Annotated in this window: 49 protein-coding genes (2 of these 49 only partly in view); 17 read left to right on the top strand and 32 right to left on the bottom strand. The window is 66.5% G+C overall.

Features of this window, described 5'->3' with window-relative positions:
- The 6 genes in view from FB548_RS01610 to FB548_RS01590 are tightly spaced (at most 35 nt apart) and all read right to left on the bottom strand, a layout consistent with a single transcriptional unit that may run on beyond the window.
- Positions 1-294, bottom strand: partial view of a cytochrome c oxidase subunit 3 gene (locus FB548_RS01610; protein WP_142123024.1) — the beginning only. Its footprint begins 585 nt before the window's first position; only the first 294 of its 879 coding nucleotides appear in the window; the start codon lies at positions 292-294; its stop codon lies off the left edge, out of view.
- A 27-nt stretch (positions 295-321) separates the two neighbouring features.
- On the bottom strand, positions 322-900 hold the full coding sequence (locus FB548_RS01605; RefSeq protein WP_142123023.1) for a cytochrome c oxidase assembly protein: 579 nt from the start codon (positions 898-900) through the stop codon (positions 322-324).
- Positions 897-1031 (bottom strand): hypothetical protein, encoded by a 135-nt coding sequence (locus tag FB548_RS18935; protein WP_255431468.1) that lies wholly within the window; start codon positions 1029-1031, stop codon positions 897-899. Before FB548_RS18935 ends, FB548_RS01605 begins: the two co-directional genes overlap by 4 nt.
- Before the next feature lie 19 nt (positions 1032-1050).
- Complete coding sequence (gene ctaD / locus FB548_RS01600; protein ID WP_142123022.1) at positions 1051-2664, bottom strand: cytochrome c oxidase subunit I; 1614 nt, start codon at positions 2662-2664, stop codon at positions 1051-1053.
- 35 nt (positions 2665-2699) lie between these two features.
- Positions 2700-3644 carry a cytochrome c oxidase subunit II gene (gene coxB / locus FB548_RS01595; protein ID WP_142123021.1) on the bottom strand — a complete coding sequence of 315 codons (945 nt, stop codon included), beginning with the start codon at positions 3642-3644 and terminating at the stop codon, positions 2700-2702.
- Between the two features lie 18 nt (positions 3645-3662).
- Positions 3663-4139, bottom strand: a complete 477-nt coding sequence (locus FB548_RS01590) for a DUF2244 domain-containing protein (RefSeq protein WP_142124052.1) — start codon at positions 4137-4139, stop codon at positions 3663-3665.
- Between the two features lie 262 nt (positions 4140-4401).
- Here FB548_RS01590 and putA point away from each other — a divergent pair, with 262 nt between their 5' ends.
- The 3 genes from putA (at position 4402) to FB548_RS01575 (ending at position 10000) form a co-directional block, all read left to right on the top strand.
- Positions 4402-7617 carry a bifunctional proline dehydrogenase/L-glutamate gamma-semialdehyde dehydrogenase PutA gene (gene putA / locus FB548_RS01585; protein WP_142123020.1) on the top strand — a complete coding sequence of 1072 codons (3216 nt, stop codon included), beginning with the start codon at positions 4402-4404 and terminating at the stop codon, positions 7615-7617.
- A 255-nt stretch (positions 7618-7872) separates the two neighbouring features.
- Entirely contained in the window at positions 7873-9033 is a 1161-nt protein-coding gene (locus FB548_RS01580; protein ID WP_142123019.1) for a GGDEF domain-containing protein, read from the top strand.
- 13 nt (positions 9034-9046) lie between these two features.
- Positions 9047-10000 carry an SMP-30/gluconolactonase/LRE family protein gene (locus FB548_RS01575; protein WP_142123018.1) on the top strand — a complete coding sequence of 318 codons (954 nt, stop codon included), beginning with the start codon at positions 9047-9049 and terminating at the stop codon, positions 9998-10000.
- A gap of 135 nt (positions 10001-10135) precedes the next feature.
- Here FB548_RS01575 and FB548_RS01570 read toward each other — a convergent pair whose 3' ends face one another.
- On the bottom strand, positions 10136-11518 hold the full coding sequence (locus FB548_RS01570) for an outer membrane protein transport protein (RefSeq protein WP_142123017.1): 1383 nt from the start codon (positions 11516-11518) through the stop codon (positions 10136-10138).
- Between the two features lie 225 nt (positions 11519-11743).
- Between FB548_RS01570 and FB548_RS01565 the strand changes: the two genes are divergently transcribed.
- Together FB548_RS01565 and FB548_RS01560 are read left to right on the top strand one after the other, a co-directional pair.
- Positions 11744-12436, top strand: a complete 693-nt coding sequence (locus tag FB548_RS01565) for a rhomboid family intramembrane serine protease (protein WP_142123016.1) — start codon at positions 11744-11746, stop codon at positions 12434-12436.
- A gap of 124 nt (positions 12437-12560) precedes the next feature.
- Positions 12561-12881, top strand: a complete 321-nt coding sequence (locus FB548_RS01560; protein ID WP_142123015.1) for a DUF1820 family protein — start codon at positions 12561-12563, stop codon at positions 12879-12881.
- 87 nt (positions 12882-12968) lie between these two features.
- Here FB548_RS01560 and FB548_RS01555 read toward each other — a convergent pair whose 3' ends face one another.
- From FB548_RS01555 to gpmI, 3 genes are all read right to left on the bottom strand, one after another.
- Entirely contained in the window at positions 12969-14318 is a 1350-nt protein-coding gene (locus tag FB548_RS01555; protein WP_142123014.1) for a S41 family peptidase, read from the bottom strand.
- A gap of 116 nt (positions 14319-14434) precedes the next feature.
- Positions 14435-15691 carry a peptidoglycan DD-metalloendopeptidase family protein gene (locus FB548_RS01550; RefSeq protein WP_142123013.1) on the bottom strand — a complete coding sequence of 419 codons (1257 nt, stop codon included), beginning with the start codon at positions 15689-15691 and terminating at the stop codon, positions 14435-14437.
- Positions 15691-17238, bottom strand: coding sequence for a 2,3-bisphosphoglycerate-independent phosphoglycerate mutase (gene gpmI, locus FB548_RS01545; protein WP_142124051.1), 1548 nt, complete (start codon positions 17236-17238; stop codon positions 15691-15693). The genes FB548_RS01550 and gpmI overlap by 1 nt, the downstream gene beginning before the upstream one ends.
- A 168-nt stretch (positions 17239-17406) precedes the next feature.
- Here gpmI and FB548_RS01540 point away from each other — a divergent pair, with 168 nt between their 5' ends.
- The 3 genes from FB548_RS01540 to FB548_RS01530 all read left to right on the top strand — a co-directional run bounded on the left by FB548_RS01540 (position 17407) and on the right by FB548_RS01530 (position 20546).
- Positions 17407-18072, top strand: a complete 666-nt coding sequence (locus FB548_RS01540; protein ID WP_142123012.1) for a hypothetical protein — start codon at positions 17407-17409, stop codon at positions 18070-18072.
- An 82-nt stretch (positions 18073-18154) separates the two neighbouring features.
- Entirely contained in the window at positions 18155-19852 is a 1698-nt protein-coding gene (locus tag FB548_RS01535) for a M28 family metallopeptidase (protein ID WP_142123011.1), read from the top strand.
- 301 nt (positions 19853-20153) lie between these two features.
- Positions 20154-20546: an MAPEG family protein gene (locus FB548_RS01530; protein ID WP_142123010.1), complete on the top strand. Its 393-nt coding sequence runs from the start codon at positions 20154-20156 to the stop codon at positions 20544-20546.
- Here the strand turns inward: FB548_RS01530 and FB548_RS01525 are convergent.
- From FB548_RS01525 to FB548_RS01515, 3 genes are all read right to left on the bottom strand, one after another.
- The gene (locus FB548_RS01525; protein WP_221625894.1) at positions 20515-21096 is read right to left on the bottom strand and encodes a helix-turn-helix transcriptional regulator; all 582 of its coding nucleotides are present in this window, start codon (positions 21094-21096) and stop codon (positions 20515-20517) included. The two genes, FB548_RS01530 and FB548_RS01525, sit on opposite strands and share 32 nt — an antisense overlap.
- Positions 21080-21859: a cytochrome b/b6 domain-containing protein gene (locus FB548_RS01520; RefSeq protein WP_185741932.1), complete on the bottom strand. Its 780-nt coding sequence runs from the start codon at positions 21857-21859 to the stop codon at positions 21080-21082. Before FB548_RS01520 ends, FB548_RS01525 begins: the two co-directional genes overlap by 17 nt.
- 99 nt (positions 21860-21958) lie before the next feature.
- Entirely contained in the window at positions 21959-22687 is a 729-nt protein-coding gene (locus tag FB548_RS01515; RefSeq protein WP_142123008.1) for a pseudouridine synthase, read from the bottom strand.
- An 82-nt stretch (positions 22688-22769) separates the two neighbouring features.
- Here FB548_RS01515 and FB548_RS01510 point away from each other — a divergent pair, with 82 nt between their 5' ends.
- Positions 22770-25553, top strand: a complete 2784-nt coding sequence (locus FB548_RS01510; protein WP_142123007.1) for a pitrilysin family protein — start codon at positions 22770-22772, stop codon at positions 25551-25553.
- A gap of 105 nt (positions 25554-25658) precedes the next feature.
- Here the strand turns inward: FB548_RS01510 and FB548_RS01505 are convergent, their stop codons facing one another.
- Entirely contained in the window at positions 25659-26492 is an 834-nt protein-coding gene (locus tag FB548_RS01505) for an endonuclease/exonuclease/phosphatase family protein (protein WP_142123006.1), read from the bottom strand.
- 136 nt (positions 26493-26628) lie between these two features.
- On the opposite strand from FB548_RS01505, the gene FB548_RS01500 reads away from it, so the two are divergent.
- The gene (locus FB548_RS01500) at positions 26629-27042 is read left to right on the top strand and encodes a hypothetical protein (protein WP_142123005.1); all 414 of its coding nucleotides are present in this window, start codon (positions 26629-26631) and stop codon (positions 27040-27042) included.
- A 34-nt stretch (positions 27043-27076) separates the two neighbouring features.
- Here the strand turns inward: FB548_RS01500 and FB548_RS01495 are convergent, their stop codons facing one another.
- Positions 27077-27643, bottom strand: coding sequence for a type 1 glutamine amidotransferase domain-containing protein (locus FB548_RS01495; protein WP_142123004.1), 567 nt, complete (start codon positions 27641-27643; stop codon positions 27077-27079).
- Positions 27644-27777: 134 nt separating this feature from the next.
- Between FB548_RS01495 and FB548_RS01490 the strand changes: the two genes are divergently transcribed.
- Positions 27778-28176: a hypothetical protein gene (locus FB548_RS01490; RefSeq protein ID WP_142123003.1), complete on the top strand. Its 399-nt coding sequence runs from the start codon at positions 27778-27780 to the stop codon at positions 28174-28176.
- Positions 28177-28179: 3 nt separating this feature from the next.
- On the opposite strand, the gene FB548_RS01485 is transcribed toward FB548_RS01490, so the two are convergent.
- From FB548_RS01485 to oleC, 6 genes are all read right to left on the bottom strand, one after another.
- Positions 28180-28497 carry a hypothetical protein gene (locus FB548_RS01485; protein ID WP_142123002.1) on the bottom strand — a complete coding sequence of 106 codons (318 nt, stop codon included), beginning with the start codon at positions 28495-28497 and terminating at the stop codon, positions 28180-28182.
- A 1-nt stretch (position 28498) separates the two neighbouring features.
- Positions 28499-30151, bottom strand: coding sequence for a ubiquinone biosynthesis regulatory protein kinase UbiB (gene ubiB / locus FB548_RS01480; protein WP_142123001.1), 1653 nt, complete (start codon positions 30149-30151; stop codon positions 28499-28501).
- The gene (locus tag FB548_RS01475) at positions 30148-30789 is read right to left on the bottom strand and encodes an SCP2 sterol-binding domain-containing protein (RefSeq protein ID WP_142123000.1); all 642 of its coding nucleotides are present in this window, start codon (positions 30787-30789) and stop codon (positions 30148-30150) included. Before FB548_RS01475 ends, ubiB begins: the two co-directional genes overlap by 4 nt.
- 116 nt (positions 30790-30905) lie before the next feature.
- Complete coding sequence (locus FB548_RS01470; protein WP_082563134.1) at positions 30906-31064, bottom strand: DUF1328 domain-containing protein; 159 nt, start codon at positions 31062-31064, stop codon at positions 30906-30908.
- A gap of 286 nt (positions 31065-31350) precedes the next feature.
- Positions 31351-32352 (bottom strand): 2-alkyl-3-oxoalkanoate reductase, encoded by a 1002-nt coding sequence (gene oleD / locus FB548_RS01465; RefSeq protein ID WP_142122999.1) that lies wholly within the window; start codon positions 32350-32352, stop codon positions 31351-31353.
- The gene (oleC, locus tag FB548_RS01460; protein ID WP_142122998.1) at positions 32349-33992 is read right to left on the bottom strand and encodes an olefin beta-lactone synthetase; all 1644 of its coding nucleotides are present in this window, start codon (positions 33990-33992) and stop codon (positions 32349-32351) included. Before oleC ends, oleD begins: the two co-directional genes overlap by 4 nt.
- Positions 33993-34085: 93 nt before the next feature.
- Here oleC and FB548_RS01455 point away from each other — a divergent pair, with 93 nt between their 5' ends.
- Positions 34086-34466, top strand: a complete 381-nt coding sequence (locus FB548_RS01455) for a YkgJ family cysteine cluster protein (RefSeq protein ID WP_142122997.1) — start codon at positions 34086-34088, stop codon at positions 34464-34466.
- 176 nt (positions 34467-34642) lie between these two features.
- Here FB548_RS01455 and FB548_RS01450 read toward each other — a convergent pair whose 3' ends face one another.
- The 4 genes from FB548_RS01450 to FB548_RS01435 all read right to left on the bottom strand — a co-directional run bounded on the left by FB548_RS01450 (position 34643) and on the right by FB548_RS01435 (position 40027).
- Positions 34643-35533: an alpha/beta fold hydrolase gene (locus tag FB548_RS01450; RefSeq protein WP_142122996.1), complete on the bottom strand. Its 891-nt coding sequence runs from the start codon at positions 35531-35533 to the stop codon at positions 34643-34645.
- A 67-nt stretch (positions 35534-35600) separates the two neighbouring features.
- Positions 35601-36617 (bottom strand): 3-oxoacyl-ACP synthase III, encoded by a 1017-nt coding sequence (locus FB548_RS01445; protein WP_142122995.1) that lies wholly within the window; start codon positions 36615-36617, stop codon positions 35601-35603.
- A 124-nt stretch (positions 36618-36741) separates the two neighbouring features.
- Entirely contained in the window at positions 36742-37059 is a 318-nt protein-coding gene (locus tag FB548_RS01440) for a DUF4156 domain-containing protein (RefSeq protein WP_142122994.1), read from the bottom strand.
- Positions 37060-37165: 106 nt separating this feature from the next.
- Complete coding sequence (locus FB548_RS01435) at positions 37166-40027, bottom strand: pitrilysin family protein (protein ID WP_142122993.1); 2862 nt, start codon at positions 40025-40027, stop codon at positions 37166-37168.
- A 144-nt stretch (positions 40028-40171) separates the two neighbouring features.
- Here FB548_RS01435 and FB548_RS01430 point away from each other — a divergent pair, with 144 nt between their 5' ends.
- The 3 genes from FB548_RS01430 (at position 40172) to trmL (ending at position 42245) form a co-directional block, all read left to right on the top strand.
- Positions 40172-40876: an SDR family oxidoreductase gene (locus FB548_RS01430; protein WP_142122992.1), complete on the top strand. Its 705-nt coding sequence runs from the start codon at positions 40172-40174 to the stop codon at positions 40874-40876.
- Positions 40877-41275: 399 nt separating this feature from the next.
- Positions 41276-41653 carry a hypothetical protein gene (locus FB548_RS01425; RefSeq protein WP_142122991.1) on the top strand — a complete coding sequence of 126 codons (378 nt, stop codon included), beginning with the start codon at positions 41276-41278 and terminating at the stop codon, positions 41651-41653.
- A 112-nt stretch (positions 41654-41765) separates the two neighbouring features.
- Entirely contained in the window at positions 41766-42245 is a 480-nt protein-coding gene (gene trmL, locus FB548_RS01420) for a tRNA (uridine(34)/cytosine(34)/5-carboxymethylaminomethyluridine(34)-2'-O)-methyltransferase TrmL (protein WP_142122990.1), read from the top strand.
- Between the two features lie 191 nt (positions 42246-42436).
- On the opposite strand, the gene FB548_RS01415 is transcribed toward trmL, so the two are convergent.
- The 7 genes from FB548_RS01415 to FB548_RS01385 form a co-directional block, all read right to left on the bottom strand.
- The gene (locus tag FB548_RS01415) at positions 42437-43702 is read right to left on the bottom strand and encodes an FAD-dependent oxidoreductase (RefSeq protein ID WP_185741930.1); all 1266 of its coding nucleotides are present in this window, start codon (positions 43700-43702) and stop codon (positions 42437-42439) included.
- Positions 43699-44397, bottom strand: a complete 699-nt coding sequence (locus FB548_RS01410; protein ID WP_255470271.1) for a M15 family metallopeptidase — start codon at positions 44395-44397, stop codon at positions 43699-43701. Before FB548_RS01410 ends, FB548_RS01415 begins: the two co-directional genes overlap by 4 nt.
- Before the next feature lie 10 nt (positions 44398-44407).
- Positions 44408-45952, bottom strand: coding sequence for a serine hydrolase (locus tag FB548_RS01405; protein ID WP_142122987.1), 1545 nt, complete (start codon positions 45950-45952; stop codon positions 44408-44410).
- Between the two features lie 113 nt (positions 45953-46065).
- Complete coding sequence (locus FB548_RS01400) at positions 46066-48951, bottom strand: TonB-dependent receptor (RefSeq protein WP_142122986.1); 2886 nt, start codon at positions 48949-48951, stop codon at positions 46066-46068.
- Between the two features lie 379 nt (positions 48952-49330).
- The gene (locus FB548_RS01395; protein WP_255470374.1) at positions 49331-50092 is read right to left on the bottom strand and encodes an N-acetylmuramoyl-L-alanine amidase; all 762 of its coding nucleotides are present in this window, start codon (positions 50090-50092) and stop codon (positions 49331-49333) included.
- Positions 50093-50237: 145 nt separating this feature from the next.
- A complete protein-coding gene (locus FB548_RS01390) occupies positions 50238-53243 on the bottom strand; it encodes a TonB-dependent receptor (RefSeq protein ID WP_142122984.1) in 3006 nt (1001 codons plus the stop codon).
- Between the two features lie 46 nt (positions 53244-53289).
- Complete coding sequence (locus FB548_RS01385; RefSeq protein WP_142124049.1) at positions 53290-54711, bottom strand: transglutaminase domain-containing protein; 1422 nt, start codon at positions 54709-54711, stop codon at positions 53290-53292.
- Positions 54712-55047: 336 nt separating this feature from the next.
- On the opposite strand from FB548_RS01385, the gene FB548_RS01380 reads away from it, so the two are divergent.
- Positions 55048-56442: an SH3 domain-containing protein gene (locus FB548_RS01380; RefSeq protein ID WP_255470270.1), complete on the top strand. Its 1395-nt coding sequence runs from the start codon at positions 55048-55050 to the stop codon at positions 56440-56442.
- Positions 56439-56507: the 5' portion of a dipeptide epimerase gene (locus tag FB548_RS01375; protein ID WP_142122982.1), read on the top strand. It continues 1029 nt past the right edge of the window; 69 of the gene's 1098 nt are visible here — the first part of the coding sequence; the start codon lies at positions 56439-56441; the stop codon falls past the right edge of the window. The genes FB548_RS01380 and FB548_RS01375 overlap by 4 nt, the downstream gene beginning before the upstream one ends.

The raw sequence follows: 56507 nt of genomic DNA, 5'->3' as shown, positions 1-56507 counted from the left end.
GAACATCACTTCCGAGAAGATGAACCACACCATGCCCATGCGGAACGACACGTCCACCTGGCGGTTGTAGTGGCCGCTCACCGACTCGCGGATCACGTCGCCGAACCACATAAACAGCGTCGCACTCAGCATCACCAGGCCGGCATAGAAAACCCACATGCCCCAGGCTGCGTCATTGAGCCAGCTGGCCACGCCCACCATGGTGACGAACATGGCGATGGAACCCACGAACGGCCACTTGGAGCTGTGCGGCACGAAGTAGATGTTGGCGTCTGGCGAATGGGTTTGTCCCATGGCGTGGCTTCCGGTTGCTAAGCGTGATCAGGGTGCCGCGAGCGGCGAGGGCGACGCGTTGCCCGTGCCGATCTGCGCGGTCAGTGCGTCGTTCTTGAAGAAGGTATAGGACAGGGTGATGGTCTTCACTTCCGCCGGCAGGTCCGGGTCCACGATGAAGCGGACCGGCATATCGCGGCTTTCGCCGGCCTGCAGGGTCTGGGCCGTGAAGCAGAAGCACTCGGTCTTGGTGAAATAGCCCGAGGCACGGGCCGGCGCCACCGACGGCACCGCGCTGCCGACGACGGCCCGCTCACTGTCGTTGCGGGCGAAATACTTCGCCTCGTACAGCTCGCCGGGCACCACGTCCATGGTCAGTTGTTCCGGCCGGAACGCCCATGGCAGCTTAGAGTTGACGCCGCCATCGAACTGCACGGTCACCGTGCGCGCGACCTTGGCTGCTGCGACCGCAGCCGCTTGGCCGGGCCCTTGCTCCAGGCGGATGCCGAACACCTTCTCGCAGGCGATGCGGTACAGCGGCACCAGCGAGAACGTCAGCACGAATACCGCCACCGCCACGCCCACCAGCTTGAACAGCCCGGCCGAGTTGGACTTGGCCGCGCTCATGCGCTCAGCACCGCGCGGCCGATGAAGGCCACGAAGATCGCGAACGCGATGCCGCCGATCACCCACGCCGTGCGCAGCACCGCCTTGCGGCGGCGCGCGAGTTCCTCGGGGGTCAGCACAGGGGCGTTCATGGCGCGATGCTCAGCCGTTTCAGTGCGTCACGTCGCCGTGCGCCAGGTCGCCATCCTTGATGACCGGCGGCGTGGTGAACGTATGGTGCGGGGCCGGCGACGGCACGGTCCATTCCAGGCCCTTCGCATTTTCCCAGGCGCGCGCTTCGGCCTTCTTGCCGTTGCGCAGCGAGGCCCACAGGATCGCGGCCATCATGAACGGCGTCAGGAACATGCCGAACGCACCGATCGAGCTGATGAAGTTCCAGTCCGCGAACACCGGGTTGTAGTCCGGGATGCGGCGCGGCATGCCGGCCAGGCCCAGGAAGTGCTGCGGGAAGAACAGCAGGTTGACGAACACGATCGTCCACCAGAAATGGAACTTGCCCCAGAACTCGTTGTACATGCGGCCGGTCCACTTCGGCCACCAGTAGTAGGTGGCGGCGATGATGGAGAACAGCGCGCCGGTCACCAGCACGTAGTGGAAGTGCGCCACCACGAAGTAGGTGTCGTGGTACTGGAAGTCCGCCGGCACGATGGCCAGCATCAGGCCGGAGAAGCCGCCGATGGTGAACAGGATGACGAAGCCCACCGCCCACAGCATCGGGGTCTCGAAGGACAGCGAGCCCTTCCACATCGTGCTGACCCAGTTGAATACCTTCACGCCGGTCGGGATGGCGATCAGCATGGTGGCGAACATGAAGTAGATCTCGCCACCCAGCGGCATGCCCACCGTGAACATGTGGTGCGCCCACACGATGAACGACAGGAACGCGATCGAGGCGGTCGCGTACACCATGGCCTGGTAGCCGAACAGCGGCTTGCGGCTGAAGGTCGGGATGATTTCCGACACCACGCCGAACGCCGGCAGGATCATGATGTAGACCTCGGGGTGACCGAAGAACCAGAAGATGTGCTGGTACATCACCGGGTCGCCGCCGCCGGCCGCATTGAAGAAGCTGGTGCCGAAGAACTTGTCGGTCAGCAGCATGGTCACCGCGCCCGCCAGCACCGGCATCACCGCGATCAGCAGGAACGCGGTGATCAGCCAGGTCCAGCAGAAGATCGGCATCTTCAGCAGGTCGATGCCCGGTGCGCGCATGTTGAGCACCGTGGCGATGATGTTGATCGCGCCCATGATGGAGCTGATGCCCATCATGTGGATGGCGAAGATGGTCAGCGCCACGTTCGCGCCGCCCTGCAGCGACAGCGGCGGGTACAGCGTCCAGCCACCGGCCGGCGCGCCGCCCGGCAGGAACAACGAGCTGAGCAGCAGGGTGAAGGCGAACGGCATGATCCAGAAGGACCAGTTGTTCATGCGCGGCAGCGCCATGTCCGGTGCGCCCACCTGCAGCGGGATCATCCAGTTGGCTAGGCCGACGAACGCCGGCATCACGCCACCGAAGATCATGACCAGCGCATGCACCGTGGTCATCTGGTTGAAGAACTCGGGGCTGACCAGCTGCAGGCCCGGCACCATCAACTCGGCACGGATCACCACCGACATGCCCGCGCCGATGATGAACATGATGAAGCTGAAGATCAGGTAGAGCGTGCCGATGTCCTTGTGGTTCGTGGAGAAGAACCACCGCTCGATGAAGCTCTGCTGGTGACCGTGGTGATCGTCATGATGATCGACGGCGGTGTTGGCCATGTGCGTAATCTCTTGCAGCTGATGCGGGCGGTCGATCAACCCTGCGCCGACGGCGCGGGGGTCTCGGCGGTGGGGGCGGCTTCAACGGCCGGGGCCGTCGTGGCGTCGGCCGGCGCGGCCTCTTCCACCGGCGCGGCCGGAGCGGGTGCGGCGGCCGGGGCAGGCTTCTTCGAGGCCAGCCACTGCTCGTACTCGGCCTTCGGCACCGCCTTCACGACGATCGGCATGAAGCCGTGGTCCTTGCCGCACAGCTCGGCGCACTGGCCGCGGTAGATGCCCGGTTCCTTGATGTCGGTCCAGGCCTCATTGACGATGCCCGGGATGGCGTCCTGCTTCCAGCCCAGGGCCGGCACCCACCACGCGTGGATGACGTCGTCGGCGGTGATCACGAAGCGGATCTTGGTGTTGGTGGGCAGCACCAGCTGGTTGTCGACGTCCAGCAGATAGTGCGGGTGCGCCTTGATCTCTTCCTGTGTCGTCGCCTTGTTCTGGCGCAGGCGGTCCGATTCGCGATCCAAGCGGCTGGTGAACTCCACGCCCTCGCCCAGGTATTCGTACTTCCACATCCACTGGTAGCCGGTGACCTTGACGGTCATCTCGGAATCGCGGGTGTCGTACATGGCGATCAGCTTGGCGGTCGCCGGCCAGGCCATGACCACCAGGATCAGCACCGGGATGACGGTCCAGATGATCTCGGCCGTGGTGTTGTGGCTGAACTGCGCCGGCACCGCGCCCTTGGAGTGGCGGAACTTGAACATCGCGTAGCCCATCGCACCGAACACGATGACGCCGATCACGATGCAGACCCACAGCGCGATCATGTGCGCGTCATAGGCATGCTGGGAGGACGCGGTCACGCCCTTGCCCATGTTGAGCTGCCACGGCTTCGGGTCCGCCGACTGCGCCCAGGCCAGCGCCGGCATCGCCAGCAGCGTGCACGCCGTCACCAACCGCTTCCACATCCCATTCACTTGCGTCATTGCCTAGACCCCAATGCGTCATCGGTTGCGGCCACTCGCGGCCGCCAGTAAATCCTGCAATCTGTCCGCCAGCTCCCGGCGTTCGGCCGGCCCCAGGAAGTTGCCCACCTGGACCTGCCTGCCGCTGGAGGCCAGCGAAATCCTTTCGCCATCCCGCTCGATGCACAGGCGCACCCAATAGGGATGCGCCCGGAACACCGCCCCAGACACGGAGGTGGTGACCTCCACCGCGTCGGGGCCAATGCTGATGTCTTCCCCCCGGTCGCCACTGCGCCACAACGCGCGGAGCGCCGTGGCCACGATGGCCGAATGGAGGAATGCAAAGGCTGGCGCGAAGGCATTGCCTCCCCACCAGCCCAGCATGGCGACGATCCACATCGCGCCCGACAGCGCCACGAACAACATCACGAACTGGCGGCGCGTCAGCGCCCGCGGCGGCCGCAGCCTGAGCCGCGCGCCGTGTCCATCCCACGATGACGGCACCATTTCGATCATGTCGTCCGCCACACGATCCGGGCTGCGGAAAACCGTTAAATGGTAGCTCCCGGCACACTTTGCGGCAAGTTTCATTGATTCTGGACAAGGCGCACGGGACACCCGAGCAGGCCGCACAGCGTCTCCGCGGGGCGATTCCGCGACCGCCGTCACCGCTCCGCCGACGCGCTCCACCGACACCCTCTGATCTGGCGCGGCAGGCATACCCGGCCTGCCCGCACGGCCCTAAACTAGTGGACTGCCTTTGGACTGCCCTGCCGTCATGTCGACTCCTTCACCCGCTCCGTCGCCCGCCGCTCCGCCGGCCGGCGGCATCGTCGCCCCCGAACTCCCGGCACCGCCATCGCCGCTGCGCGCTGCCATCACGGCCGCTTGGCTGCGCGACGAGACCGGACATGTCCGCGAACTGCTGGAGCACGCTCGCCTGCCGGCCAACGAGCAGATCCAGGCCCAGAAGCTGGCCATGGACCTAGTCAAGCGGGTCCGCGCCCGCGCCCAGGACCAGGGCGCCATTGAAGCCTTCATGCGCCAGTACGATCTCGGCAGCGAGGAGGGCGTGCTGCTGATGTGCGTGGCCGAGGCCCTGCTGCGCATCCCGGACCAGGAGACCGCAGACAAGTTGATTCGCGACAAGCTGGGCGATGCGGACTGGGAGCGGCACCTGGGCCAGAGCGACTCGGTGCTGGTCAATGCCTCCACCTGGGGCCTGATGCTCACCGGCAAGCTGGTCAACCTGAACGACCTGGCCCGCGCCGACGTGCCGGGCGCCTTCAAGCGCCTGGTCGGTCGCGTGGGCGAGCCCGTCGTCCGCCTGGCCGTGCGCCAGGCCATGCGCATCATGGGCCACCAGTTCGTCATGGGCCGCACCATCGACGAAGCGCTGGCCCGCAGCCGCAAGGGCGAGAACGCCGACTACCGCTATTCCTTCGACATGTTGGGCGAAGGCGCGCTGACCACGAAGGACGCCGCCCGCTACCTGGAGGCCTACCGGCAGGCGATCCATGCCATTGGCCGCACCGGTCCATTCGCCGACGTGCTGGCGGCACCGAGCATCTCGATCAAGCTGTCCGCGCTGCACCCGCGCTATGAGCACGCCAAGCGCGCCCGCGTGATGCGCGAGCTGGCACCGGCCATCCTGGAGCTGGCCCAGCTGGCCAAGTCCTACGGCATCGGCTTCACCATCGACGCCGAAGAAGCCGACCGGCTGGAACTGTCGCTCGACCTGATCGAGGCGACCTTCTCCGACGCCTCGCTCGACGGCTGGGAAGGCTACGGCCTGGCCGTGCAGGCCTACCAGAAGCGCACGCCGTACGTGATCGACTTCCTCGCCGACCTGGCCCGCCGCGTCGGCCGCCGCATGCCGGTGCGCCTGGTGAAGGGTGCGTACTGGGACGCGGAGATCAAGCGCGCGCAGATCGACGGCCACCCGGGCTACCCGGTGTTCACCCGCAAGCCGAACACCGACGTCTCGTACCTTGCCAATGCGCGACGCATGCTCGACCACGGCGATGCGCTGTATCCGATGTTCGCCACCCACAATGCGCAGACCATCGCCGCGATCCGCTTCATCGCCAACGGCCGTCCATACGAGCACCAGAAGCTGCACGGCATGGGCGACGACCTGTACGCCGAAGTGGTGCCCAAGCACCGGCTGGACACGCCATGCCGCGTGTACGCGCCGGTCGGCTCGCACGAGGACCTGCTGCCGTACCTGGTGCGCCGCCTGCTCGAGAACGGCGCCAACAGCAGCTTCGTCAACCGCATCACCGACGAGAACGTGGCCATCGAGGACCTGGTGCGCGACCCGGTGCAGACGGTGTCGGAATTCGAATCCATTCCGCACCCGCGCATCCCGTTGCCGGTCGACCTTTTCCGGAGCCAGCCGGCTCCCATCCAGAATTCAGACAGGGACAATTCCATGGGCGCCAATCTCGCCAACGACAACGACCTGCGCGCGCTGGCCGAGCGCATCAACGCGGCCGTCAAGCCGTGGCGCGCAGCGCCGCTGGTGCCGGGCGCCGTCGTGTCCAGTGCGGCGTTGCCGGTGACCAACCCGGCCGACCGCCGCCAGACCGTCGGCGAATGGCAGCCGGCAGACAGTGGCACCGTCGAGAAGGCGCTGGCGAATGCCGTTGCCGCGCAGCCCGCCTGGGACCGCACGCCGGCCGCCAGCCGCGCCGCCATCCTCGAGCACGCCGCGAACCTGCTGGAGCAGCGCCTGCCCGACTACATCGCGCTGTGCGTGAAGGAAGCCGGCAAGACCATCCCCGACAGCGTCGCCGAAGTACGCGAGGCCGTGGACTTCCTGCGCTACTACGCCGCCCAGGCGCGCGCGCAGTTCGCCGCGCCGGAGCACCTGCCCGGCCCCACCGGTGAATCCAACCAGCTGCAGTTGCAGGGCCGCGGTGTATTCGTCTGCATCAGCCCGTGGAATTTCCCGCTGGCGATCTTCCTGGGCCAGGTCAGCGCCGCGCTCGCAGCGGGCAACAGCGTGATCGCCAAGCCGGCCGAACAGACCAACCTGATCGGCCACGCCGCGGTGAAGCTGCTGCACGAAGCCGGCATTCCGGAAGCCGTGCTGCAGTTCCTGCCCGGCGACGGCGCCACCGTCGGCGCCGCGCTGACGAAGGATCCGCGCGTGGCCGGCGTGGCCTTCACGGGCTCCACTGAGACCGCGCGCGCGATCAATCGCGCGCTGGCCAGTCGCGACGCCGGCCCGATCGCCACGCTGATCGCCGAGACCGGCGGCCAGAACGCCTTCATCGCTGACTCCTCGGCGCTGCCCGAGCAACTGGTGAAGGACGCGATGGGCTCGGCGTTCACCTCCGCGGGCCAGCGTTGCTCGGCCGCCCGCGTGCTGTTCGTGCAGGACGACATCGCCGACAAGGTGATGACGATGCTCGCCGGCGCGATGGACGAGCTGAAGATCGGCGATCCCGGCCTGCTGTCGACCGACGTGGGCCCGGTGATCGACGCCGATGCGCTGAAGATCCTCGACGACCACGCCGCGCGCATGGCGAACGAAGCACGCCTCATCAAGCAGGCCAACGCAGGCGATGAAACCGCGCATGGCACCTTCTTCGCGCCGCGCGCGTGGGAACTGAAGTCGCTGGACCAGCTGGACAAGGAGATCTTCGGGCCGGCCCTGCACGTCGTGCGCTGGAAGGCCGACGACCTGGACAAGGTCATCGATGCGATCAATGCAACCGGCTATGGCCTGACCCTGGGCGTGCATTCGCGCATCGACGAGACCATCGACCGCATCGGCTCGCGCGTGAAGGTGGGCAATGTGTACGTCAACCGTAACCAGATCGGTGCGGTGGTCGGCGTGCAGCCGTTCGGCGGCCAGGGGCTGTCCGGCACCGGACCCAAGGCCGGCGGCCCGCATTACCTTCCGCGCTTCGCCACCGAAAAGACGGTCACCGTCAACACGACGGCCGCCGGTGGCAACGCCTCGCTGCTGACGCTCGGCGACTGAATCCAGGTGCTGCCGCGCATCGGCAGCCCCCGGCGTCGCACGTACAGCCCCGCTTCGGCGGGGCTTTTCGTTGGGCGTGACCCACGGCACTGACGACGCTCGCCGCACGCGGCGATCCTGCGGGTTACGTGGTCGCCTTAGCTGAATTGCCATCGCAGTTGCGCGGCCTCCATATCACTCCCATGCCGGATTGCGTCTTATTCTGCGTTCTGGCATCGACAGGGAGCTCCAGCGCCAGCAAGGCGACCACCACGCATGACGACCGATTTCTACAACCTGCTGCTCAGCGACTGCGCGCTCGCCGCCGTGTTGCTGGCACTGTTCTTCTACGTGGGCAAGGTATCGCGGGGCGTCCGTGGCATCGCAACGTGGGGCGTCGCGCATTTCCTGTACTCGCTGGGCGCGGCGATGCTGGACGGCACGGCGCAGGTGCTGGTGCGGGCAGGCAATGAATCGCTTGCCGCTGGCATTGCCGGCGCAGGGGGCCTGTTGGCATGCGCCGGCCTGGTGGGCCTGGCGTGGTCGATCATCCAGTTCGTGCAGCAGCGCGCGCTGGCGCTGTGGGAACGCGCGCTGTTGCCGTTGTGCCTCGCTTTTTCGTTGGTCGGCGTGGTCCTGGGCGGCGGCGTGGATGCGCAGGGCGCGGCGATGAGCGCGACCGAAGTGATCGTACTGGTGGTGATGCTGCGCCATCTGTGGGCGCTGCGCAGTGCGCCGGACCACGTTCCGGCACGCCTGATGATCGTGGGCTGCATGGTGCTGCTGTGGCTGTACGGCGGCGACCTGCTGGCGGCGCTCACCGGCCGTTACGGCCCGAACCCGATGTGGGTGAACCTGGACCTGTCGATCTGGTTCCTGCTCAATTTCTGCATGCTGATGCTGGCCAGCTTTCGCGCCGCGGAGCCGCTGCGGCGGAGCGCGCTATTTGATCCGCTCACCGGCGCGCTCAATCGCCGCGGCCTGGACAACGAACTGCAGGCCCGCGGCGGGAGGCATGCCGCCGAGCACGGGCTGGCCGTGATCGCGCTGGACCTGGACCACTTCAAGGCCGTCAACGACGATCATGGCCATGAAGCCGGCGACCTGGTGCTGCAAAGGTTCTCCGACGTGGTGCGCAGCTGCATCCGCGGCGACGACCTGTTCGCACGCCTGGGTGGAGAGGAGTTCATGCTGGTCCTGCGCGACACACAAGCCGAGACCGCGCAGGCCCTGGCGGAACGCATCCGGCAGCAGGTGATGGGGCTGGAGTTCGCTCCGTCCGGTGCGGCAATCCGCGTCACCGTCAGCCTAGGCGTTTCCTTCGCCGCCGACCGCAACGCGCCGTACGACACCCTGATGCGGCTCGCGGACGAAGCGCTCTACGCAGCCAAGCACAAAGGCCGCAACCGGATCGAGGTACGCTGGCTGCCCGCCTGACCCGAGGACCGCCATGCCGCGTTACCGCCGACTTGCCCTTGCCCTGCTTGCCTGCCTCGCCGCTCCGCTGGCCCACGCATCGGCCCACGCTTCCGTCTGCCCGGCCGATCCCGGGCATGCGCCGACTGGCGACCTCACGGCCACACGCGTGTCTGCTGCGCGCGTGGACGACAGCGAGGAACGCCTTTACGAAGGCCCGGTGTGGCGCGACGGTGCGTTGTACCTGTCGGATTTCGTGCACAACGGGACGTTCCCGTCGCGCATTCGACGCTTCACCCCGCCGGATCGCTGGGAAACCGTGGTGGAAGACAGTGGCAGCAACGGGCTGACGCTGGACCTGGACGGCCATCTGCTCGCCGCTACCCACGACCGCAAGCAGGTCGCGCGCGTGAGACTGGAGGACGGCACGCGCGCACCCCTGGTGTCGACGTTCGACGGCCTGCCGTTCAATTCCCCCAACGACCTGGTGATGGGCGCCGACGGCAGCCTCTACTTCACCGATCCCGATTACCAGCGCAAGGCCGCGCCCGGTGGCCAGCCCCTCACCCGCGTGTATCGCCACCACGAAGGCGTGACCACGGTGGTCGACGACAGTCTGCGCAATCCCAATGGCATTGCCCTGTCGCCGGGTGGCGACACGCTATACGTGGCAGGTGGAACCGGCGATGGCGACGTATTGCGCACCTATCCGTTGCGCGAAGGCGTGCCCGGCGCAGGCCGCGATCTGGCGCGCATCACAGGCGGTGACGGCCTGACGCTGGATTGCCTGGGCAACATCTACGTCACCGAACACGGCCAGCAGCGCGTACGCGTGTTTTCCCCTGCGGGTGACGTGCTGGCCACGATCCACGTGGACGCCAACATCACCAATGCCGCGTTCGGCGGCGACGACCGGCGCACCTTGTTCCTGACCGGCGCCGCCAGTCTGTGGTCGATCGAACTGCCGGTCGCCGGATTGCCGTATTGACCGAGCAGTGCAGGGGGCTTCAGCCCCGATACCGTTCGCGCAGAAGCCTCGGGGCTGAAGACCCTCCTACAAGAGCGCCGACAACAAAAAACCCCGCCTAGGCGGGGTTTTTCGTGGCTCCGACGCGCGGGGCGATCAGAACTTGTACTGCATCGACACGCCGTACAGGTCGGCGCCGCCGTCGAACTCGCCGACCAGGCGCGCACGCGTGCTGGTGGTCAGGTCGATTTCGGGCGTATCGACGATGTCGATCTTCACGTAGCTGGCGTTGAGCTCCAGGTGCTCCGACAGCGCCCAGGTCAGGCCCAGCGAGTACCACATGCGGTCCTGGTCGGGCAGGCGCGGGGTGCGATACGGACGGCTCACCGGGGAGTCGTCGCGCGCCACGCCGGCGCGGAAGGTGAACGCATCGCTGAACTTGTATTCGCCACCCACCGAGTAGAACCAGTTGTCGCCCCAGTTGTACTCCTCGGCCGAATCCGGCTGGCCGGGGTTGTCAAATTCGATGCGGATTTCCTGCAGCGAGGTCCAGTCGGTGCGGCTGGCTTCGGCCATGACGGTGAAGCGGTCGCTGGCGTAGTAGGTCGCGCTGAAGGTGTCCACAGCTGGCGTGGTCAGCTTGGCCAGCGCGCCGCCGTCGAGGAACAGCGGACGGGTCAGCGGGTTGGCGTCGAACGCGGTGCGCACGGCCGGCGGCACGGTGAAGTCGCCTTCGCCTTCCAGCTCATGGTCGATCTCGGAACGGTGCGAGTAGCCCAGCGACAGCTTGTCGGTCGGACGCCAGTTCAGGCCAACGATCCAGCCGAAGCCGTTGTCGGTCCCGTTGATGTGGGCGATGCCGTCGTTGCGCTGCGGACCGTAGGGCGAACCCGGCGTGAGGCAGGCAGCCGGGTTCTGGCCGCAGATGACGGTGCCGAAGTCGACCGCGTTGGACAGCGTGACGTCGGCGTGCTCGTAGACCAGGCCTGCGCCGATGGAGAAGCGCTCACCCAGCTCCAGCGAGGCCGCCAGCGTCAGGTCGATGATCTTCACGTCCGATTCCAGCGCGTGGTAGCGACCCACCCAGCCGGCGTCGTAGTCGGTCTTCAGGCCGAACGGCGCGCTGATCATCATGCCCAGCGTGACGTATTCGAAGTCGCCGCTCAGCGGCAGGATGAACGAGGCGGCCGGCACGGCGGCCACGTCACCGGCGTCGCCGCCGTTGCCGCCGGTCAGCGGCTGCTGGAACAGCGTGCCGGTGGCGGCCGTGCCGCTGCCGCTGAACTCATAGGACAGGTCGATCGCGGTGACGTCGGCCTGCAGGGTGCGCTCGGTGAAGGTGGACATGACGGCCGGGTTGTTGACCACGACCGAGGCGTCGCCCTTGGCGGAGGCCGCACCGGCCATCGCACGGCCCTGGGCCTTGACGCTGTTTTCCTTCAGCTGGAAGGCGGCGGCGTGCACATCGCCATAGGCGAGCACGCCTGCGATGCCGAGCGCCAGCGCGGACACGCGGGTGATGTTCTTTGCAAATTCCATGAATGGTTTCTCCGGAGACGTGGGTAAAAGCGCCTGCGTCGTCCATGGCCGCGGGTGTTGTGGTCCACCCGTTCGGCCTGCCGGAAGCCCCTCCCGACATACGACGCCGTATGCAGTATACCCGCTAACTAAACTCTAACAATCCGCCGTAAGTCATTGCCCCTATTCAGTTTCGCCGCGCCGCACCATGGGCAGTCCGGCAGCGAGCGGGTACAGTGCCGGCGCATGTTCGTTTCCCTCCCGTCACGCCGGAAACCGCCCGTCCGCTGGGCCACGCCGACCTTGTTGGTGTTGCTGTCCGCCGCCTTTTGCTGGGCATTGACTCTGGGAAACGCGGCCCAGAGCCATCTGCTGACCCAGTGGGGGGCGCTGACAGGCGGCATGGTGGCGCCCGAGGTATGGCTGGCGTCGTTGCAACGCGGCATGGTGCTGCGCCTGTTCACCGCGCTGTTCCTGCATGCGGACTGGGCCCACCTGCTGGGCAACCTGGTGTTCCTGCTGATCTTCGGCCTGCCCGCGGAACGGGCCATGGGGCCGTGGCGTTTCCTGTTGCTGTTCCTGGTGGGCGGCGCGGTGGCGAACGTCGCCGCGGTGCTCAGCATCGGGACACCCGACCGCGTCATCATCGGCGCCAGCGGCGCCATTTCCGCCGTCATCGGCGCCTACCTGGCCCTGTTCCCCACCGCCAAGCTGGGCGTGGTACTGCCGCTGGGCCTGTTCCTCGAGTTCGTGAAGGCGCCAGCCTCGCTCCTGATCGGCATCTGGGCACTGCTGCAGGTGGTCTTCGCCTACACGGGCCCCGCGTTCGGCACCGTGGCGTGGTCGGCGCACATCGCCGGCTTCCTGTTCGGCGTGGTGTTCGCGCTGTTCGTGCGCGCCGCGATCGCGCGGCGGATGCGCAAGCGGCAGGGCTACTGAAAAGACCTATCGCAGTCAAAGATCCCCGTCGTCATTCCGCCTTTCGCCGGAGTGACGGAAGCGGACCCGCCCCGCCTGTCGACGGGTGCCAGCCGCATGCAACGCACTCCGTATAATCCGCTGCATGAAAACCACGCTCTACAAGGTCATCTTCCACAACCACACCAAGGTCTACGAGCTCTACGCACGCAAGGTGACGGCGAGCGGCCTGTGGGGATTCACCGAGGTGGGCGAACTGGTGTTCGACGTGCACGAAGGCCTGGTGGTGGATCCCACCGAGGAGCGCCTGCGCGATGAATTCGGCAACACCAAGGTCCTGCACCTGCCGATGCAGAGCATCATCCGGGTGGAAGAGGTGGAGCGGAAAGGCCAGTCGGCGATCCGCGATGCGGCCACCGGCGAAAAGGTGGTGACGCCCTTCCCGATGCCGGCGAAGCCGCGCTAGGCGAACTGATCGCGCCTGCGGCAGCAACGTCAGCCGCTATCCGGCTTCCGGGCGCGCGACCGACGTCGCTCCCACACCCGCCAGGGCTCAACGCCGCTGCTGACTCGAGGGCGCCCGCGCTGTCGCGACGACCTTCTTCAGTTCGACCAACGCCGCCGTGATCGGCGCATCACCGTCGAGCACATCACCGGGCGTGTAGCCGGCCGCACCTTCTTCGTCGCCGCGCAGGTGACCGGGCAGCGTGGCCTCGGTGATGTACGGCTGGCCATCCGGCCCGATGAGGGCGCCCGCCTTGGCGTCCTGCTCTGGCCTGACAACCACGTCGGGCACGATGCCGCTGGCTTGGATCGACTTGCCGCTGGGCGTGTAATAGCGCGCAGTCGTCAGCTTGACCGAATCGCCGTTGTCGAGCGGCAGCACCGTCTGCACCGAGCCCTTGCCGAAGGTGCGGCTGCCGACCACGCGCGCGCGCTGGTTGTCGCGCAGCGCGCCGGCCAGCACTTCAGACGCGCTGGCCGAGCCGGCGTCCACCAGCACCACCACGGGCGCGCCGTTCAAGCGGTCGCCCGGTGTGGCATCGAACTTGGAATCGCTGATCGACATGCGTCCGCGGGTGCTGACAATGTTGCCCTTGTCGAGGAGGTCGTCGGCCACCTGCACCGCGGCCAGCAGCAGTCCACCCGGATTGCTGCGCAGATCCAGCACGAGTCCCCGCAGCTTTCCGTTCTCCTGCAGCTTGTCCACCTGTTTCTGGAAATCGGCCGCGGTATCGGTCTGGAAGGCGCTGATGCGGACATAGCCGTAGCCAGGTTCCAGCACGCGGCTGCGCACGCTGGTGATGCGGATGGTGTCCCGCACCAGGGTCACGTCGAACGGCTTGGGCGTGCCATCGCGCAGGATCGTCAGCACGATCCGGCTACCCGGCGCGCCACGCAACGGCTCCATGCCGTCTTCGGCGCTGATCGGCTTGCCATCGATGGCGGTGATGACGTCGCCGGACTTGATGCCCGCCTTCGCGGCGGGCGTGTCGTCGATCGGCGACACCACCAGCAGCGTCCGGTCGGGCTGCTGCTGCAGTTCCACGCCGATGCCTTCGTAGGCGCCGGTGGCCTGTTCGTCGAAGGCGTCGGAATCTTCCTTGTCGAAGTACGTGCTGTGCGGATCTAGGTCCAGCAACAGGCCCCGGATCGCCGACTGCATCAGTTCGCGGTCTTCGACCGGTTCGACATACGCTTCCTTGACCGCATTGAACACCGCCACGTAGCGGCGGATCTCGTCCAGCGGCACCTTCGACGGCGCGTTTTCCGCGGCGTCGGGATCGTCGCTGGGCGCGACCACCGGCGGCGTCTCAGGCAGTGGCGCCTGCTGCTGCGCCCACGCCGGCATGCAGGCGGACAGGGCGACGGTCAGGGTGGCCAGGGAAAGACGCAGCGGCATGCAGACGCTCCAGATGGGGCTAGGTGGGACTTCGCGCACGTACGCGAAGTTCACCGGATTATGCGCGAACCCACTTGGCCTGTTTGTTCAAGCCGGGTTAGGGCCCGGCGCCCTGTTCATCGCCGCTGCAGCCACGATGCCGGGTCGACTGGCTGGCCGTTGCGACGCAGCTCGAAGTACAGCGCGGCCTGGCCCTGTCCACCCGACGTGCCGACGCGCGCGACCGCATCACCGCGCTTGACCCGGTCGCCGCTGTCCTTCAGCAGGCTGTCGTTGTGCGCGTACAGACTCATGTAGCCGTTGCCGTGATCGAGGATCAGGATCAGGCCGTACCCCGTCATCCATTCGGAAAACACCACCGTGCCGTCCGCCACTGCCGTGACTGGCGTGCCCGAGGGCGCACCGATCAGTACTCCGGTACTGGCGCGGCCGTCGGGCAGCCGCCCGCCGTAGCGCGCCAACAGGCTGCCCGATACCGGCCAGCCCAGACCGCCCACTTTCAGCGGAGGTGCGGAAGCCACCGCCGGACGCGGTGCAGGCGTGGTCCGCGTGCCGCGGGATGCGCTGCCCGCACTTTCGCGCTGCTGTGCCGCTGCGGCGGCGGCCTCGCGGCGGGCGGCGGCACGACGTTCGGCCTCGGCACGCGCGGCGGCGGCGCGCAGGTTGTCCAGCAGGCGTTGCAGCGAACGCGCATCCTGGCCCAGCGCCTTCTCCTTCGCCGCACGATCCTGGTATCGCTCGTCCAGGTCCGCGACCAGCCCAGCGCGCGTCCTGCGGGCCTTCTCCAGTTGCGCAACCTGATCGCGCTGCCTCGCCCGCGCGGTGTCCAGTTCGGTGCGACGGGCCACGATGTCGCGCTCCACCTGGCCCAGCGCTTCCAGCTCGGCGTTCAATGTCGCGATGCGTCGCGCCTGGTCGCGCTGCACGTAACGATGGTAGGCCAGCAAGCGGTTCGCGTCGGCCACGCGCTCCTGCGAAAGCAGCACCTTCAACGGTGCATCGTCGCCCTGCTGGTAGGCCGCACGCACCAGCGCTGTCAGTTGCTGCCGCTGCGATGCCTGTTGCGCCTGCATGGCATCGCGCTTCAGTTGCAGCTCCTGCAGCGCGACGGCCTCGCGGCGCAGTGCCGCTTCGGTCTCGGAAAGCGACCGCGTCGTGCGGCCGACCTGCTCATCCGCATCGCGCAGTTGGCGGGACGCCGTGCCGCGCTCCCCTTCCAGTTTGCGTCGCTCCTGCGCGATCGACTTCAGCTCGCTGCGCACGCGCTCCAGCTTGCGCTCGGTCTCGCGTGGATTCTGCGCCAGCGCAACCGCCGCGACGGCCAGGCCGGCGAGCAGGAGCGCGGTGAACGCAGTGCGCGCGCGGCTGGGCATCAGGCGTCGATCAGGCTGCGGCCGCTCATGTCGGCCGGCTGCGGAAGACCCAGCAGGTCCAGCAGCGTTGGCGCCACGTCGCGCAACGCGCCCCCGCTGCGCAACTTCACCGCACGCTGGCCCGCGCTTTCGGGCAACACGAGGACCAGCGGCACCGGGCCGACCGTATGCGCGGTGTGCGGCTGGCCGGTGGCCGGATCGCGCATCATTTCCAGGTTGCCGTGGTCGGCGGTGATGAGCAGCGCACCGCCGGCCTTGCGCACGGCGGCATCCACTTCGCCGATGGCCACATCAACCGCCTGCGCCGCGAGGATGGCGGCCTGCAGATCACCGCTGTGGCCGACCATGTCGGGATTGGCGATGTTGCAGATGATGGCGTCGAAGCGACCGGAGCCGATCGCCTCCACCAGCTTCGCGGTCAATTCGGGGCAACTCATTTCAGGCTGCAGGTCGTAGGTGGCCACTTTCGGGCTGGGGATCAGGATGCGCTCCTCGCCTTCGAACACATCCTCGCGGCCACCGCTGAAGAAGAACGTCACGTGCGCGTACTTCTCTGTCTCGGCGATGCGCAGCTGGGTCAGGCCGGCATCCGCCAGCAGTTCGCCGAAGGTCTGGCGCAGGTCGTCCGGCGCGAACGCCACCGGCGCGGGAAGCTTGGCATCGTATTCGGTCAGGCAGACGAAGCGGGCCAACGCCGGCTTGCGCACGTCGAAGCCGTCGAACGCCGGCGACACAAACGCCGCCGTCAGCTGGCGCGCGCGATCGGCGCGGAAATTCATGAATACCACCGCGTCGCCATCGGCCATCGGCCGGGCGCCGTCGATCACGGTGGGCAGCACGAATTCATCGTTCTCGCCACGCGCATACGCCGTTTCCAGCGCCTCCACGCCGCTAGCGGCATGGTGATCGCTGCGGGCTTCCACCATCGCGTCCCACGCCAGACGCACGCGGTCCCAGCGCTTGTCGCGGTCCATCGCGTAGTAGCGGCCACTGACCGAGGCGATGTGCGCGTTGCCGAGCTTCGCGCACAGGTCCTGCAGCGCGCGCAGGCTGGGTTCGGCGGACTTCGGCGGCGTGTCGCGGCCATCCAGGAAGGCGTGCACCGCGACACGCGGCACGCCCCGGCGCTTGGCCAGGTCCAACATCGCGAAGATGTGAAGCTCATGGCTGTGCACGCCGCCCGGCGACAGCAGGCCGAACACGTGCAGGGTCTTGCCGTCGGCCTTGGCCGCTTCGCAGGCGGCGACGAGTTCGGCATTGGCGAAGAAGCTGCCGTCTTCGATGGCGGCATCGATGCGGGTCAGGTCCTGGTAGACGATGCGGCCCGCGCCAAGGTTCATGTGGCCCACTTCCGAATTGCCCATCTGCCCGTCGGGCAGGCCTACATGGCGACCTTCGGTGTGGATCAGTGTATGCGGCGCGCTGGCCAGCAGGCGGTGCCAGTTCGGCAGCGTGGCCTGCGCCAGCGCGTTGTCGGCGGGATCCTCACGGTGCCCCCAGCCATCCAGGATCAGCAGCACGACGGGCTTGGGACGCTTCACGACCATATTGTCTACGGGCACGGGGGATGCGGACACGGCGGGGGTTTCCAGTGACTTCAGGCAGGTGACGATTGTAGCGAAGCATGGTGCCATGGCATCCCCGATGACGGCCGGCCTAAACCTTTCCCTGCCCGTGCGCATCACAGTCATCAACACCACCCGAAGGATGACCCCATGACCCGTACCCGCACCATCCTGCTGCTGACCTTGGCCCTGGCTGCCACGCCCGCGCTGGCACAGCAGGAGATCTCCAAGGTGAACGGCAGCGTCACCGCCGAGGCCGGTCAGACCTATGCCGACCTCGAAACCGTCAATGGCAGCATCCGCATCGCCGACGGCGCCATCGCCGAGGACGCCAGCACGGTGAACGGCAGCATCAACGCGGGCGAGAAGGCACGCGTGGAATCGCTGGAAACCGTGAACGGCTCCATCCGGGTCGGCAAAGACGTACAGGTTCGCAGCGACATCGAGACCGTCAACGGCAGCATTTTCACCGACCGCGGCACCACCGTGGGCGGCAATGTTTCCACCGTCAATGGCGCCATCGGACTGGTCGCCACGCAGCTGACGGGCAGCATCGAGACCGTCACCGGCGACATCACCGTCGGCGTCGGTTCGCACGTCAAGGGCGGGCTCAAGGTGGAGAAGCCGCGCGGCGTCAACTTCTCGCTGAAGCCCAAGCGCGACCCGCGCATCATCATCGGGCCGAACGCGGTGGTCGAAGGTCCGCTGGTGTTCGAGCGCGAGGTGGTGCTGTACGTGCACACCAGCGCCAAGATCGGCCCCGTCACTGGCGCTACCGCCAAGCCGTACAGCACCGACACTGCACCCACGGAGTGAGTCCGGCGAAAGGCGGGACGCGGCACAGGTCCCGCCCGGCCATTCCCGCTAGAATCGGGATTCCTTTCGTTGAGGAATCCCGATGTCCCGCAAGTTGATGCTGCTGCTTGCCGCTTCCGCCGCACTGACGGCATGCAAGCGCGAAGCCGAGGCCCCCGCGCCAGAAGCCACCACGCCGCCCGCTGCGGCGCACACCTTTACCGCCGACATCACCGAGGGCGACTTCGCCGACATGGTGAACGCGCTGGCGTCGGATGAGTTCGAAGGCCGCGCGCCCGGCTCGGTTGGCGAAGAAAAGACCACCGCCTACCTCGAAGCGCAGATGAAGCGCATCGGCCTGCAGCCGGGCAACAACGGCAGCTATTTCCAGGACGTGCCGATGGTGGAGACCACCGCCGACGAGGCCGCGACCACGCTGTCGCTGACCACGTCCGCCGGCACGCGCGACCTCAAGTTCGGCACCGATTACGTCATCGGCACCCGCACCGGCGAGACCCAGGTCAAGCTGGACGCCAGCGAACTGGTGTTCGTCGGCTATGGCGTGGATGCGCCGGAACAGAAGTGGAACGACTACGCCGGCCAGGACTGGACCGGCAAGACGGTGGTGATGTTCGTCAACGATCCGGGCTTCCACGCCAAGGACGAGACGCTGTTCGGCGGCAACCGCATGACCTACTACGGCCGCTGGACGTACAAGTTCGAGGAAGCCGCGCGCAAGGGCGCCGCCGCGGCCCTGATCGTGCACGACACCCCGGGTGCCAGCTATGGTTGGGACGTGGTGAAGAACTCCTGGGCCGGCCCGCAGTACGACCTGCCCGCCAAGGACGATCCGGAAAAGCGCATCCCGATGCAGGGCTGGTTGAGCGCCGACGCCGCCAAACAGCTGTTCGCCGATGCCGGCCTCGACCTCGACGCGGCCTACGCCAGCGCCGGCAAGCGTGGCTTCAAGCCCGTGCCGCTGAAGGCCAAGGCCTCCGCCTCTTTGACCAGTACCATCACCGAGAAGACGTCGCGCAACGTGATCGGCGTACTGCCGGGCAGCAGCAAGCCCGACGAGGCCGTGCTGTACATGGCGCACTGGGACCACCTGGGCAAGCACGAGGGTGAGGAAGGCGACAACATCTACAACGGCGCCGTCGACAACGCGACCGGCGTGGCCGGCATCCTGGAGATTGCCGAGGCGTTCGCTCACCAGGAGCCGAAGCCTGCGCGTTCGGTGGTGTTCGTGGCGGTGACGCTGGAGGAATCCGGGCTGTTGGGTTCCAAGTACTACGTCGCCCATCCGACCTTCCCGCTCGACAAGATCGCCGGCGTGATCAACCTCGATGCCATGAGCGTGGGCGGCAAGTCGCGCGACTTCGTCGTCACGGGCAAGGGCAACTCGCAGCTGGAAGACATGCTGAAGGTCTACGCCGACCAGCAGGGCCGCGTGCTCGCCGAGGAAGGCAACCCGGCCGGCGGCTACTACTTCCGCAGCGACCACTTCAACTTCGCCAAGGCCGGCGTGCCGGCGCTGTACGCCAAGGGCGGCAACGACCTACTGGAAGGCGGTGTGGAGGCCGGCAAGGCGGCCAGCGAGGAATACGCCAAGCGCTACCACCAGGCCAGCGACGAGGTGCACGCAGGCTGGAAGCTGGACGGCGTGGTGCAGGACCTGCAGGCGCTGTACGGCGTGGGCAAGGACCTCGCTGTCGCCGACACATGGCCGAACTGGTATGAAGGCAACCCCTTCAAGGCCGCGCGCGACACGATGATGAAGGCGGAACCGGCGAAGCCGTAAGCCGGCTGCACCCAGCGATACGAAGACGGCGCCGAAAGGCGCCGTTTTTGTTCCTTCTCCCCGCCTGCGGGGAGAAGGTGCCCGGAAGGGCGGATGAGGGGCGAGCGCGGTGATGTTCCGTGCGATGTCTCTCCGCCATCGTCGAACTCGGCAATGCGAGCGCGCAGATCCAAGATGATGCCTCCGTTCGCCCCTCACCCGCCTTCGGCACCCTCTCCCCGCTGCGCAGGGAGAGGGCAACCGCCCATGGACGCCCCTCCGCCGTACCCACTACCCTGCGCCATCCTCGGAGGGAAACGTCATGTCCATCGCTTACTGGTGCATCCTGGTCACCGCCTTGCTGCCGTATCTGTGGGTCTTCATCGCCAAGCGCTCGGGCGATCGCTACAACAACCGCAACCCGCGCGCCTGGATCGCCAAGCAGGAAGGCAACTACAAGGTGCAGCGCGCCAACGCTGCGCACCTCAACGGCTTCGAAGCGTTCCCGGCCTTCGTGGCCGGCGTGCTGATGGCGCAGCTGGCCGACGTGCCGGTGGACACCGTCACGCAGCTGGCCATCGGCTTCGTCGTCGCGCGCGTGCTGCATGGCGTGTTCTACCTCACCGACAAGCACACGCTGCGGAGCCTCTCGTGGCTGGTGGGCATGCTGTGCGCCGTGGGGCTCATGGTGCTGGCTGCCCTGCGGGCAGGCTGATCTCGGCATCCGCCGCAGTGCGTGGTACGAGCAGGTCTTCCAGGAAGAACGCCGCCAGTTCCGAGCGCCCGGCCAATCCCGCCTTCGCGTAGATCGACGCCGACTGCGCGCGCACCGTTTTTTCGTGGGTCCCGCGCAGATCCGCGATCTCGCGGAGTCCCAGGCCTTTCAGCAGCAGGAAGGAGACCTCCTTCTCGGCCGGCGAAAGGCGCCATCCATCCAGCTGCACGTCGATCGAGTGCGACAAGCCTTCCACGTGGCGTCGCGCCTGCTGCTGCCAGGCTGCAGCCTGCGCACGCACCTGGCTGAGGTCTTCCGCCTGCCGCACCAGCCGGCGGCGCAGGCGCAGCGTGCTGCGCAACAGATGCGTGGCGCCCAGCAGGGCCAACCCGGCCGCCAGGATTTCCAGCGCCACGTGCCAGGCGGAAGCACCCTGGCGCAGGTCGCCCACGACATCCATCACCACCAGCAGCGCGATCAGCAGCAGGACGCTCGCGATGACGCCACGTTCGCTGCCCTGCAGGGGACGACGCTCAACCGTGGGGGACATCCTCGGCCCGCTCCTCGCGCGCATGCGCTTCATGTTCGGCCTGCTCGTCGTCGGCCCCACTCCGTTCCCCGGACCCCTCGTCCGCCTCGCGGAGCATCAGCGTCTGGCCGAATAGCGTGACCTGGCCACGGCCGGCATCGTACCGACTCGCAACGCCTGCGCCCACCGCCACCAGCACCGCGACGAACGCCATCGCCACCCCCATGTGCGGGCGCACATCGGTCTCTCCGGCGGGAATGCCGCGCTTGCGCCCGGTCACCATGCTCAACGGAAGCGCGTCGCGGTGTCGCAGTACATGCACCAGCACGCCGGCCACGTGCAGCAGCGCCACGGCCAGGAAGGCGTTGGCGAGCACCTCGTGGACCTCCTCGACCGCGTGCGGTGCCACGCCCGCGACCATCACCAGTCCGGTGGCCGCCATGCCCAGGCCCAGCCCCATCATCACCAGCGCAGCCCAACTGGACGCGGGATTGTGCCCCGCCCACGTCCGCGCCTGGCCGGACAGCACGCCACGCAGGTAGCCCACCAGCGCGGCAGGGCTCAGGCTGAAATCCGACAACCGGGCGTGACGCGTTCCCGCCACCCCCCACACCAAGCGCAGCAGCACCGCCGCCGCCAGCAGGCCGCCGGCCAGCATGTGCAGCACGAACCGCGGCGGCGCGTCGTCGACCGTACTGCCGATGGTGTACGCGGCGACGAACAGGCCGGCGAAGGTCCAGTGGAAGACCCGCGTGGGCAGGTCGTAGATGCGGAGAGAGGACATGGCGACGCGCTCCGGGGAAGGGAGCCCCACCTTCGCGATCGCGCGCTGCAGCGTCATCGGACAAATGCCGCATGCCTGACGCATCAAGGCGTTACCGCATCACCGCAGATCGGCTTCCCACCCGAACAGGGCAAATGCCTTGCGGAACTCCGCATCCAGCGGCGCCACGGCCTCGATCCTTTCGCCGGTGGCCGGGTGCGGGAACGACAACCGCACCGCGTGCAGCAGCATGCGGTGCACGCCCTGCATGCGGAAGTGGCGGTTGTGCCGCCCATCGCCGTGGCTGGTGTCGCCGATCAGGTGATGGAAGGCGTGCTTCAGGTGCCGGCGGATCTGGCGGAAGCGGCCGGTCTCCGGCTGGCATCGCAGCAGCGCATAGCGCGAGGTCTCGAAGCCTCCCGACGGCAACGACAGTTCGCCCTTCGCCAGGCGCACGAAACGCGTCACCGACGGCTTCTTTTCCGGCTTGCCCGGGCCGCCATCGAGCGGATGATCGACGATGAAATCCGGTTCCGGCCAGCCACGGCACACCGCGAGGTAATCCTTCTCCACCTCGCGCGACATCAACACCTTGCCCAGCGTCGAGGCGCTCTCGCGGTCGAATGCCACCAACAGGCAACCGCTGGTGGCACGGTCCAGCCGGTGGATCAGGAAGATGGGGCGGCCGAACTGCACGCGCAGCCGGTCGGCGACGAAATCCGTTTCCCCACCGGCCAGCTTGCTGTCGTGCGCCATCACACCTGCGGGTTTGTCGACCACCGCGATATGCGCATCCGCATACAGCACGGGCACTGCGCCGTCGCCCGCCTTCGTCTCACCGTAATCCATGAATCTGCGTGCCTTCCAAATCTGCGAAACTCGGGGTTCGCCGCACGCGATGGACGCACGCGGCCCTGATGGAGGATTGTGGATGAAGTCACCCCGTTTCATTGTCGCACTCGGCCTGGCCGTGGCGCTCGCCCTGGGCCAGCCAGCCTGGGCGGACACCGCCGCGCTCCCGAATGGCATCACCGCCGGCCCTAGCATCGAAGGCATCAGCGAGTACACGCTGTCCAACGGCCTGCGTGTGCTGGTGTTCCCCGACTCCACCAAACCTACCGTGACCGTCAACCTGGTATACGGCGTGGGTTCGGTGCACGAGAACTACGGCGAGACCGGCATGGCCCACCTGCTGGAGCACCTGCTGTTCAAGGGCACGCCCACGCAATCGGACATCAGCGGCGAAATGAAGAAGCGCGGCATCGACTTCAACGCCACCACCGGCCTGGACCGCACCAACTACTTCGCTTCGTTCCCGGCCAACAACGACACCCTCGAGTGGGTGCTGAAGATGGAAGCCGACCGCATGGTCAACTCCCATGTCGCGAAGAAGGACCTCGACAGCGAGATGACCGTGGTACGCAACGAACTGGAAGCCGGCGAGAACAGCCCGGGCGGCGTGCTGTTCCAGCGCATCCGCTCGACGGCGTTCCTGTGGCACAACTACGGCAACACCACCATCGGCGCACGCAGCGACGTGGAAGGCGTGCCGATCGACAAGCTGCAGGCGTTCTACCGCCAGTGGTACCAGCCGGACAATGCCACCCTCATCCTCGCTGGCCGCCTCGACCCCGCCGACGCGCTGGCCCGCGTCGCACGCCATTTCGGCGCGTTGAAGAAGCCCACCCGCGCATTGCCGCGTTTCTACACACAGGAACCCGCGCAGGATGGCGAGCGCGAAGTCACGGTGCGCCGTGTCGGCAACCTGCGCCTGGTCGCGGCCGCCTACCATGCCCCCGCGGTGGCGCATCCGGACAATGCGCCGCTGAGCGTGCTGGCCAATGTGCTGGGACACACACCCGGCGGCCGCCTGCACAAGGCGCTGGTGGAAACCAAGCTGGCCGCCGGCAGCGGCGCCAGCAGCGAGTCCATGCGCGACCCCGGCTTGCTGACCGTGGTGGCCGTGGTGCCCAACGACGGCGATGCCGCGAAGACGGAGGCCGAACTCCTGAGGCAGGTCGAGCAGCTCGCCACGCGCCCGGTCACTCAGCAGGAAGTGGACGAGGCGAAGCAGCGCATCGGCAACGCCTACGACCTGTACTTCACCGACGTCAACGCCGTGGGCATGGGCCTGTCCGAGTTCCAGTCCGCCGGTGACTGGCGCCTGCTGTTCACCAGTCGCGACGCCATTGCGAAGGTCACCGCCGACGACATCAACCGCGTCGCCGCGGCGTACCTGAAGTCGAGCAATCGCACGCTGGGCCGCTTCATTCCCACCACAGCACCCGAGCGTGTGGAGATTCCGGCCGCGCCCGCGGTCGCGTCGCTGGTGGACGGCTATATCGGCCGCGCCGCCGTGAGTGCGGGCGAGCAGTTCGATCCCTCGCCGAAGAACATCGAGGCACGCACGCAGACCTTCACCCTGGGCGACGGCCTGAAGGTGTCATTGCTGCCGAAGAAGACGCGCGGCGGCACGGTGGTCGTCGACGCCAACTTCCGTTTCGCCGATGAAGCCTCGCTCACCGGCCGCGAAGGTGCCGCCGGCATGGCGGGCGCCATGCTGATGCGCGGCAGCAAGACGATGACGCGCGAACAGATCGACCAGCGCCTGGAACAGCTGAAGACGCAGGGCAACGTGGGCGGAAGCCTGCAAGGCGCCAGCATCGGCCTGCAGACGCGCCGCGAACACCTGGCCGATGCCTTGGCGCTGGCCGCCGACGTCTTGCGCAATCCCGCGTTCCCGGAAGCCGAGTTCGAACAGCTGCGCCTGCAGGCGCTGACCGGCATGGAAGCCTCGCGGCAGGAACCGGGGGCCATCGCGGGCCGTGCGCTGGCGCAATACTTCGACCCGTGGCCCGCCGGCCACCCGCTGCGCAACCGCACGCTGGATGATTCGCTGGCCATGATGAAGGCATTGAAGCTGGACGATGTCCGCGCGTTCCACCGCGATTTCTACGGCACTGCCAACGGCGAGATCGCCATCGTCGGCGATTTCGATCCGGCGGCCGTGCGCGCGCAGCTGGAGCAGCTGTTCGCCGGCTGGAAGAGCGGCAAGCCGTACGCGTCCATCGCCACCCGCTACACCAGCGTCGCCCCCAAGCAGGATCGCTTCGAGACGCCGGACAAGCCCAACGCCGTGCTGCTGGCCCGCCACAACTTGTCGCTGAAGGTCACCGACGCGGACTATCCGGCGATGGTGATCGCCAACCGGGTGTTCGGTGGTGGTGCACTGAAGTCGCGCCTGGGTGATCGCATCCGCCAGCAGGAAGGCCTGAGCTATGGCGTCTCCAGTGGCGTGCGTGCCGACGACAGCCGCACCGGCCAGGACGATGCCGGCAGCTTCAGCATCCAGGCCATCGCCGCGCCGGAGAACATGGCGAAGGTGGAAGCGCTGGTGCGCGAAGAGCTGGCGAAGCTGGTCAAGGATGGCATTACTGCCGGGGAGCTGAAGGATGCGGTGGCCGGCACGCTGACCGAACGCCAGCAGGGCCGCGCCGAAGACGGCAGCGTCGCCGGCATGCTGACCGACCAGTTGTTCTTCGATCGCACCATGCAGTTCACCGCCGACCTCGACGCGAAGTACGCTGCGCTGACGGTGGACCAAGTGAACGCCGCGATCCGCAAGCACTTCAAGCCGGAGGCGCTGAGCGTGTTCCTGGCGGGCGATTTCGCGAGGAAAGCGGGAGCAACAGCTACCGCGGCGCCGACGAAGTAGACCGCATGATCCGCACGGAACGGCCCCGCAAGGGGCCGTTCTCGTTTCCAGGACCCGGTGATCGCTCTCCTCCCCCTGTGCGCGGGAAGAAGGGAGAGGCACGCGCTACGGCAGACGCAGCGTCATCACCAGCGGGAAGTGATCGGACGGATAGCGGTTGTTCCAGCGCGTAGTCACCGAGGTGATCGACTCCAGTTGCACGCCGCGGACTAGGATCCAGTCGATACGGCGGTCCGCCTTTCCGGTAAACCCGTGGAATGTGGCATCCATGCCCTCCACGCGCGGCGCCGTCGTCCACGCATCCTTCAGCGTGCGCGCCAGCACGGCATGCACTTCGCTGTCGGGCGTGGTGTTGAAATCGCCGGTCAGCACCACCGGCACACCGTCCGGCAGCGCAGCCAGGTGCCGCGCGATGGCATTTGCCCCTTTCACGCGCGCGGCCTCGTCCTGGTCGCGGTACGGCAGGTGCGTGTTGAACAGATAGAAACGCTTGCGATCGCTGCGGCGTTCGAACAGCGCCCAGGACACCATCCGGGGATGAGGGTGGTTCCAGGTGACGCTGCCAGGCACGTCGGGCGTGTCGGAGAGCCAGAAGTCGCCGGATTCGACCACCTTCAAGCGATCCCTGCGGTAGAACACACCCATGTGTTCGCCACCGCCATCGGCCTCGCGCCCACGTCCGAACCAGGCGTACTGCGGCAGCTCGCTCGCGAGGTAATCGGCCTGCGCCTTCACCAGTTCCTGCATGCCGATCACGTCCGGCGCCTCCTCGCGCAGCATGCGTACCGCCAGCGGCTTGCGCGTCTCCCAGTAATCCACGCCGTCGCTCTCCGCCGGCAGGCGGATGTTGAAGCTCATGATGGAGAGCTGATCGGTTGCGTGTGCCTGCATCGACGCGAGGCCCAGCAGGCTTGTCAATACCAGACTCCAACGACTCATGGGCGACTCCACGATGGCGGGACCACCATTGTCGCGCACGCGGCCATTGAACAGCGAAAGAACACAGGAGGGGCCTGTCTCCATCCACGACGTGGACTCATGCAAGACTGTCGTCGGAATCGGAAAAGGAAACTCCATGCCTGCGACAGCCCTGATCGTGATATTGGCCACTGCCACGCCGGGCCAGCCTCCACCGGCCGTGACCCTCACCGTAGACACGGGCACGCATGCGCATGCCGCGGATCCCGTTACTGCCTGCGTTGCCCGCCGCCTCAGATCTTTCGTCGGCCCCTACGGCGTACAGCAAGCGTGGCCGGTGATGGCGTCGCCACCCGCGGGGTTGCATCACACGTTGGGAACACCGCTCTCCGATACCGGCATGGTTGCGGACGGTTACCAACAGTTCCTCCATGTCGATACCGATGCACGTGCGGTCTACGTGATCGAACAAGGCGGCTTTGCCGGCACCTTCAAGGTGTATGGCCCATTGCCGCTATCGCAATGCGCGCCCAGCGACGATGCAACGGAAAGCCCGGCGTCGCCGCGCTGAGCGGCGACGCGATCTCCGGCTTGCGATCTCCGGCTTACGCTGAGCGCCGCTGCTCTTCATGCTTGCCCTCGGCGATCTCCTCCACCAGCTTGGCGCAAAACGCAGGCAGATCCTTCGGTGTGCGGCTGGTGACGAGGCCCTTGTCAACGATGACTTCTTCGTCTTTCCAGTTCGCACCTGCATTCTCCAAGTCCTTGCGGATGTTGGGCACCGAGGTGACGGTGCGCCCGCGAAGCACGTCGGCATTGGCCAGCACCCACGGGCCGTGGCAGATCGCGCCGACCGGTTTGCCGGCTTCGAAGAAGCCGCGGGTGAAGGCCAGCGCTTGGTCGTCCACGCGCAGGGCGTCCGGATTGAACAGTCCCCCGGGAATGACGAGCGCGTCGTAGTCCTTGGCGGAGACTTCGGACAGCACATGATCCACGTCCACCTGGTCGCCCTTGTCGAAGTGCTTGAAGCCCTGGATGCGTCCGCCATCGAGCGAGACGATGTCGACCTGCGCGTGGTGCGACTGCAGTACGCGCATCGGTTCGGTCAACTCGGATTGCTCGAAGCCGTCGGTGGCGAGGATGGCGACGCGTTTTCCCGTCAGGTGGCTCATGGAAAGGCTCCCGTATGAATGAAGTACCACGGTAGCGTGCGCCACGCGCACGACATGCGAAGGAATCGTTGCCATCGTGTCAACGTGCGTGGTCGATGTGCTCCAATGCCTCACCTGTTCATGGAAGTGCACTCATGCTCCGCCGCATGGTTGTCGTGTTACGCAGCGTGGCGGCGTGCGTCATGTCGCTCTACGCGTTGCCTCTGGTCAACCAGATCGGCGGTGAACTTGCAGCGGCGCTGCGCCTGCCTCCCGGCGGTGACGCGCGGTTGGCCTACGACCTGCTGTGGGTCGTCATGGCCGGCGTGGCCGGCAGCATGCTGATGGTCGGTGTGGCGGCAGTCGCGAAGACCGTGCACGCCTGGGTGTTCCTCGCGTTGTACCTGACCCTCGGCGTGGCCCTGGTCTGGCTCGCTTGGGAAGACTTCCCGCGCTGGTTCACCCCCGCCTGCCTGCTGACCTTGCCCGTGCAGGTGTGGCTGGGCTGGTGGTTGGCATGGGGAGGTCGGCGCGCCACGCGTGCGGATACGTGAGGCTCAGGACTGCGCTTCGTTCACATTCGATGCGTCGACGACAAAGCGGTAGACGCCCTCGTCCGTCTCGACGTGCCAGGGCGAGGTATCGACCTCCAGGCATCGACGGCCATCGCTATCCAAGTGCCCGAGCACGTGGCAGGCAATCCATCCATCGCAGGGAAACGCCTGGTTCGCATAACCAACGACCGGCATCTTCTCGATGCCTCGATGCCGACGCCCTGACGCCTCGTCGATATGGAACTCGATCCTGCCGGGAAATTCTTCGTCTGCGATTCCGGTGATGCTGATACGCAACCGCGCTTGCGCGAAGTCTTCCATATCAGCGCCGCGGCCACGCCGCAAGTAACGCCCACAGGCCACCGATGCCGGCAATCCATGCGGCGGCAGGCACGTCAAACAAACGTGGCCCGCCGGCTTCCAGCGCGTAGAGCACAGCGGCGATGATCAACAGCCCCACGCCAAGGATCGCGGCGACGACGCGGCGCTGCAGGCCCTTCATCGTCTGGGTCAGTTCGGTGAGGTCCTTGGAACGCATCGCCAGCTCGTGCCGGCCTTCCACCTGCTGGCTCAGCCATGCATGCACCAGGCGGGGCATGTCCGGCGCGTGGGTCATGATCTCGGGCAGGCGCTTGCGGAACTCCTGCGCGGCGCGCTGCGGGCTGTAGCGCTCCATCAGGATGCGTTCCAGCACCGGCCGCGCCACCGCCCAGATATCGATCTGCGGGTCCAGCTGCCGGCCCACGCCCTCGATGTTGAGCAGGGTCTTCTGCAGCAGGATCAACTGCGGCTGCAACGTCAGTTCGTAGCGCTGCGCGGTGCGGAACAGCTTGGCCAACACTTCGGCCAGCGAAATTTCGCTGAGTGGGCGGGTGAAATAGGGCTCGCACACCGCGCGCGCGGCGGCCTCCAGTTCGTCGATTCGGATGTGCGCCGGCATCCATCCCGCCTGCACGTGCAGTTCGGCGATGCGACGGTAGTCGCGGTTGAAGATCGCCATGAAGTTCTCGGCGAGCCAGTACTGGTCGTCGCGCGAGAGCTGGCCCATGATGCCGAAATCCAGCGCGATGAAGCGCGGATCGGTCTTCCGCTCCGGGTCCACCCAGATGTTGCCGGCGTGCGCGTCGGCGTGGAAGAAGTTGTCGCGGAACACCTGTTGGTAGAACACGCGCACGCCCTTGGCAGCGAGCGCTTTGCGGTCGATGCCGGCGGCGTCGAGCGCGACGATGTCGTCGGACGGGATCCCGCGCACGCGCTCCATGGTCATCGCGCGCTCGGCCGTGTGCGACCAGATCACCTCGGGCACGTACAGGTCGGGCGACTCGGCCCAGTTGCGCCGCAGCAGGCTGGCGTTGCCGGCCTCGCGCTGCAGGTCGAGCTCGGCCGCCAGCGTGTTCTCGATCTCGGCGACGATCTCGCGCGGGCGGATCTTGTCGGCGTTGGGGTGCGCGCGGTCGACGATGGCGGCGACACTCTCCAGCAGCGCGATGTCGCCGGCGATCTGCTTGCGGATATCGGGGCGCAGCACTTTCACTACCACTTCGCGCCCGCCGGGCAGCGCGGCCGCGTGCACCTGTGCGATGGACGCAGAGGCCAGCGGCGTGGTGTCGAACTGCTCGAAGGCTTCGATGATCGGACGCCCCAGCTCCTGTTCCACAAGCGCACGCGCGACGTCGCCATCGAACGGCGCGACGCGGTCCTGCAACAGCGTCAGTTCCTCGGCAATGTCGGGCGGAATCAGGTCACGACGGGTTGACAGGATCTGGCCGAACTTGACGAAGATCGGGCCCAGTTCCTGCAACGCCAGCCGCAAGCGAACGCCACGCGGCTGCGCGGCGATCTCGGCCGACGCGCGCGGGACGAAAGGGCGAGCCAGCTTCAGCCAGCGCTCGACTGGCGTGCCATCCAACAGGTCGTCAAGGCGATAGCGGAGCAGCACCCGACCGATGCGGCTGGCCCGCAATACCGACTTCATGCGCGATGCTCCACGCGTGCAGCGAGGCGGCCGATGCGCACGGCGATACGCTCGACATCGTCGCGGATCGCATCGACATCGTCATGGAAGGCATTGAGTTCCTCGCGGCCGACCACGTCGCGCGATTCCTCGGTGACATAGTCGGCTGCACTTTCGGCGAGATTGCCCGCCGCGATGCGGGCCTGTTGCAGGCCGGCACGCACGGCATTCGCCACCTGCACGCCAATCACGTCACCGAACACCCGGGCGAAGGGCAGCGACCAATCGGGATCGAAACGCGTGGCCAGCGTCTGCAGGCGACGGGCGAGGTCGGCATCGCCGGATACCTTGACCTTGCCGACCGGCGTAGCGTGGTCGCGACGGAAGAACGGCAGTTGTCCCAGCAGGCCGCCGAGCGTGCTGCGCACGGCGAGATCGGCTTCGATCACTTCGCTTGCGGGCCCCACCTGAAGCCGACCACCCCCGACCATGACATCCATCGCCAGAGGTGGTGCATCGACCACCAGTTGGATGCGGCGGCCTTCGAGAAGACGCAGCGCGGCCGAGGTGTCGGGATCCAGCGCGATCGCCTGGTTGAGCGCAGTTTCCAGCGCGCGACCAGCGAGGGGTTTCAAGGCATCGAACGGAGACAGGTCCATTCCGCCATTCTAGCGGCAAAGCCTGTACGCCCCGCCCGCCCGTGCGCCCGCATCGTGCGGGCTTCGGGCGGGCTCGACGGCGTCCTGCCGTCCCGGCGGAGAGAGACGGTGATGCGTCAGACGCGCTTGCCGCGCAGCAGCGAGATGATCGCCAGGATCACGAAAACGACGAACAGCACCCACGCGATGTTGGTGGCGGCACCCGCGATGCCGCTGAAACCCAGTACGGCGGCGATGAGGGCGATGACGAAGAAAATGATGGCGTAGCGCAGCATGGAAACTCCTTTGGGCTGTGGCCAGCGATGCAGCCGTTAGTGGCGTGCGTCATGCTGGAACGCGGGGAGTCACGGTTGCGTGAGTGTCGCTCTGCGCGATATGGACAGCCTTCAGCGTCGTGATTCGAGTGTGAAGGCCGGGCGGTCCGTGGGAGGAGCTTCAGCCCCGACCTCTCTCCCTTCAGAGTTGCCGTCGCCATCAGGTCCATCCACTCCCCTGCCGCACTGTGGCGCGCTCTTCGGCGCGTATGGGACAAGTTGTTCGAGGCGCAGGCTGAAGCCCCTCCTACAACGGATGCTCGCGCAGCCAGGCGCGCAGGTGCTCGAAGCCTTCCTCCATCGACACGCGCGGCACATAGCCGAAGTCGCGACGTGCGGGCGCCATGTCGTACCAGTGCGCCGTGCTCAGCTGTTCGGCGAGGAACCGCGTCATCGGCGGTTCGCCTTTCAACGGCAGCACCGTCCACAGCGTTTCGCACACCGCACCCACACGGTAAGCGGCCTTGAACGAGAGGTGCTTGTCCACGCGTGGCGCGCCGGCTGATTCCAGCAGCGCGTTGAGAAGCTTGCGCATCGGCCACGGCTCGCCATTGGAAATGAAGTAGGCCCTGCCCGCGCAGGCGGCGCCGGGGGCGAGATGATCGAAGGCATCGAAGTGCGCCTGTGCGGCGTTGTCGATGTAGGTGGTGTCGACATGGTTCTCGCCGCTGCCGACGACGCGCAGGCGACCAGCGCGCGCGCGCGACACCAGCCGCGGCAGGATCTGGTGGTCGCCCGGGCCCCAGATCAGGCGCGGCCGCAGCGCCACCGTCGCCAGCGACGTATCGTTCGCTGCGAGCACAGCCTTCTCGGCGATCGTCTTGGTGGTCGCGTACGGCGCCTTGAAGCCCTCGCCGTACGGCACGCTGTCGGCTGTGCCGCCCTCGACCGGATGGGTAGCGCGATGGGTCACGCTCGGCGTGGAGGTGTAGACCAGCCTGCCGATGCCGTGCGCCCGGCAGGCGTCGAGCACATTCTGCGTGCCGACCACGTTGGCATCGTGGTAACTCTTGTAGCTGCCCCAGGCGCCGGCCTTGGCCGCGTTGTGGAAGACCGCGTCGACGCCGTCGGCGGCATGCCGCACCGCGTGCGCGTCGGCGAGGTCGCCCTGCACCTGGCCCACGCCAAGTTCGCGCAGCACCGGGTAGTAGCCACGATTGAGGCTGATGACTTCGTAGCCGCGCTCGACCAGGCCACGACACAGCGCCTGGCCGAGGAATCCACCACCGCCGGTGACGAGGATCTTCATGCGTGGTGCTCCTTCTGCGTGGCGGCCCACACGGCCAGGGTCTCCCGGCCGATCTTGGCGTTGTGGCGGATATCGACGGGAAAACCCGGATGCGGCAGGAACGCACCGATGCGCGCGGTATGCGGATGGCGCGCGCCGATTTCGCGTAGCTCGCGTTCGATGCGCGCACGGTCGGCGACCACGCCGGGCATCACCTCGTAGCACAGCACCGGCCGCTGCCGGCCCGCCTCGCCCACGCCGACCAGTGCGGTGCGGCGCACCTGCGGATGCGTGTTGAACACGGGTTCGACCTGCTCCGTGTAGAGCGGGCCGTCGGCGGTTTCCACACGCTGCGTCTTGCGGCCGCAGAACCACAGACGACCCTCGCCATCGAACCAGCCCACGTCGCCCATGCGGTGCACGATGCGCTCGCCGCCGTCTGGCAGCAGTTCGCGGATCTTCGCCGCGCGCGTGGCGGCATCGCGATGGAAGTAGGTGTCGGTGGCCGTGGGCCCGGCGACGGTGATCTCGCCGACCTCACCATCGGGCAGCACCTCGACATCGTTCCAGCGCTCGATCGGCGCGTCGACGATGCGGATGATGCGGACCTCGTTCGGCGGCACGGCGCGACCGACGCAGGTGCCGGCACCGGCTTCCGTGTGCACGCGCGTGGCGTCCAGTTCACGGCCTTCGATGACGGCGACCGGCAGGCATTCGGTGGCCCCGTACGGCGTCCAGAACTGCGCGGTATCCGGCAGCAGCGTACGGATCTTCGCCACGACATCCGGCGGCACCGGCGCGCCGGCCGAGGTCACGCGCTGCACGCCGGGCAGCGGCGCGCCATGGTCGGCGAGCACCTTCATCAGCGCCGGCGAGCCGAACAACTGGGTGACGCCGAAACGCGCGATGGCCGCGTGCAGCTTGTTCGGATCGGCGCTGGCCGGGCGGGTGGGATCCATGTCCGGGATCACCGAGGTGAGCCCGAGCGCGGGATCGAACAGCGCGAATGGCGGGAACGTGGGCAGGTCCACGCCGCCCGGCTGCATGCCGAACGCATTGCGCAGCAGTTCGATCTGGGCGACGAAATGGCGGTGGCGGTAGACCACGCCCTTGGGCACTCCGGTGGAGCCGCTGGTGAACAGGATGCCGGCGACATCGTCGGGTGCGGTGGCGGCGAGCTGCGGGCCGGCGTTCGCGCCGCGCGCCTCGATCTTCGCCAGCGTGGTGCCGCCCCAGGCCCAGCGCGTGCCGACGGTGACGATCTTCTTCGCCGACCTCGCCCAGCGCAGCACGCAGCGCGCGGCCTGCGCCAGCGGGATGCCGATGAAGGCCTGCGGTTCGGCTTCGTCCAGGCACTGCTTCAGCGCGCGCCGGTCGATGCCGGGATCCACCAGCACCGGCACGGCGCCGGCCTTGAACAACGCGAACATCAGCAGGAAGAATTCCGGGGTGGGGCGCACCATCACCACGGTGCGGTCGCCGCGACCGATGCCATACGCACCCAAGCCCGCGGCGATGGCGTCGCTGCGCGCGTCCAGCTGGGCATAGGTGAGTTCGCGGGTGTAGCGTCCGGCGGCGTCGGGACAGCGCATGGCCACGCGGTCGGGCTGCTCGCGGGCCAGCCGGGGCAGGCTGGCGGCGATGTTGCACGGATCGGTCATGCCGTCATTGTCGCCGCTGGACGGTACTTGCGTCAGCCGCCCGGGTTGGCAGAATGCGCGTCCCGCCCGCGCACCGCCGCCAGCCAAGCCCCGATGCATCCCTGCCTGACCTGCGGCGCCTGCTGCGCCCACTTCCGCGTCAGCTTCCACTGGAGCGAGGCGGATCCCGACCAGGGCGGCGTGGTACCGATCGAACTGACCGAACCGCTGCGGGTGCACGAGCGGGTGATGCGGGGCACCTCGCAGAAGCATCCGCACTGCGTGGCGCTGGATGCCGACATCGGCCGCTACAGCCGCTGCACGATCCACGACCGGCGACCGTCGGTGTGCGCGCTGGTGCCGGCGTCACTGGAGTTCGGCGAGCGCAGCGCGCAGTGCGACAAGGCGCGGCTGGCGCATGGTCTGCCACTGCTGGAGGAGGCGGACTGGGTGGGCGTGATTGACGCCGACAGGAACCCGCTGCCGGAGTTCTGACCCTTCTCCCCTTGCGGGAGAGGGTGACGCGCAGCGCCGGATGAGGGGACGCGAGCGCAAGCGAGCCGCTTGAACGCCCACCAGACAAAGCAACAGCAGAAGCGCCCCTCATCCGCCTTCGGCACCTTCTCCCCGCTGGCGCAGGGAGAAGGGATCAGCTCCGTGGGGAGAAGGGATCAATCGAGCGGATGACGATCCAGGAAGTCGCGGATCAGCGGCACCAGGATCTCGTGCTTGTCTTCCAGCACGTAATGGCCGGCGTCCTCGTACGCATGCACCTCCGCGTTCGGCAGCGCGGCACGGAAGCCGTCGAGGAAGTGCCTGTCGAACACGAAATCCTTCAGACCCCAGCCCAGGAACGCGGGCCGGTCGGCGAACGACGGCAGCGCTTTGCCAGCGGCTTCGAGCAGCGGCCACGCCTTGTCCTGCGGACCGAGCGGGATGTCCTGCATGAAGCGGATCGTCGAAATGCGGTTGGCCCAGGTGTCGTACGGCGACACGTAGGCGCGGCGTACATCGGCCGGCATGCGCCGCTCGACACCGATCCAGGACGCACCCGCAGAGAATGCATTGAAGCCGCGGATGATCCACTCGCCGATTGTCCAGTCGCGACCCAACCCGATCTGCCACGGCATCGCCTTCGCCGCCGGCATCGGGAATGCAGCGGTGTTGGTGACCACCAGGCGCTTCACCTGCGTGGCGTGCGACAGCGCCCAGCCGAAGCCGATCATGCCGCCCCAGTCGTGCACGGCCAGCGTCACCGGGCCGGTGATGCCCAGGTGCTGCAGCAGCGCGGCGACGTCGTCCACGCGCGACTGCAGGGTGTAGTCGTAGCGGCTGTCGTCGGGTTTGTCGGACAGGCCCATGCCGATGTGGTCGGGCACGATGCAGCGGTACTTGTCGGACAGCCCCGCCACCAGCGTGCGCCAGTAATAGCTCCACGACGGATTGCCGTGCAGCATCACCACCACCTCGCCGTCGCGCGGGCCTTCATCAAGGTAGTTCATCGACAGGCCCGGACGGACCTCGAAGCGCTTCGGATGGGAGGGATAGCCGGGAAGGTTCATCGCGCGTCGCCGCCGTCAAAGAAAAGGGCCGGCGAACCGGCCCCTGGAATGCGAATGCCGGGTGGGATTACCACTCCACCTCGGCCATCGTGCAGTTCAGGCCCGAGCCGATGCCGAGCAGGGCGATGCGGTCGCCCTTCTTCAGCTTGCCCAGCTCCTTCAGCTTGCTCAGCACGATCGGAACGCTGGCCGGGCCGATGTTGCCGTGCTCGGTGAAGATGGTCATGACCTTCTTCGGGTCGATGCCGAACGACTTCACGAACGCCTGGGTATGTGGGCGGCTGACCTGATGAATGACGAACTGGTCCAGTTCGTCCACGGCCCAGCCGAGCGCGATCTTGGCGGCGGCGAAGGTCTTGGTGGCCAGCTTCATGCCTTCGATCAGCAGCATGCGGGTGTCAGTGACCATGCGGTCCAGGTTGCCGCGGCAGAGCTTGTTCCACTCGGTCGCCGAGCGGGTCACGCCGCCCTTGTAACGCGGGGCATCCGGCGCCAGCTCGCGGCGCGTCATCACCATCGCCACGGCACCGCAGCCCAAGGTCAGGGCCGCCAGCTCATCACGGAACTGCTGTTCGGTCACGTCCGGCGCATTGAGGCGTTCGATGGTCTTGTCGTAGACCAGGTTGGCGGTCTCGCCATCGACGACGAGCGCGTAGTCGATCTCGCCGCGTTCCAGCATGCGGGCGGCGATGTCCATGCCATTGATGAAGGCCAGACACGCATTGGTCACATCGAAGGTCTGGCAATGGTCGCTGACGCCCAGGTTGCCGCAGACGATGCTGGCAGTGGACGGCTCAAGGTAGTCGCGGCTGACCGAGGTGTTGACCACCAGGCCGATCTTGTCGGCGCCGATGCCGGCGTCGAGCAAGGCCTTCCGTGCCGCCAGCGTGGCTGCGTCGGAGGCCTGCACATCGTCGTCCCACAGCCGACGGGCGTGCACGCCGGCGACGTCGTTCAACACGTCGGTCTTGATGCCCAGTCGGTCGAGCGTGGGCTGGAGGCGGGCGTTGATCTCGTCGGACGTCAGCGTGTGCGGCGCATCGATATGCGCCAGTCCCGCGATGGAGACATTCTTGAAGAGCATCGAGGTTAGCGCCAAGGCTCAGGCAGAGGGGGCCGACAAGGGTACTCACTTCCCGCCTTCACCGCATCTTTACGCAGGATCGCCCTGGACGCGCCTCAGCTTAAAATGTGACGCACGTCACATTTCATCGACCGCAGCGGAACGCGGCGAAACGCTGCTCGCCGTTGGCCGGATCGCCCAGGGGTTGCAGGGTGTCGGCCTGAAGGCCCGGCGCCTCGTTACGGGCCAGGGTTTCCAGCTCGTCACGCACGCGCAGGGCGTTGCGTTCATAGAACGCCACGCTGTCCTTGACCGATACCGATACCTCACCGCGCTTCTCGCAGCCGGCGGGAACGGCGCCCGCGCCGACCACGCGGACATCCCGGGCAGTGGGTGCCAGGTGCACCCAGGTGCAGGCGGACAGCAGCACGGTGGAAGCGGCGGCAAGAAGGGCGAGTCGCATCGAAGTCACCTTGAAGTGTGAGTCGCGGCCATTCTGGCCCACGCGGGATGAATCGCTCCGGGCACGTGCACCGCTCCCCGCGCGGAGGAGCGGTGCCTTCCGGGCCTTACGGCTTCGGTTTACCGTCGGCACCCAGTTCCACCGCCTCGCCCAGCTGCAGCGCGCGGACCGATTCCCCGACCTTGGACAGGTCACCCACCACCACCCAGGTCAGTGCGGACGTCGACAGGGTGGACGCCGCCTTGGCGACATCGGCCGCGCCGATCGCTTCGTTGCGGGCCTTGTACTGGACGATGTAGTCGTCGGGCCGGCCATAACGCTGGTTGGTGGCGATCTGTCCGAGCACGGCGGACGCGGTTTCGTACGCGCCCGGCAGTTCCAGCGTGTTGGCCGCGCGAATCTTGGTGATCTCGTCCGGCTTGGCAGGGGCCTGGCCACTGGCGAACTGGCTGATCTCCTTCTGCAGCTCCTTCATCGAATCGGCGGTGCGGTCGCTCTGCACGGCGGCGCTGGCCCACCAGGGACGCTGGCCGAGCGCATTGCGGGCACCGCTGTAAGAGCCATAGGCCCAGTGCTTGTCCTCGCGCAGGTTCATGTTGAGGCGGGAGCTGAACTGCCCGCCCAGCACGCCGTTGGCGAAATCGAAGTCGATGGTGCCGGCATCGCCGGTAGGCGGCACCAGCTGGGCCGCGTAGACGTTGGACTGGATGGCACCCGGCTGGTCGATCAGGAACACGCGCGGCTTGGTGGCGTTGGTCACCTTCGGCACGGCCGCCAGCTTCGGTGCGTTCGGTGCGGCCTTCCAGTCGCCCAGACGGGCTTCCAGCAACGGCACGATCTGCGCCAGCGTGGTGTCACCGACCACGGTGATGCGGGCCTGGTCCGGCTGCAGCCAGTCACGATGGAAGGCAACCAGGTCGTCGCGGGTCAGCGAGGCGATCGATGCCTCCGTGCCCGAGCCGGTGAACGGGATGGCATATGGATGGCCGGTGCCATACAGCAGCGGCGGCAACGTGCGCAGCGCGGCGGTCTGCGGACGCGCCTTCTCCTGCTTGATGCCGGCGATCCAGGTGGCGCGCACGCGCTCGATCTCGGCCGGGGCGAAGGTCGGGCGACGCAGCACGTCAGCGAGCAGGTCCAGCGACGGGTCCAGCTTTTCGGTCAGTGCCGACAGGCCCACCGACGCACTGTCCAGGCCAGCGCCCGTGGTCAGTTCCGCGCCAAGCGCCTCCTTGCGTGCAGCGAAGTCCAGCGCGCCGTACTCGCCCGCGCCTTCGTCCATCATCTGCAGCGCGAAGCTGGCGGTGCCCAGCTTCTTGCCGACATCGGCGGCGTAACCGCCGGGGAACTCGACACTGATCTGCACCACCGGCGTTTCATGCCGCTCGGCCAGCGCGACCTGCATGCCGTTGGACAGGGTGGCGCGCTGCACGGCCGGGAATTTCAGGTCCGGGAAAGTCGCGGTCTTAGGCACGCCCTGGCTGCGGTCCACGTCGGTCTTCACCGTCTTGAACTTCGGGTCGACCTTGGGCGTGGCGGCCGGCTGCGTGGCGGGCGCGGCGAACACAGTCTCCGGCAGGGCCGAGGCGGGCGTCTCGCTGGGCTGCACGAGGATGGTATGCGAGGCCCCCGTCAGCCATTTCCTGGCCACGGCCTGCACTTCCGCCGGCGTGGCGTTGGCGAGGATGTCCAAGTCTTCCTTGTAGCAATCCGGCGTGCCCTGGTAGACGGCGCACGAGGCCAGCACGTCGGACTTGCCGCCGAAACCGCCGATGCGCTCGATGCCGCGCACGAACGCCGCGCGTCCGGAGACCTTGGCGCGCTCCAGTTCCTCGGCCGTCGGGCCCTGGGTGACCAGACGCTTGAGTTCCTCGTCCAGGGCCTGTTCGACCTTGGCCGGCTCCACGCCTTCCTTCACGGTGGACATGAGGAAGAACGTGCTGCTGATCTCGCTGCTCCACTGGAAGGCACTGGCCTGGTCGGCGATCTTGTCGCCGTGCACCAGGCGGGTGTCGAAGCGCGAGGCCGCGCTGCCGCCCAGCACCTGCGCGAACAGGTCCAGCAGGGTGGCGTCCTTCGTGCCCATTTCCGCCACCGGCCAGGCGCGGTAGACGCGCACTTGCGGCACGCGGTCGGGAATCGTCTCGCGGGTGTCCTTAGCGTGCTTGGGGATGTTGGTTTTCATGTCCGCCAGTGTGGCGCTGGCCGGGATGTCGCCGAAGTAACGGGTCACCTTCTCCTTGGCGGTGGCCACGTCGATGTCGCCGGCCAGCACCAGCACGGCGTTGTTGGGGCCGTACCAGCTGCGGAACCAGGTCTTCACGTCGTCCAGCGTGGCGGCGTCCAGGTCGGCCATGGAGCCGATGGTCTGCCAGCTGTAGGGATGCCCGGCCGGGTACAGCGCCTCGAACATGCGCGCGAAGATGCGGCGGCCATAGGGCTGGTTCTCGCCTTGGCGCTTCTCGTTCTGCACCACGCCGCGCTGCTCGTCGAGCGCCTTCTGGTCGATCGCGCCCAGCAGGTGGCCCATGCGGTCGGATTCCATCCACAACGCCATGTCCACGGCAGTGGTGGGCACGTTCTGGAAATAGTTGGTGCGGTCCTGGTTGGTGGTGCCGTTCTGGTCGGTGGCGCCGACCAACTCGAACGGGGTGAAGAACTCGCCGTCATGGTTCTCGCTGCCCTGGAACATCAGGTGCTCGAACAGGTGCGCGAAGCCGGTGCGGCCCGGGGTCTCGTTCTTGCTGCCCACGTGGTACCAGACATTCACCGCCACGATCGGCGCCTTGCGGTCGGTGTGCACGATCACGCGCAGGCCGTTCGGCAGGGTGAACTCTTCATAAGGAATCACGACGTCTGCGCCCGCCGGCTTCGCATGCGTCGACGCCGGCGCGTAGGCCAGTCCCCCGAGCGCGGCGGACAGGGCGATGGCGAGCAGGGCGGCGCGGGGCCGGCGGGAAAGGTGCATCGGACACTCCTTTGAATACTGAATGGGCCTGGAGAACCCCGATGCTAACCGCCGCCCGCGGTCATTACACTAGGCCACAAGCCATGACGAATGGCCCATCCGCCGCCTCGCCGCGGCCCGCCAATCCTGTTGTGCGGAGGTGCCATGGACCGCAAGCACTGCCTGGTGACCGGGGCCAACCGAGGCCTGGGCCTGGAACTTGTCCGGCAGCTGCTGGCCCGCCACTGCCACGTCATCGCGACCTGCCGGCAGCCCGGCAAGGCCACTGCGCTCAACAGCCTGGCGGGCGAGTACCCCGGCCGCCTGCATGTGCTGCCGCTCGACGTTGCCGACGCCCGCAGCCGCAACCAGCTGCTCCACGAGGTGTCGCTGGTCACCGATGAAGAACCCCTGCACCTGCTGGTGAACAATGCCGGCGTGCTGCGCGGCTGCGAGCGTTTCGGCCACGTGACCGCTGCCGATCTCGATGCCAGCTTCCATACCAACGCCGCCGGCCCGTTCCTGCTGGTGCAGACGCTGGCCGCACGCCTGGCCGAGGGCGGCGTGGTGGCCAATATTTCGTCCGAGGTCGGATCGATCGGCCTTCGACAGGAATTCCGCACCCCGAGCTATGCCATCGGCAAGGCCGCGCAGAACATGACCACCTCGCTGCTGTCGCAGGCCCTGGCCGCACGCGGCATCACGGTCGTCGCCCTGCATCCGGGCTGGGTCCGTACCGACATGGGGGGCGACAACGCCGCGCTGTCAGTGCAGGAATCCGCCGCAGGGCTGCTCCACGTGATCGACCACCTCGGAGCAGAGGACAGCGGCCGCTTCCTCGACTGGCAGGGCGCTTCGCTGCCCTGGTAAAGCTGAATGCCGGCTGCGCCGGCGCCAGTGGACCGCAACGGTTCGTGGTTGAACGGCATCCAAACCAGAACACACCGCATTGACCGGGATCGGGCCGAAGCGGCGTGTTCGCAGTCACAACGCACACCCTGGCGCGTCTTGTTGCATGCAGGACGGACACCTGGGCGGACATGCACTCGGACACCGGACACGCAGGACAGAAGCCAAAAGCCTATTGGATCAACAACTTGCGATTGGCACGGTTTCTGCTTTACCCATAACAAGCCTTCCGCTGTCCGACCTCAACCTGACTGAATCCTGAATCAACTCACCAAAACGAACGGTTTTGCTTGCCCTGTCCGTCTAGGTGTACTACCTTACTACCACACCACACAACAACATCACTACAGAGGCATGACAATGAACACCAAGAACCTCCTCCCGCTGACCGCTGCCGCCGTGTTCGCCCTGTGCGCCGGGTCCATGGTCGTTTCCGCCACCCACGCCGACAACAACGGCAACACCGCCGAAGCCACCCACATCGTCAACCTGCCCGCCGTCACGGTGAAACCCGATGCGGCCGACCTGGCCCACTACCTGACCTACAAGGACACCAAGATCGTCGACCTGGCCACGATCACCGTGAAGCCCAGCGCTGAAGACCTGGCCCACTTCGTTGCCCAGCAGGCAGTGCGCGTGGTCGATATGCCGGTGGTCACCGTCCGTCCGTCCGCCGAAGACATGCAGCAGATCGCGGTACAGGCGGGTGTGCTGGCCGGCCAGCTGGCTTCGCGCTGATACGCAGGCAACACTCCCGTTCCACCTGCGTTTCCACGCAAGCCGGCAGCCGCCGGAGTTCCACCGCACCACATGCCCGTGAGGCCATGCAGCGCCGCGTAGAATGCGCGCCATGATCGACACTCTGGACATCGATGTCCTGCTGTACCAGCCGGAAATTCCCCCGAATACCGGCAACGTCATCCGCCTCTGCGCGAACACCGGCGCGCGGCTGCACCTGATCGAACCGCTCGGGTTCGCATTGGAAGACAAGCAGCTCAAGCGCGCCGGCCTGGACTACCACGAATACGCCACGTTGCAGGTCCACGCTTCGCTGGAAGCGGCCCTGCAGCGGATTCGGCCCACGCGTCTGTTCGCACTGAGCACCCGCGGCGCCCTCCGTTACGACCAGCCCGCCTATCAGCCCGGCGATGCGTTCCTGTTCGGCCCCGAGACCCGCGGCCTGCCGCAGGACCTGCTGGACGACCTGCCCGAACGGCAGCGCCTGCGCCTGCCGATGCGCCCCGACAACCGCAGCCTCAACCTGTCCAACACGGTCGCCGTCGTCGTGTTCGAGGCATGGCGACAAGCGGGGTTTGGCGGCGGCGCGTAGTCGCTTCTTTTGCTTATGTCGGAGCGACGTCAGTCGCGACCGCGAACCGGAAGACATTCAGACATGGGCCGGGTAATGGATGCGCAAACAGAAGGCGCACCGGCCGGGCACTCCGGTCCTGATCCAATGACTCGACATTCAGCCCGTGCGGTCGCGACTCACGTCGCTCCTACAGAAAGCAGAAGCAAAACTCAGCCGAACCGTGCCAGCCCGTAGGGCGTCATCGGAATCTCGGTCGCTTCGCCCGCCATCATCTGATCGAGCAGCCGCCCCGTGATCGGACCCTGCGTCAGGCCGAGATGGCCATGCCCGGTGGCGACGAAGATGTCCTCGCCCGGCACCCGATCGATGATCGGCAGCGAATCCGGCGTACATGGCCGATTGCCCGCCCATTCCGATACCGGTTCGGCCGTAATGCCCGGGAACAGCTTCCGTGCCTCCGGGTCGAGCCGGCGGATCAGGTGGTAATGCGGGTCTCGGCCCAGTGCCGTCAACTCCTTGATGCTGGTCATGCGGATGCCGGACTGCATGGGCGACACCACCATGTAGCGCTCCGCCCACAGTGTGGGCCGACGCACGATGACATCCTTCTGCGGATACATCAGGTGATATCCCCGTGCGGGAATCACCGGGATCTTCACCCCGAACGGACGCAGCAGGGCGTTGCTCCAGGCACCCGCGGCCACCACCACGCGGCCGGCATGCACCGCACCATGATCGGTGTCGAGGCGATAGCCGCCGTCCTGGCGCAGGATCGCCGAGACGCTGGCGATCAGCGGCGTCGCGCCACGCGCGCTCAGGTGATTGAAGAGGCGGCGGCAGAAGTCGCCGGGATCGCGCATCGCCAGCGATTCGCGCTGGAAGACCGCCCGCTGGAAGGCCGTGCCGATGCCGGGTTCGAGCTCGCGCAGCTGGCCGGCGTCCAGGACGTCGAATGCCACGCCCCGGTCACGCATCAGGCCACGTTCCCATTCGCCCTTCGCGAAGCTGGCTTCCTCGCTGTAGACGTGCAGGTAGCCGGTGTGCGCGATGAGGTCCTGTGCGCGGATCCGCTCACCGAGTTCGAGCCACGCCGAGCGCGAGGCGGTATTGATCGCACTCAACGCATCGATGATCGGCAGCACGTGCTCCATCCTGCCCTGGTCGAGGAACTGCAGCAGCCAGCGCGCGTAACTAGGGCTGACGCCCCAATCGAGCTTCAATGGCGCCAACGGATTGGCGAGCATCCGCAGCGCCTTCATGACGATGCCGGGCGTGGACTGCGGCATCACGTTGCCGACGGAGATGGAGCCCGCATTGCCGAACGATGTTTCGCCAGCCGGCCCCTTCGCATCGATCAGCGTGCACGACAGTCCGCGATCGAGGAGGTGGTGGGCCGTCGACAGGCCGACAATGCCGCTGCCGATCACCGCGACATCGGTGGTCCGCGGTGGCGTGGAGGAAGGGGAAGCACTCATCGGATCGGGACGTCGTATGCGGTCTTGGGGGAGGGTTCGGGGCGGAAGGTGAAGTGCCACCATTCCATCGGATAATTATGGAACCCATGCCGCGCCATCGCCTGCAGCAATTGGTCGCGGTTGCGTCGCTGCTCGTCGTCCAGTTGCGGATGCGCGGTATTGGCGCGCGGATCGAAGAAGTCGAACGGCGTACCCATGTCCAGTTCCGTACACGCGTCGCCGCTGCAGCGCACGAGCGTCAGATCCAGCGTCGCGCCCCGGCTGTGCCCGGAGGTTTCGGCAATGTAGCCATCCAGCAGATGCGCCTTGTCCAGGTTCGGGTAATACGCCGCTTTGGTGCGCTGGTCGGCGGAGTCACGTGCCCAGGCGACGAAGTGCTTCACCGCGCGTACCGGGCGATAGCAGTCGAACACCTTCAGCGACAAGCCTTCGCGCTGCACGTCCTGCTGCACGCGGGCGAGCGCCCGTGCGACCGGTGCCAGCAGCAGGCACTTGGGCGCCTCGTAACCGGCGACCGGCGCGCCCACGAAATTGTCCTTGCCTGCATAGCGGATTTCCTGCTGCAGACCGGGCACGACCGTCGCCGCATCGACCAGGTCAGCCTGCGCCGCTTCCTGCGCCGTGGACACCTGCACGCCCGGCGCGGAAGCGCAGGCGCCGAGCAACGGAAGCGTACTCAACAGGAGCAGCACCATGCCTCGCACGTCAGCGGCAAGCCTGCGTGCGGTGGAAATCGAGATCGGCATAGTCGTAGCTGAAGTCTGCTTCGGGGTCGACGTGCGACAGTTTAAGTCCGGCATCGCTGCCGGCCTGGGCTGGGGTGAAGTGGAGCCAAGGCTCGGCATCCACGCTGTCTTCATCCCAATCCACCAGCCAGCGCTCGTCCACCCGCATCACGGTACCCGTGAGCATGGGCGAGCGCGCCGCGGAAAAGCGCACGCGGTCGCCTGTCGCACACAAGGTCACCTCACCGAACCATGGGTCGCGGTAATGTCCCATCCACGGCGCCATCGCGCGCACCGTTGCGCGCGTGCGATGCCCCGTGTCGGGCTTGGGCCTGGTGGCCCGCTCACCGGTGCGCTCCTTGTCCAGCAGCGCCGCATAGTGCGCGACGGTGGGCGATGTCCCTGGCGCGGTGAAATGCTTGGTGAGCACCTGTCCCAGCACCGTCCGCGCGGCCTCGCCTTCGCCATTGATCAGGATGACGATGCCGGTGCGCTGGTCCGGCAGCAGGATCACCGACGAATACATGCCCGCCAGCGTTCCGGTATGCGCGACCTTCCAGATCCCATCGACATCGGACAGGCGCCAGCCGTAGCCGTAAGCGGAGAAATGGCTGTTGTCCCAGGCACGCATGCGCGCGTTCACCGGCATCGGCATGTGCGCGGTCCACACGGCCTTGCGCTGCGCGGGCGACAACCACGCCGGGGTGCGCTCCGGTGACAGCCACATATCCATCCACACCAGCATGTCGTCGAGGCTGCAGCGGATGCCGCCGGCCGCCATCGAGGTGAGATCCGGCACCACCTCGGCGTCTTCGCGGATGACGCGATTGCCCTGCGCGGTGCGCATGTGCGGTTGCGCCACGTTGCCGACCTGCGCACGGTTCCACTCGCCCACCTGGCACCGGCGCATGCCGAGCGGCTGGAACAGCTCCCGCTTCAGCAGTTCTTCGTAAGGGGCGCCGCCCGCCGCGGCCGCGACCTCTCCGGCGACGACGTAGAGCAGGTTGTCGTAAGCGTAGTTGGCGCGGAAGCTGTGCGTCGGCTTCAGGTGCGCCAAACCGGCGATGATGTCCGCGCGAGTGAACTGGTTGGGCTCCGGCCACAGCATCAGGTCGCCCGCACCCAAGCCCAGGCCGCTGTTGTGGATCAGCAGGTCGCGCACCTGCATCTGTTGCGTGACCCACGGGTCGTGCATGCGGAACTGCGGCAGGTACTTCGTGACCGGGTCGTCCCACTTCAGCTTGCCCGCGTCGACCAGGCGCGCCAGCACGCCGGCCGTCATGGCCTTGCTGTTGGAGGCGATCTTGAACAGCGTGTCATTGTCGATCTTCTCACCGCCGCCAGCGCGTACCTCGCCCAGCGTGCGCGTGTAGACGATCTCGCCGTCTTCGATGACCCCTACCGCCAAGCCAGGCAACCGGTAGTGCTCGAAAGTCTGCTCCACTGCCGCATCGAAGGTTTCGTTGCCGGGCGCGGCATGCACGAGCGGCGCGACCAGGGCGAGACAGACGAGGAGATGTTTCATGGCGTGACTCAGGACTCCGCGGAATCGCAGGCGAGGCATCCCGCATGCAGGCGGGCCGCCACCGGAAAGCCGGCGACGGCCCGAACCTTCAGGCGGTCCGATGGCGGATCAGGTCAGTCGAACTTGTACTCGACCATCAATGCGAACGAACGACCGCGTGGATCGGCGACACGCGGCTCCCAAGCGGCGCCGGAAGCGAAGTCGTTCTGGTGCGCGGTGAACGGAGGATCTTCGTTGAGCAGGTTGCGCACGACGAGGGTGAACTTGGCATTCTCCAGACCGGTCCAGCCCACGCTGTAGTTGTAGGTGATGTAGTCGTCCACATCCGGATTCCAATCTTCCGGAATGTAGCTGCCGTTCCTCACGCTGACCGGCAACTCGTCCTTGTAGCCGTCGCGGTAAATCTGGGTCAGCGTATGCGACCAGTCGCCCCTCGCCCAACTGAAGCCAAGCGTGTGCTTCCACTTCAGCGGCAGGCTGTAGTAGCGGACGTACTTGCCCACTAGATTGCCACCGTAGGGCGAGCTCTCCAGCGCCTTCTCCTGGAAACTGTCGATGTAACTGCCATTGAGGTTGACCCGCCACGTGCCGCCGGCCAGTTCGCCGGTCAGGTTGGCGTCCACTTCCACACCGCTGATCAGCGTGCCGCCCGAGTTGATGAAGCGGCGGTCGATCGCCACCACTTCGCCGCTGGCGTCGCGGATCCAGTTGTCGACGAAGAGATCGTAGTTGGCGATCAGGGTCGCCTGGTTGGGCGTGCGGATGGTGTTGGTGCGCTCGATCTCCCACCAGTCCAGGCTGATGTTGAAGCGATCATTGGGCGCGAACACCACGCCGAAGCTCTTCTGGTCGGACGTTTCCGGCTGCAGGTCGGCCTTGCCGCCCGTGAAGATGGCGGGCTGGATCGCTTCGCAGCCCGGCACTGCGGGATTCGCTGCACCGCCAGGACACGTTGCCGGGTCGGCCAGGTCGAAGCCGGTATACGGGCTTTCGGTCACGCCGCTGAACAGCTTGGTGAACTCGGGCACCTTGAAGCCCTCGCTGATGGCGCCACGGAAGGCCAGCGAATCGATCGGCTGCCACTTGAACGAGAACTTCGGATTGACCGTGCTGCCGAAGCCGTCGTAATCATCGCGGCGCACGGCCACGCTCACTTCCAGACTGTCCAGTACCGGCAGGAAGGCTTCCGCATAGACCGCCTTCACGTCGCGCTGCACCTTGGGCAGGTTGTTGGTCGCGTCGAACGGCGCGCCGAAGATGTAGCTGTTGTCCAGCACGATGCCGTCCGCGGTCGAGCCGAACTCGAACTCCTCGCGACGCAGGTCCACGCCGACCGCCGCCATCACCTCACCGCCCCAGAGGTTGAACCCCAGTCCACCAGAGAACGCCGCATCCAGCGTCGTGACCGTGGACTCGCCGCCGTACAGGCGGACGCCCGCTGCCGACGCGGCCTGCAACGCTGCCACGCCCGCCGGATCGTGCTGCTGGCCGGGCATCAGGAAGGGATTGAGCAGGCCGCTGCCCAGCACCGCCTTGAAAGCCGGAGTGAAGTAATAGCCGGTGCCCAGCACCGACTCGGCCTCGCTGGAGGCGCGCGACAGGCCGATGTCGTAGTCCCAGCTGCCCAAGGTGCCGTCGACTCCCACCAGGAAACGGTATGCCTTGGTGGTGGTCTCGATCTGGCGCGGTCCGCAGATCTCGCAGCGCCAGCGATAGGGGATCGGGTTGCCGTAGACGAGGTTGGCTGGGCCGAAGTAGCTGGCCAGCGCGTTGTAGATCATGTCATACGTGGCCTGCGTATTCGCATTCATCGGATACCAGGTGCTGGGCCCCAACGCAGAGGCTGCCGTCGATGTGCTGGACGTGATCTGCTGCGCTTCGAACTGGCGGTTGGATTCCGAACGCGACGCCATCGCCTCGGCGTAGAAACGGTGGTTGTCACTGATCTTGAAAGTGGCCCGGCCCAGGGCCTGGAGGCTTTCCTGTGGCTGTTGCATCACCTGTGCAGCCGGGTAGTCCCAGGCGCATGCGTACTTGGAGTTCGCTACGCCCCACAACCGATAGGCGTACGGGCCCATCATGTCGCCGCCGGCTTCGCAGCCCGCCGCACCCGGCAGGTTGAGGATGTTGATCAGAGCCTGATCGCCACCGCCGTCAGGATCGGCCAACGAACCTGTGATCAGGCCGCCGGCCACATTGGTCACGGTGGCGAACGGCGTGCCGCGTGTGTCGGGTGACAGGCCACGGTTGGGTTGGAAGGTATTGGAGAAGTCACGATCACTGCCAAGCAGGATCTCGTTCTCTCGATAGTTCATCGTGCCCCAGACATTCCAGCCGTCGGTGTCGATGTCCCCCATGCCACCCAGCACGCTGTAGGTGAAGATGTTGCCGCCACCTTCCTGGGTCATGTCGAACCCGGCATTGACCGTGATGCCTTGATAGTCGCTGCGAGTGATGAAATTGATGACGCCGCCGATGGCATCGGTGCCGTAGACAGCGGACGCGCCATCCCGCAGCACCTCGACACGGTCGATGGCGGCGAAGGGAATGGAATTCAGGTCCACCGCCTGGCCACGCAAGCCGTGGGTGGCGACGCGCCGGCCATTCAGCAACACCAGCGTGGCGTCCGCACCTTGGCCACGCAGGTTTGCGCCGGAAACTCCATTGTTGCCGCGCAGATCCGCCGGCGCGATGCCCGCGTTCGAGGCAAGACTGTCCGAGCCGTTGCTGGCGATGTTGAGGAACTGCAGCAGCTGTTCCGCCGAGGTGATGCCCTGCGCCTCGATCTCCGCCTTCTGGATGATGGTGACGGGCAGCGCGGCTTCCACGTCGGTCCGCTTGATGCGCGACCCGGTGACGGTGACGGTGTCCAGAGTGCGCGCAGCGCCTTCCTGGGCGGGTGCTGCATCCTGTGCGAGGCCTACCGCGGGAAGGGCGAGTCCCAGCACGATGGCGGCGGCGAGATGGCTCGGCTTGAGCGGATGGGGTCGAACGGGCATGCGGAATCTCCTGGATGAAAGAACGCTGCAATACGCGGCCACTACTCTGTCGCTGCGATGCGCCAAGCGTTGTTCCAGTGGAGTCCGGTAGTCCTCGCGCAGCATCCGCGCTGGACGCGACGGATGCCTTGCCTGCCATCTCCCCGGAGCGCACGAATCCCCACTGGCGCCTTCCGGCGCATCCATCCCGGATGCGCACCGCAGTACGTTAGTACGTTGTTTTGATTGCTATGACGTGCGCCGGCACCCCGCCGGCACCCATGGATGGACGATGTCACCATCCATCACAAAAACCTTTGTACATCCGTGTAGCACGCCACCCGGAGTGAGTCAATAATTTATTCTTGCTGCGCGAAAAAACCGACTTGAATATTCCTGCTCAGGGCGACGTCGGGCTTGCGGGCTCTCGGTAGGTCAGGGCATGCAGAATGCGCAGGTCCTCCGCGTCCAGCTCGGTTCCCTCGATGCCACGGAAGCGGTGATGGAACGCGCGTACGGTGGAACCACGATCCTCGACGGAGTAGCCGACCGCCTGCAGGGCGAGCCAGGGGTCGAATCCCGCGGGGGGGTCGCCTGCTCCTTCGGCGGGCCAGATGCCGAAGCCGGCGTCGTACAAGCGCCTCCACGGGAACAGCGGGCCCGGATCGATCTTGCGCGATGGCGCGAGATCCGAGTGGCCGATGACCTGGCTCGGCGGGATGCGAAGACGTTGCGTCAGGTCGCGCAGCAGCGTCACCAGGCCGTCGATCTGCGCATCGGGAAAGGGGCTCTTGCCGTCGTTGTCGATTTCGATCCCGATCGAGGCATTGTTGACGTCGGTGATCGCTCCCCAACGCCCGGCGCCGGCGTGCCACGCGCGCTGGGAATCCTTGACCAGCTGGTAGACCTTGCCGTCCTTGCCCACCAGGTAGTGCGAGCTCACGCGCCCACCGCTGTTTCGGCTGCGCAGCGTATCCAGCGACTGTTCGACCGAATCCTGCTCGGTGTAGTGCAGCACGATGACCACCGGGCGCCGCTCATCGAAGTTCTTCGAGGGCACCCAGGTGGCGAGCGGGTTGCGCGGACCAGTATGCGCACAGCCACCCGACAGCATGATCAGCAGCAGCATGGCGACGCTGCGTCGCAGGGAGAAGGAAAGCATCGTCATGTCGGAGACCTCGCGATGGACGTAAGTACAGGAATAGCACGGACCGCGCTGGCGCGTGGCCATGCCGCGGGCAAAGAAAGGCCTGCCGCGAACGGCAGGCCATGGGAGAAACATCGCTTCCATCGCATGCAGCGTGCGGTCAGAAGTTCCAGGTCACCACGAGTTGCGTGTAGCGGGGGGATTGCCACACCGTGCCTTCGCCGAAATAAGGCATCTCGTTGCCTGGCGTACTTTCGTAGCGCGAGTGCACGTTGATCACCGTCTGTTTGTCGAGCAGGTTGTAGACCGACAGCCTCGCTTTGAGGTCGATCCCTTCGACCGGAAGCGTCCAAGTGACATTGGCGCCGACGTCGTAGACCCAAGGCATGCGGCCAAAAGCGCCGCGTCCGGTGTAGACGAGCTCGCGTGTTGTCCAGTCGCTGCAAGCCGAAACGCAGATCCATCCCGAGCCGCCGCCACTGAACTCGCCGGGACCGCCCGCGCTCCGGTTGTCATTGGGCCAACGCACGCCAAAGGCCGTGATGGGTCCGCCGGAGCGCGCCGAAATGGTCGTGCCGAAACTCCACATCTCGTTCAGTTTGTAGCTGCCGCGCAGCTTGATCTGATGCCGGAAATCATTGAACAGGACGCCGTAGCGCTCGTTTACCGCCGGATGATCGTAGTACTGGACGAGATTCGTGTCGTTGTAGCCAGTGTCGGAATTGACCGGCCCCTCGATGTTGCCCTCCGACTTCGACCACAGGTACGACGCGTTGAATGCCCATTTGTCATCCCAGGCGCGGTCGATCTGGAACTCCACGGCCTTGTAGGTGCGCTTGGGCTTCTTGTAACCCATGACCAGGCCGCTGCCGAGCGCGACATAGCCGTCCTGCGAGCTGTCGAACGTCACCCAGTCTTCGGTATCAGGACACCACAACGTGGTCGTCTCTCCGGGATTGATGATGGGCCAATCGCCCGAGTACCAGTCGCAGCCTTCGACGTGGTTGATGCGCGCGTCCTCGACCGCCCGGGTGACCTTCCGGTAAGTCGCATTGGCGCCCCATGACCAGGCCTGATTGATAGCCTGCTGGAAACCGAGGATGTACTCATCCTGGAAGACCTGCTTGAGGTTCTTTGCCACCGCCGTGCGCACATCGTCGGGGGCGGGCACGTTGCCCTCGGTATTGACGGGCCCCAGCTGCTGGCCGACGTCCGGGAAGAGGTAGGACGCGCCGGTCACCGGGTCGGTGCGCTCCACCCAGCCATTGAGGACATAGTAGGTGTGCTCGTCCGTGGTCCCGCCGCCGAAGTAATCCGTAAGCTTGTTGGTGATCGGAATGTAGTAGCGACCCGCGTTGCCGAAGATCTTCGTCGTGCCATCACCCTTCATGTCCCAGCTGAAGCCCAATCGCGGAGAAATCATGTCGCCGAAATCGGCTTTCGCGAAGGTGGCTCCCGACGCGAGCTTGTTGTGGAACTTGTCCGCACGCAGACCGAGATTCAACAGCAAGTTGGGCGTGACGTTCCAAGTGTCTTCAATATAGACCGCCTGCGCTTCCGTCGTTACGGGTGCACCTGTGATGTAGCGCCGGGCATCGATATAGGCCGTCACGCCATCAGGCACGCTGGCGCCATTCGGAAGGTCCCGATCGTCCTCGTCGGCGGCAATGCCGATCGCGGTGTAGCTGACACCGTCGCCGGGGTAGACGCGGGAGCTGGTGGAGTCCATGACCTCCTGGTCCAGGCCGAAGCGGAGCAGATGATCCCCGAGCGCCCACTCGAAATCGAGGCGCGCAGCTTCGCGCTTGTCGAAACGGCTACTGACACTGGTATTACTGGGGTGACACCCTTCGCGCGTCGTCGCCGGCGGGAAAAGCGCGTTGTAGGTGCTTGAGCGGCTGACGATGCTGCAACCCGCATCCCAGGGACTTCCGCCGGTTGCGCTGCGCTCGTTCACGCCATACATGGCCTTGGCGACAAAATTCTCACTCAGGTGGCCGGTGTATGTCAGCGACCAGTTATCGCCGCCCGAGCCCACATAGCTTTCGCCTGTCTTGTCGCCGCGCGCTTCCGCGTCCCAGTCGTAGTCGTAGGCGCTCGTACTGGATTCAGCCTTGTCCGAGAACGCCAGCAGTTCAAGGAGATGATTGTCATTGATTTGCCAATCGAGCTTGCCACCCCAGAAATCATTGTTGCTGTCCGTGTACCAGGCCTCGATCGTATCGATGTCCCTGGGATTGCTGTCCCGGTTCTCATACATCGCAAAGAAGAAGAGCTTGTCCTTCACGATGGCGCCTGATGCCCAGACATTGGCTTTGTAGGTCGACCCACCATCACGGCTTCGACGATCACGTTCGTCAATGGTGCCGTCCGAATGGAACCGGTCTTTCTGGTCCGACGCCCACGCCCTGGGTTGCATTGTGAGCTGGGTCCCTGCCCGGAACTCATTGCTGCCCGATCGCGTCACTGCGTTGATGACGCCACCGGTTGTTCTGCCAAACTCCGCCGAGTAGCCACCCGTCTTGACCTGGAATTCCTCGTAGAACGCAAAGGGTACGGAAGAGAAGCCCTGCCGCCGGTAGGGATCGGTGACATTCAGACCATTGATGTATACGGCGTTCTCCGCGACCGAGGATCCGCCAAACGTCAGCCCGCCGAAGGTGGCGCCCGAGGAGACAACGCCGGGCGCGAGGAGCGCTACCGACTCAACGCTCTGGTCGACGGGTAGCCGCGCCAGTTCCTCGCGCCGGATGTTCGTCGCCGACTCCGTCGAACGCACGTCCACCCGATTGATCACGCGCGACCCCACGACCTGCACCGCGTTGAGGTTCACCAGCCCGCCCTCGCTGCCAAGGTTGACCGTGGTGGTGCCGCCAAGTGCCACGCTGACGCCCACAGTGTCGCCGAGGTCCGCCCCACCACGCTTGACCTGCAGCTGGTAGTCGCCGACGGGTAGTTGGGTGAGGCGGTAGCTTCCATCCGCACCCACGGTCACCGTGCGCGTCGCCCCGGTGGCGTTGTTGACGATCGTGATCTGGTCGCCTGCGCTGGCCCGTCCCGCGACCGCGCCGGTCGCGCTCTGCGCCATCGCCAGTGGCGCCATGGTCGCGATGCATGCCCCAAGCGCGATGCCCAGCGCCGCCTTCTTCAGTACCTTGCCTTTCATCCCCGCTCTCTCCTGCTAAAGATGTTGATTGAACTGTCTGTCGTGGTCAGTTGTGCCGGTCCTGCGGCAACACGGTCCATTCGAACCGGTAATCCCATTGATCGAAGTAAAGGTTCCCGCCTCGCCACTCCACCTCACCGCGCTGCAGATCCACCGTTTCCGAGCGCACGTGCTGCTTGGCGGGAACGAACTCGCGCGAATAGTCGTCGTTGAACGCGATGCGGTAGGCGTCCAGCCCACCCAGGTAGAACCAGCGCAGTGCGGGATCGTCCGACTGCAGCTGGCCGGTGGTCACGTCCATTGGCACCCAGCCGTAGGGCGCCAGATACACCCAGCCCCAGTCGTGCATGTTGTCGTAGCCGACGTCGTCGTCCGAGTAGACCCAGCCGGACTGCCAGCGCGCGGGAATGCCGTTCATGCGCAGCAGGGTGATCAGCAACAGGGTCTGCTGTCCGCAGTCGGCATGTCCGGCGCGGAAGGCGTAGTCGCTGATGTTGCTGATGGTGGAGTACTCGCGCGCACCTGCCCATGGAATACGGTCCACGGCGGCAAACAGCTTCTGCGCGATTCGGTAGGGATGGGTCTCGTCGCCGACGATACTGGCGCTGAAGCGGCGCAGGTCCTGGCTGAAGACCACATGTGGCGCACGTTCGGCCACGAATGGCGCCAATGCCGGCGTGATATCCACAGGCACCACCTTTTCGGGGTCGATGCGGAAATGACGCGCATGGACGGTCATCTCGTATGTCACCGAGAACGTCGTCGGCGCATCAGCCACGGCAGGCTGTTCAAGGTACGCCGTCCGCTGCAGTGCGGACTCCGGCGCGACCTGCGCCCCTGCGGGCAGGCTGGCCAGCAGGCGCAAGCCTTCCTGTTGGCCGGGGATCGCCCTTGGATACGGGATCCAGGCGCGCACGATTTCGCCTGCCGGCACCGCCCCGGGCTTCACCGTCAGCGACTGGGTTACGCGGATACGGCGCGCCGCCACGCTGCTCGATTGCGATGCCGCGGCCGCACGTACCACTTCCTGGTGGTGCGGATGTAGGGATTCGAATGGGCCCTCGACGAACGGCTTGGCCGGAGGCGCACGGCGCGCCGCCGCCTCCGGACTGAGCCGGAACAGGTTCGAGACAGAGCGGTTGAAGTAGCTCGGCTCGCCATCGATATGCAGCCGCTCGATCAGTCCGGCACGATCCCAGCGCTGGAACTCGTCCTCGCGCAGGTCCGGTATCTGCGCACGGATGCGATGACGGACAGTACTCCCGTCTAGCGTGAAGTCCAGGCGGATCCGGCGCATCCGTTCACGCTGGAACAGCAGCGCCTGATGCTGGGCTTCGTCGGCTGGGTCCGCTGCCAACGCGCGGGTGATGGCGGCGTCGGCGTCACGGAAGCGGCCCTGGTCCACATCGGCGACGATCTCCACCAACGGGTCACCCGCCCCTGCGGCCTGGGGAGCGAGGAGTACCATCGGCCACCCGCACAGGCACAGCCACGCCGCCAGCCGGCGCCGGGGGCGCCTGCCGCGTACTGCAACCGTGTGCTGGCGCTTGCTGGCATCCACGTCGTACATCCCCACGTCGACTGGTCGCGGTTTGTGTAACACGACATTAATACACGGGTCAATAATTTATTCTTGCTTTTTATCTCCGAAGAAATAAATATTCTTACCGAACCCAACCCCGGGCATGGCGTCATGTATGTCCGGCGGGCAAGGCCTGACCAAGGGGAGCGGATGAACGCATCGACGCCATGCCGGTACACGGCGGGACGGGACACTCCGGGGGACATCCCCCTTCGCCGGTTGTTGCACTGCCTCGCCCTGGCGGCGCTGCTGTGCGGCACATCGCCCGTGCTGGCACGCGAGCGATTGCCACATCCGCGGCACGCCGTGATCGGCGTGGAGGACCACCACCTTCAGGCCGACTACTGGATAGGCAAGCTGGCGCACCCGCAGCTCACGCTGCTCGACAGCGCGCGCGTGGCCGCGCAGAACCTGCGTATGCAGCAGACCGACCGTCACGTCCATGACCTCGAAGCACTGCCGGCGGAGCTGACCCGTGCGGAGGTTCAGGCATGGCTGGTGCCGCTTTCCGCACCGCCAACCCGTACCCTGTACGACATGCGGGGCCGCGAGGTGACGAAGACGCAGTTGGCCTCGATCGCTGCCAATGCCGCCGTGGATGCCGTCGCGGAGCGCGCACCGGCACGTTATGGCCTGGTCGTGCATCGTGCCGACCTGCGCACGTTTCCGAGCCGCGAGCGTGTGTTCAGCAGCCAGGGCGACACGGATATCGACCGCTTCCAGGAAAGTGCCCTGTTTCCCGGCACCCCCGTCGTCATCGCGCATACCAGCGCTGACGGCGACTGGTACTTCGTGGTGAGCCCGCTCTACGCGGCATGGATCGAAAAGCAATACGTCGCCGAAGGCGAGCGCAGCGTGGTCTTCGGCTATGGGCGCCGCACGCCCTCACTGGTCGTGACGGGCGCGACGGCACGCACCGTCCACAACCCGGAGGAGCCAGGCCTGTCCGAACTGCAACTGGACATGGGTGTGCGCGTCCCGCTGCTTGCCGATTGGCCGGCCGACATGCCGGTGAACGGGCAGCACCCCTACACCTCGCATGTCATCCAGCTGCCCGTGCGGCGCGTCGACGGCGCGCTGGAGCTGCTGCCCGCGCTGCTGCCGCGCACAGCGGACGTGGCACCGGATTACCTGCCGCTGACGCAGGCCAACCTGCTGCAACAGAGTTTCAAGTTCCTTGGCGAGCGTTACGGCTGGGGCCACAGCTACAACACGCGCGACTGCAGCGGCTTCGTTTCCGAGGTCTACCGCAGCATGGGCATCACGCTACCGCGCAACACCAGCGCGCAAGCCGTCAGTCCCGCTCTCGAGCGGGTAGGCTTCGAAGCTTCCGACAGCCACGAGAAGCGCCTCGCCGTGCTGCGTACGCTTCAGGTAGGCGATCTTGTCTATATCCCCGGCCACGTGATGATGGTGATCGGCCATGACAATGGCACCACCTACACCATCCACGACACCACCGGCATAACCTATCGTGGTGCGGACGGGAAGACCGTGCGCACCCGGCTCAATTCGGTGGCTGTCACCCCGCTGGAGCCGCTGATGTTCAATAGCGAGCAGCCCACCGTGGACCGCATCACCGCCATCCAGAGAATCCGTGCCCAAGGGGCTCCATGAAGATCACCGACATCAAGTTCGGCATGCTGCGCGTGCCGCTGAAGACCCCGTTCAAGACCGCGCTG

Origin of the sequence: Pseudoxanthomonas sp. 3HH-4 (genome assembly GCF_006716465.1) — a bacterium.
In the GTDB taxonomy this organism is placed as follows: domain Bacteria; phylum Pseudomonadota; class Gammaproteobacteria; order Xanthomonadales; family Xanthomonadaceae; genus Pseudoxanthomonas_A.
The sequence above is the reverse complement of the archived record's forward strand: the minus strand, read 5'-3'. Positions and strand labels throughout refer to the sequence as shown.

What these genes read in the sequence shown, in the direction of transcription:
- FB548_RS01505 (WP_142123006.1), bottom strand. Translation starts at nt 26,492, where the DNA reads ATGAGTCGTTGGAGTCTGGTATTGACAAGCCTGCTGGGCCTCGCGTCG.
- FB548_RS01490 (WP_142123003.1), top strand. Translation starts at nt 27,778, where the DNA reads ATGCTCCGCCGCATGGTTGTCGTGTTACGCAGCGTGGCGGCGTGCGTC.
- FB548_RS01390 (WP_142122984.1), bottom strand. Translation starts at nt 53,243, where the DNA reads ATGAAAGGCAAGGTACTGAAGAAGGCGGCGCTGGGCATCGCGCTTGGG.
- FB548_RS01495 (WP_142123004.1), bottom strand. Translation starts at nt 27,643, where the DNA reads ATGAGCCACCTGACGGGAAAACGCGTCGCCATCCTCGCCACCGACGGC.
- FB548_RS01540 (WP_142123012.1), top strand. Translation starts at nt 17,407, where the DNA reads ATGACCCGTACCCGCACCATCCTGCTGCTGACCTTGGCCCTGGCTGCC.
- FB548_RS01605 (WP_142123023.1), bottom strand. Translation starts at nt 900, where the DNA reads ATGAGCGCGGCCAAGTCCAACTCGGCCGGGCTGTTCAAGCTGGTGGGC.
- FB548_RS01510 (WP_142123007.1), top strand. Translation starts at nt 22,770, where the DNA reads ATGAAGTCACCCCGTTTCATTGTCGCACTCGGCCTGGCCGTGGCGCTC.
- FB548_RS01410 (WP_255470271.1), bottom strand. Translation starts at nt 44,397, where the DNA reads ATGGTGCTGCTCCTGTTGAGTACGCTTCCGTTGCTCGGCGCCTGCGCT.
- FB548_RS01515 (WP_142123008.1), bottom strand. Translation starts at nt 22,687, where the DNA reads ATGGATTACGGTGAGACGAAGGCGGGCGACGGCGCAGTGCCCGTGCTG.
- FB548_RS01435 (WP_142122993.1), bottom strand. Translation starts at nt 40,027, where the DNA reads ATGCACCTTTCCCGCCGGCCCCGCGCCGCCCTGCTCGCCATCGCCCTG.
- FB548_RS01565 (WP_142123016.1), top strand. Translation starts at nt 11,744, where the DNA reads ATGTTCGTTTCCCTCCCGTCACGCCGGAAACCGCCCGTCCGCTGGGCC.
- FB548_RS18935 (WP_255431468.1), bottom strand. Translation starts at nt 1,031, where the DNA reads ATGAACGCCCCTGTGCTGACCCCCGAGGAACTCGCGCGCCGCCGCAAG.
- FB548_RS01550 (WP_142123013.1), bottom strand. Translation starts at nt 15,691, where the DNA reads ATGCCCAGCCGCGCGCGCACTGCGTTCACCGCGCTCCTGCTCGCCGGC.
- FB548_RS01455 (WP_142122997.1), top strand. Translation starts at nt 34,086, where the DNA reads ATGCATCCCTGCCTGACCTGCGGCGCCTGCTGCGCCCACTTCCGCGTC.
- FB548_RS01560 (WP_142123015.1), top strand. Translation starts at nt 12,561, where the DNA reads ATGAAAACCACGCTCTACAAGGTCATCTTCCACAACCACACCAAGGTC.
- FB548_RS01555 (WP_142123014.1), bottom strand. Translation starts at nt 14,318, where the DNA reads ATGCCGCTGCGTCTTTCCCTGGCCACCCTGACCGTCGCCCTGTCCGCC.
- FB548_RS01400 (WP_142122986.1), bottom strand. Translation starts at nt 48,951, where the DNA reads ATGCCCGTTCGACCCCATCCGCTCAAGCCGAGCCATCTCGCCGCCGCC.
- FB548_RS01520 (WP_185741932.1), bottom strand. Translation starts at nt 21,859, where the DNA reads ATGTCCTCTCTCCGCATCTACGACCTGCCCACGCGGGTCTTCCACTGG.
- FB548_RS01570 (WP_142123017.1), bottom strand. Translation starts at nt 11,518, where the DNA reads ATGGAATTTGCAAAGAACATCACCCGCGTGTCCGCGCTGGCGCTCGGC.
- FB548_RS01590 (WP_142124052.1), bottom strand. Translation starts at nt 4,139, where the DNA reads ATGATCGAAATGGTGCCGTCATCGTGGGATGGACACGGCGCGCGGCTC.
- FB548_RS01395 (WP_255470374.1), bottom strand. Translation starts at nt 50,092, where the DNA reads ATGCTTTCCTTCTCCCTGCGACGCAGCGTCGCCATGCTGCTGCTGATC.
- ctaD (WP_142123022.1), bottom strand. Translation starts at nt 2,664, where the DNA reads ATGGCCAACACCGCCGTCGATCATCATGACGATCACCACGGTCACCAG.
- FB548_RS01450 (WP_142122996.1), bottom strand. Translation starts at nt 35,533, where the DNA reads ATGAACCTTCCCGGCTATCCCTCCCATCCGAAGCGCTTCGAGGTCCGT.
- FB548_RS01445 (WP_142122995.1), bottom strand. Translation starts at nt 36,617, where the DNA reads ATGCTCTTCAAGAATGTCTCCATCGCGGGACTGGCGCATATCGATGCG.
- FB548_RS01535 (WP_142123011.1), top strand. Translation starts at nt 18,155, where the DNA reads ATGTCCCGCAAGTTGATGCTGCTGCTTGCCGCTTCCGCCGCACTGACG.
- gpmI (WP_142124051.1), bottom strand. Translation starts at nt 17,238, where the DNA reads ATGGTCGTGAAGCGTCCCAAGCCCGTCGTGCTGCTGATCCTGGATGGC.
- FB548_RS01385 (WP_142124049.1), bottom strand. Translation starts at nt 54,711, where the DNA reads ATGGTACTCCTCGCTCCCCAGGCCGCAGGGGCGGGTGACCCGTTGGTG.
- FB548_RS01415 (WP_185741930.1), bottom strand. Translation starts at nt 43,702, where the DNA reads ATGAGTGCTTCCCCTTCCTCCACGCCACCGCGGACCACCGATGTCGCG.
- FB548_RS01530 (WP_142123010.1), top strand. Translation starts at nt 20,154, where the DNA reads ATGTCCATCGCTTACTGGTGCATCCTGGTCACCGCCTTGCTGCCGTAT.
- FB548_RS01440 (WP_142122994.1), bottom strand. Translation starts at nt 37,059, where the DNA reads ATGCGACTCGCCCTTCTTGCCGCCGCTTCCACCGTGCTGCTGTCCGCC.
- FB548_RS01525 (WP_221625894.1), bottom strand. Translation starts at nt 21,096, where the DNA reads ATGTCCCCCACGGTTGAGCGTCGTCCCCTGCAGGGCAGCGAACGTGGC.
- putA (WP_142123020.1), top strand. Translation starts at nt 4,402, where the DNA reads ATGTCGACTCCTTCACCCGCTCCGTCGCCCGCCGCTCCGCCGGCCGGC.
- oleC (WP_142122998.1), bottom strand. Translation starts at nt 33,992, where the DNA reads ATGACCGATCCGTGCAACATCGCCGCCAGCCTGCCCCGGCTGGCCCGC.
- ubiB (WP_142123001.1), bottom strand. Translation starts at nt 30,151, where the DNA reads ATGAAGTCGGTATTGCGGGCCAGCCGCATCGGTCGGGTGCTGCTCCGC.
- FB548_RS01430 (WP_142122992.1), top strand. Translation starts at nt 40,172, where the DNA reads ATGGACCGCAAGCACTGCCTGGTGACCGGGGCCAACCGAGGCCTGGGC.
- coxB (WP_142123021.1), bottom strand. Translation starts at nt 3,644, where the DNA reads ATGACGCAAGTGAATGGGATGTGGAAGCGGTTGGTGACGGCGTGCACG.
- FB548_RS01580 (WP_142123019.1), top strand. Translation starts at nt 7,873, where the DNA reads ATGACGACCGATTTCTACAACCTGCTGCTCAGCGACTGCGCGCTCGCC.
- oleD (WP_142122999.1), bottom strand. Translation starts at nt 32,352, where the DNA reads ATGAAGATCCTCGTCACCGGCGGTGGTGGATTCCTCGGCCAGGCGCTG.
- FB548_RS01405 (WP_142122987.1), bottom strand. Translation starts at nt 45,952, where the DNA reads ATGAAACATCTCCTCGTCTGTCTCGCCCTGGTCGCGCCGCTCGTGCAT.
- FB548_RS01485 (WP_142123002.1), bottom strand. Translation starts at nt 28,497, where the DNA reads ATGGAAGACTTCGCGCAAGCGCGGTTGCGTATCAGCATCACCGGAATC.
- FB548_RS01500 (WP_142123005.1), top strand. Translation starts at nt 26,629, where the DNA reads ATGCCTGCGACAGCCCTGATCGTGATATTGGCCACTGCCACGCCGGGC.
- FB548_RS01470 (WP_082563134.1), bottom strand. Translation starts at nt 31,064, where the DNA reads ATGCTGCGCTACGCCATCATTTTCTTCGTCATCGCCCTCATCGCCGCC.
- FB548_RS01575 (WP_142123018.1), top strand. Translation starts at nt 9,047, where the DNA reads ATGCCGCGTTACCGCCGACTTGCCCTTGCCCTGCTTGCCTGCCTCGCC.
- trmL (WP_142122990.1), top strand. Translation starts at nt 41,766, where the DNA reads ATGATCGACACTCTGGACATCGATGTCCTGCTGTACCAGCCGGAAATT.
- FB548_RS01425 (WP_142122991.1), top strand. Translation starts at nt 41,276, where the DNA reads ATGAACACCAAGAACCTCCTCCCGCTGACCGCTGCCGCCGTGTTCGCC.
- FB548_RS01475 (WP_142123000.1), bottom strand. Translation starts at nt 30,789, where the DNA reads ATGGACCTGTCTCCGTTCGATGCCTTGAAACCCCTCGCTGGTCGCGCG.